Source organism: Rhizobium sp. CNPSo 3670 (assembly GCF_057784555.1).
On record NZ_JBXSOL010000009.1, the window covers coordinates 168,006 to 225,398 of the forward strand.

The window sequence follows — 57,393 nt, forward strand, 5'->3', positions numbered from 1 at the left end:
ATCGCTCTCGGTCTTGCCACGCCGGCCGCAGCCGCCGACACGGTGAAGCTGCGCTACCTCGCCAGCCAGGGCGGTCTTGCCGCCCATGAACTTGCCGAAGCGCTCGGCTATTTCAAAGACACCGGCATCACGTTTGAGAATGTCGGCTATGCCCAGGGCGGCCCTGCGTCTCTCATCGCTCTCGCATCCGGCGACGTCGAGATCGGCAGCGCCGCCACCTCCGCCGTCCTCAATTCGATCATCGGCGGCAATGATTTCGTCGCCGCCTATCCGTCGAACGGCATCAATGACGAGGTGCAGTCGACCTTCTACGTGCTGGAAGACAGCCCGATCAAAACGATCAAGGACATCGTCGGCAAGAGCATCGCAGTCAACACGCTCGGCGCGCATCTCGACTACACGATCCGCGAGGCATTGCATTCGGTCGGTCTGCCGAGCGACTCCGCCAACCAGGTCGTCGTTCCCGGGCCGCAGCTCGAGCAGGTACTGCGCTCCAAGCAGGTCGATATCGCCGCCTTCGGTTATTGGCAAACAACCTTCGAGGGTGCAGCACTGAAGAACGGCGGCCTGCGCCCGGTTTTCGATGATACCGACGTGCTGGGAGACATTGCCGGCGGCTTCGTCGTCCTGCGTCGCGATTTCATCAAGCAACATCCGGAAGCCTCGAAAATCTTCGTCGAACAGTCGGCCCGCGCCCTCGACTATGCCCGCGAGCATCCCGAGGAAACCAAGAAGATCCTGGCCAAGGCGCTGGCCGAACGCGGCGAGAATCCTGATATTGCGCAGTATTTCCGTGGGTACGGCGTGCGCGCCGGCGGTCTCCCGGTCGAGCGCGACATCCAGTTCTGGATCGACGTGCTGGTTCGCGAAGGCAAGCTGAAGCAGGGCCAACTGGCGGCCAAGGACATCCTGTATACGGCCGATGCAAAACCGGCGAGCAATTGAGGAGGCGTGATGAGCGTCGCTGAGGACATTCGCCGCGGGGAGGTGACGATCCGTCGCCTCTCCAAATCCTACAAGCTGAACGGCAAACCGCTGCAGGTTCTGAAGGATATCAATCTCCATATCCGCTCCGGCGAAAGCCTCGCCATCGTCGGCGCCAGCGGATCGGGCAAGACCACGCTGCTGCGGGTTCTCGCAGGTCTGGAGGAATCCGACGGCGGAGAGGTGCTGGTGGACGGCAAGGCGGTACGAGGCGTCGGCGCCGAGCGCGCCGTCATCTTCCAAGAGCCGCGCCTTCTTCCCTGGCTCACCGTACTTGATAACGTGGCTTTCGGCCTGGAAACGAGAGGTCTGACGCGTGAAAAGGCGAGGGAGCGGGCGCGCCGCTATGTCAAGCTCGTCGGCCTGCAGCAGTTCGAGACCGCCTATCCCCGGCAACTGTCGGGAGGCATGGCGCAGCGCGTCGGCATCGCCCGGGCACTTGCCGTCCAGCCGGAGATATTGCTGCTCGATGAACCTCTCGGCGCGCTCGATGCGATGACAAAGATCGGCATGCAGCAGGAGCTCGCACGCATCTGGCGTGACGAGGACGTGACCACCATTCTCGTCACACATGATCTCGAGGAGGCGATCTATCTCGCCGATCGAATCCTGATCCTGCCGCGGGAAAGGGGAGGCGAGCCACGTCTGATCGACATCGATCTGCCGCGTCCGCGCGACCGCAGCGCGCCGGAATTCGTTCGTCATCGTGAAGAGCTGCTGAACCTGTTTGGATTGCATTGACGGATGCTTTGCGGGCGGCCCGTGCCGCCGGCTCTATAGCAACCTTTGCATCAGCCCACGGATCAGCAGCATTTCACCCGACCCATGGATCAAAGAGCTCGATTCCCAAACCTTGGAAATCCCTGGTGTTGCGCGTCGCAAGGGTAAGATCGTGAGCAACCGCGGTCGCAGCGATCAGCCCATCCATCGATGACAAGCCACGGCCGCTTCGCTTTGCGTGGCCCATCAGATCTCCCCAAGCCAGGGCCACCGCTTCGTCCACCGGGATGATGCGCCGCTCGAAACGCTGCGGCAGATCGCGAGCAAGCCAATTGGCCAGCACGTCACGTTTTCGTCCCTTGTCCATGAGGGCGACACCGCGGCGGATTTCTGCGACCGACACGACGCTGATGAAGGAGCGATCCTCGTCAAGCCCATCCAGCCACCCCAGGACGCGCGCATCGGGGTTCGGTTTCGTGACCTCGGACAGGACATTGGTGTCCAGCAGAAGTCTCACAGTTCGTTATCGCGTGGTTCGTCGCGTTCACGCTCGAGATCCAGATCGGCGCCACGCAGCGGTGACTCCATCAGAAATTCGGCCAGCGTCCCCTTGCGGGCGGTCTTGCGTTGCCATTCCTCCGCAGAGACAACGACGACGCTCGGCTTGCCGTTGCGTGTAATTGTCTGCGGCGCGGCTTGCGCGCGTTCGATCACCTCAGAAAGCTTCGCTTTCGCGCTGGCCACGGTCCAGCTTTCGTCGCCTTGCCGTGATGACTGCATGGCCCACCTCCTGACCAGAATGACTATTATGACTATATAAGCCGTGAATAGGAGAACGGCAAGCTTCGCAAAAGAAATGACAGGCGCCCGTCGCCGAAGGCGGAATGAGCGACTTGCGCCATGGTCACATATCTCCAAACGATGAAGGTTTGAGCAGCGGCACGGCGACGGTTACTCGCGGCCAAGATATCACCTCAGCGCGAAAGCATCCCGTTGAGGCGATGAATATGAGCAGCGCCGATGCCGCAGCAGCCGCCGATGATCGTGGCACCCGCTTCGGCCCAGGAGCAGGCAAAGCGCGAATAGGCGTCGTCATTCAGGTCGTCACGTGTATCGTGCAGGCCCTCGTTGGCGGCTGCCTCGCCGGTTTCTCCTTCGAAGGCATTGGCATAGACCCCGATTTCGATCTGAGCATTCCTCTCCCGGAACACCCGTGCCGCCGTCTCGACCGCGCCCTGCATGACCTCAGGCTTGCTGCAATTGAACAGGAAAGCCGCCGCACCCGATGACACCGCCCAGGACGCGGCATCCTCGACGCTTTCGCCGGAGCGGAGTTTCGGTGCGCCACCCCTGATCGCCGCCTCGTCATCCGCCAATGTGAAGGAAATCCAGAACGGCTTGCCCGATGCCACCACCGCTTTGCGAACGGCCTCGCCCTCGGCAATCAGGCTCAAAGTCTCACCGAGCCATAGGTCGACGAAGGGAGCGAGGTTTTCGACCAGCACCTCGAGATAGTCCTGCACCCGGGAAGGCTGGAAATTCTCAGGCTCGTAGGAGCCGAAGATCGGCGGCAGCGATCCGGCGACGAGCACCTTCCGGCCGGTCACGGCATCGGCAGCCTCGCGCGCCAGACGACCTGCAAGTCGCATCAGCGCCGGCCCCTCCTCTTGGAAGCGGTCTTCGCCGATATGGAAGGGCACGAGCGCATAGCTGTTCGTCGTGATGATTTCAGAGCCGGCGGCGATGAATTCCTGGTGCACCTTCCGCACGACCTCAGGCGAATTCATCAGCGCCAGCGCCGACCATTCCGGCTGCTTCAGTTCGGCGCCCAGCCGCAGAAGCTCGCGGCTCATGCCGCCGTCGAGAATTCGCGTTGTGCTCATGAGGTAGTCTCCATTCAGGCTGTCGCGCCGTTACCGGCGCCGGGCTTTTCAAAACATATGGCGAACTTCCGCCTAGCGGCGAACCGGCACCTGCGCTTCGAGACTTCGAAAGACGCGGGCGATCACGGCAGTCAGGGCGAGATAGAAGAGAGTGACGACGATGAGCGGTTCGTAGACGAGCAGCGTGTCCTGACGAACCTTGTTGGCGACGGCATAGAGGTCCATCACCGTCACCGTGAAAGCGAGCGGCGTCGCCTTCAACTGCATGACGATCTCTCCGGCAATGGTCGGGAGGGCAATGCGAATGGCGCGCGGCAGCCAGATGCGGCGGGTGAGCTTCCAGGGCGACAGGCCAAAGGCGCGGCCGGCCTCGAGCTCGCCCTTGGGAACGGCAAGCAGCGCGCCGCGCAGCACTTCAGCCTCATAGGCCGCATAATTCAGCGTGAAGCTGACGGAAGCGAAGAAAAACCCCTCGCGCAGGATCGGCCAGAACAGGCTCTGGCGGATGCCGGGGATCATGGGCAGCAGCGAGCCGACCCCGTAATAGAGGAGCCAAAGCTGGATAAGCAGCGGCGTACCGCGGAAGAAGGTGCAGTAGCCGCGGGCGGCGAGTCGCGTCAGCCTGCCGCCGGTGACCTGCGCGAAAGCGAGACCGATGGCGATGACGAAGCCGAAGACCACGGAAATGACCAGCAGAGCTACGGTCTGCCAAGCGCCGGTCAGAAGAAGCGGCCAATAGGAGGAGATCCAAGTGAAACTCATGGCGCGCTTTCTTCAGGCCAGACGCGGCTGTCCCCGCCGCACCCGCCCTTCGATCAGTTTGAAGACGGCGTTGGAAGCGAGTGTGATGGCGAGATAGAGAAGAGCCGAGGCAAGAAAAAAGACGAAATAGTGTTTGGTGCTCGCCCCGGCGAGGCGGGTGGCGAGCGCCAGTTCCTGATAGCCGACGACCGCGACCAGCGCGCTGTCCTTGGTGACCGACATCCACAGATTGGCAAGGCCGGGCAGCGCATTCGGCAACAGCGCCGGCAAGAGGACGCGACGGAAGCGCAGCACCGGCCCCATGCCGAAAGCCTTGGCGGCCTCGATTTGGCCGACGGGAATGGCAAGGATCGCGCCACGCAGCACCTCGGTCATATAGGCGCCCTGCACGAAGCCGAGAACTGCGACGGCGGCGACGAAACCGTTCACCTCGACCGGCGGCAGATTGAATGCCGCCAGCAGTCGGTTGAGGCCTTCGGTGCCGGCATAATAAAGTGCGACGATCAGGATCAGCTCGGGAACGGCGCGAATGACCGTCGTATAGAGATCGAGCACGAGGCGGAGCACAGGATTGCCTGAAAGCTTTCCAAGCGCACCGCCCGTGCCAAGCAGCAGGCCGACAGCGAAGGCGCAGGCGGAGATGGCGACCGTAGAGACCGCACCTGCCAGAAGAACGCCGCCCCATCCCGGAGGATAGGGGGAGAGCAGGTCCAGAATGCCTTGTTGCCCGGTCGCCATTTCTAGGAGAGCTTACTTCGCGCCATAGATATCGAAATCGAAGTATTTCTTGGTAATTGCGTCGTATTGGCCGTTGGCGCGAACAGCAGCGATCGCCTTGTTCAACTTGGCTTTCAGCTCTGTATCTTCCTTGCGCAGGCCACCCGAAACACCAGCGCCCAGGATCTCCTTGTCGTCGGCGACATCGCCCATATTGGCGCAGCAATCCTTGCCCGCATCGCTTTTCAGGAAAGCGTCGAGCGCGAGGGAATCACCGAAGACATAGTCGATGCGGCCGGAAGAAAGGTCTTGGAAAGCCTCGTCGAGCGTCTGGTAGGTCTTTTCCTCGGCAACGGCAGCAAAATACTTCTTGTAATATTCCGACTGGATCGTCGATACTTGAATACCGATGGTCTTGCCCTTCACATCCTCTGCCGTGGCACCCGGCTTCTGGTCCTTGGGGCCGATTAGGGTGCTCGGGGTGTTGTAATATTTGTCGGTGAAGTCGATCACCTTCGAACGTTCCGCGGTGTTCGACATCGACGACCAGATCACGTCGAACTTCTTGCTCTCAAGAGCCGGAATGAGGCCGTCCCAGGAGATCTCGACGATCGAGCACTTCTCCTTCATCTCTTCGCAGACGGCGTTCATCAGGTCGATTTCCCATCCCTGCCACTGGCCCGAGGCGTCTTTGGCAAAGAAGGGCGGGTAGGATTCGTTCATGACGCCGAAGCGGACTTCGGCCTGCGCCGCGACTGCGGAAAGCGCAAATGCGACGCCGGCGAAAAGCGTGGGGAGCAGTTTCATTCGCAGGATTCTCCTGGTTCGTGTTGTCGGTGATGGCTCGATGCAGTGATCAGTGGGCGCTAAGGCGGGTGAACTCCCGGCAGCGGGCGCTGACGGGGGCCCCGAAGACGCGTTCCGGCGGGCCTTCCTCCTCGATCCGCCCTTGGTGCAGGAAGAGGACGCGGCTCGAGACATCGCGAGCGAAGCGCATTTCATGCGTGACGATCAGCATGGTCCGGCCCTCTTCCGCCAGATCGCGAATGACTTTCAGCACCTCGCCGACCAGCTCCGGATCGAGCGCCGATGTCGGCTCATCGAACAGCATGACGGCGGGATCGACGCAGAGCGCCCTTGCGATCGCCGCGCGCTGCTGCTGGCCGCCGGAGAGAAAGGCGGGATAGGCGTCGCGCTTGTCGAAGAGCCCGACCTTGTGCAGCAGGGCTTCCGCCTTTTCGATCGCTTCGCGCCTGGAAACGCCCATGACATGCACCGGCGCCTCGATGACGTTTTCCAGTACGGTCCGATGAGCCCAGAGATTGAAGCTCTGAAAAACCATGCCGAGCCCGGTTCGCAGCCGCTCGATCTGCCGCCAGCTCTGCGGCTGCAGCCGGCCGCCGCGGCCGCTCTTCAGAGCGACCTCCTCACCGTTCACGGCGATGCGGCCACGATCCGGCGTTTCCAGAAAATTGATGCATCTAAGGAAGGTGCTCTTGCCAGAACCGGACGAGCCGATAATGGAGATGACGTCAGACTTATGGGCCTCAGCCGAAATACCCTTGAGAACCTGTTGCGAGCCGAAGCTTTTATGAAGATCTTCGACGCGAAGAGCAGGAATGGGCTGATCCGACATGCATGGGTCCGGCTGAACTGAGTTTGCGAAGGATAATGATAAAGTTGCGCGGTTTTTTCGCGCAATTTCTGCCTCTTTTGCATTTAATGTGCAAAATAATCTTTCTCATGCGGCAAACCAGGCAGAACGCATGAGCCGCGAAACGCCGAAATGGACTGGATAATGGAACAACTGGATCGTTTTGACCGTGACATCCTCGATATCGTTCAGCGCGACTGCCAGCTGAAAGCCGAAACCATCGCCGAACGGATCGGGCTGTCGGTCTCGGCGGTGCAGCGGCGGCTGAAGCGGCTGCGCGAGGAGGGCATCATCAAGGCGGAGGTCGCCGTCCTCGACAGGAAGGCGACCGGGACATCGATGGTGTTCATCGTCGGGATGGAGATCGAGCGGGACAATTACGACGCCTTGGCGAAGTTCCGCGTCTGGGCGGAAAAACAGGATCATATCCAGCAGGTCTATTACGTCACGGGCGCGGTCGATCTGATCGCGATCGTGACCGCCCGCGACGTCGAGCATTATGACGACATCGCCGCCCTGATCATGGCGGACAATCCGCAGATCCGCCGCATGCATACGAATGTGGTGCTGCGGGACGTCAAGCTCGGCCTGTTCGTGCCGCTGGAATAGCCATCACCTCATGCCGCCGGCAAGCTGCTGGACTCATATTGGACAAAGGGCATAATTCCGGACGCATTTCGGGAGGAACGAGCCTTGACTTTACGACACCAGATCATCGCATTGGCGATCGTTCCGCTCGTCATTTCGATCCTTGCGATCACCACCTTCATCACCTGGCAGTCGGCAAATCTCGCCAAGAACAGCATCGACACGTTTGAACAGAACATGCTGAAGACCAAGGAAGGCGAAATCCTCAACCTGACCAATCTTGCCTTGTCCGCCATCCAGACGATTTACGACAAAGCCGGCCCCGACGACGAAGCCGCCAAGCAGCGGGTGGCTGGGATTCTGACCTCTCTCGACTATGGCAGGGATGGCTATTTCTTCGTCTACGACTATGACGGCAACAATATCGTCCATCCGCGCCAGAGTTTCCGGCATGGCCAGAATTGGCTGGACCTGACCGATCCTGACGGCGACAAGGTGATTGCCGAGCTTATCGCCACGGCAAAGGCGGGCGGCGGCCTGCATCAATATAAATGGCAGAAACCTTCCACGGGACAGATTGCCGACAAGCTCTCCTTCGTCGTCAGCCTCGACAAATGGCACTGGGTGGTGGGAACCGGCGTCTATCTCGACGACGTCTTTGCTCAGAGTGCTGCCGCCAATGCCGTGATGCGCACCAACATCAGGCGAACCTTCGTCATCGTCGCGCTGATTGCCGTGCCCTCGGTGCTCGTCGTCTTCACGACCTGCATGCTCCTGACCTTCCACGAGCGCCGCATGGCCGACAGCCGCCTCAAGGAACTGACGCAGCGGGTCATCGACACCCAGGAAGAGGAGCGCACGCGGCTGGCGCGCGAGCTGCATGACGGCATCTCGCAGACCCTTCTCGGCGTACGCTATGCAATGGACCTGGCCGGCCGCAAGGTCAGGACCAATGTCGACGATGCGGCGCTGACCATCGAGCGCGGCGTCGAGGCGCTGAACGGCGCCATCAAGGAAATCCGGCTGCTCTCGCACGATCTACGCCCCCGCGTGCTCGACGATCTCGGCCTGACCGCGGCGCTCGAGGCTCTCTGTCATCACTTTGCCGAACGGACGGGGATCGAGACTGATATCGACGCCTCGGGCTTTAATGGCATGCTGAAGGCGGAAGCCAGCACGGCCCTCTACCGCGTCGCCCAAGAGGCCTTCAACAATGTCGAGCGGCACTCGGGCGCCTCGAAGCTTTCGGTCAAGCTGTGGAGCGACGGCGGCCGCGCCCGCATGATGATTTCGGACAACGGCACCGGCTTCGACGGTAGCAAGGACGGCGGATCCGGCGGATCGGGTCTCGGACTGCGCAACATGCAGGAGCGCATGGCCCACTTCCGCGGGCTGTTGCTCATCAACAGCAGCGAGTCCGGCACGACGCTGACGGCGATGATGCCGAGATCGGCCAATCTGCCCGCCGGCAAGCAGGCGGAAGCCGCATGAATGAACGCGCGAAAATCAGGGTTCTCCTGGTCGACAACCATCCGCTGGTGCTGGACGGGTTGAAAGCGGTGTTGGAAACATTCGACCATATCGAAGTCGCCGGTACCGCCGGGCTCGCGCAAACGGGTCTCGAAATCGCCCGGCAGATCCAGCCGCAGGTGGTGTTGATGGATATCAACATGCCGAGACTCAGCGGCATCGATGCGATCGAACTATTCAGGAACGAGCTTCCCCAAGCCCGGGTCGTAATGCTCTCCATGCATGACAGCCGGGAGTATATATCCTCGTCGGTCATGCATGGAGCAGCCGGCTACGTGCTCAAAGATGTTTCGACGGACGAGATCGTTGCGGCCATCGAGACCGTGGCTGATGGAGGCACCTATTTCTCCTCGGGGGTCTTCGACGCGCTGATGGGCGAACGCGCAAACGAGGGCAGCGATCCCCTGACGCCTCGCGAGCGCGACATTCTCGGACTGATCGTTGCCGGCAGGAGCAACAGGAAGATTGCCGAAGCGCTCGGAATAACCTCCGCCACGGCGGAAACGCACCGAAAGAACCTCAAGAAGAAGCTCGGCATCGCCACCACGGCCGGCCTCATCCGTTACGCGCTCGATCACGGTATCGTCTCAAAAGTCAGCGGAAATCCTCGCCTACCCACTTCTGGGTAGACGCCGACATTTCCGCCCCGCGGCCATCTTGTGGGGGCAAAACCGACGCCATAGGACTCCATCCGCGGCTGGCCAAGTGTCAGTCGTTGGGAGGAATTCATATGCGTTACATCAGCTTTCGATCGGCTGGAAAGGTCGAGCGATCCGAACCGGGCTCGCCGCGGCCTGCGGCTGACAGACCCGCCTTCCACGCCGACAACTGGAACATGGCGACTGCCCCCCGCGGCGCCTGAAAGGTACCCGACATGGAAAGACCACATAGCAAGGCAGCGCTCTGGCTGCTTATCATCCCGTACATAGGGCTGCTCTGGCCGCCGTTCTACAATCTCCGCGAGCCGTCGCTTTTCGGCTTTCCCTTCTTCTATTGGTATCAGCTTCTCTGGGTACCGATCACAGCGACGCTGACCTGGATCGCCTATCGGAGTATTCGCCATGACGACTGACATCAACGTCACGGCGCTTGCCGTCTTCATCTTCTTTTTCGCCCTCGTCACCGTCATGGGTTTCGTCGCCAGCCGCTGGCGCAAGCCCGAGACGCTGGCTCATATCGATGAATGGGGTCTCGGCGGACGCAACTTCGGTACCTGGATTACCTGGTTCCTCGTCGGCGGCGATTTCTATACCGCCTATACCGTGATCGCCGTCCCGGCGCTGGTCTACACGGTCGGCGCCTACGGCTTCTTCGCGCTGCCCTATACGATCGTCGTCTACCCCTTCGTCTTCATGGTCATGCCGGTGCTGTGGAAACGTGCCAAGGATTTCGGCTATGTGACGGCAGCCGACGTCGTCCATGGTCAATATGGATCGCGCGGTCTCGAGCTTGCCGTCGCGGCGACCGGTGTCATCGCCACCATGCCTTACATCGCCCTGCAGCTCGTCGGCATGACGGCAGTCCTGAAGGCGCTCGGACTGCATGGCGAACTGCCGCTGGCGATCGCCTTCATCGTGCTGGCGCTCTATACCTACTCGGCGGGCCTGCGCGCGCCCGCCTTGATCGCCTTCGTCAAGGACATCATGATCTATATCGTGGTGATCGCCGCGGTCGCGCTGATCCCGTCGAAGCTCGGCGGCTACGCCAATGTCTTCGCCTCGGCCGATGCGGCCTTCCAGGCCAAGGGCTCCGGCAACCTGCTGCTGGGCGGCAATCAGTACGTCGCCTATGCCACGCTCGCTCTGGGCTCGGCGCTTGCGGCCTTCATGTATCCGCATACGCTGACAGGCATCTTTGCCTCCAACAGCGGCAAGACGATCCGCAAGAATGCGATCATGCTGCCGGCCTATACGCTGCTGCTCGGCCTTTTGGCGCTGCTCGGCTATATGGGCCATGCCGCCAACCTGAAGCTTGACAGTGCGAACGACGTCGTTCCCACGCTGTTCAAGACGCTGTTTTCGGGCTGGTTCTCCGGCTTCGCCTTTGCCGCGATCGCCATCGGCGCACTGGTGCCGGCGGCGGTGATGAGCATTGGCGCGGCCAATCTCTTCACCCGCAACTTCTGGAAGGCCTATGTCGATCCCAAAGTCAGCGATGCAGGCGAGGCCAAGGTCGCCAAGGTGACATCGCTGGTGGTCAAGGTCGGCGCGCTTCTCGTCATCCTTTTCCTGCCGACGCAGTTTGCCCTCGACCTGCAGCTGCTCGGCGGCATCTGGATCCTGCAGACGCTCCCGGCGCTGGTCTTCGGTCTCTACACCGGCTGGTTCCGTGCACCCGGCCTGCTTGCCGGCTGGTTCGTCGGCTTCTGCGGCGGCACCTTCCTGGTCTGGGATGCCGGCTGGAAGCCTCTGCATCTGATCAGCCTCGGCGGCGAACCCTTCACCGTCTATACCGGCCTGCTGGCGCTGGCGGCAAACATCGCGGTTGCAGTCGTGGTCAACGCCCTGCTTCCAGCCAGGGCCCCGGCTCGGGCGTAGGCACGAAAACGCGAAGGGCAGCAAACGCTGCCCTTCCTCATTTCAAATTATGGCAGGGGCGCAGGAGCGCTTCCGCGATCAGAATTCTTCCCAATCGCCCGCCAATGCCGCGTTCCCCTGGACCGCCGCGCCGCCCTGGAACGACTTGCCGATCTTCGCGATCATCTGCCGAGCGGGCGAGGCGACAGGTTGAGCGTGCTGCGCTGCTGCGGCGGGCGGCGTCATGCGCCTTGATGCCACCGCTCCGCCGATATTGAACTGGCTGAGCAACTGGAACAGCGCATCGGCTTCCTTGGCGAGGTTATGGGCGGCAGCTGTGGCTTCCTCCACCATGGCGGCGTTCTGCTGCGTCCCCTGATCCATCCTGTTGACAGCGGCGTTGATCTCTTTCAGCCCCGTCGCCTGTTCCTGCGAAGCGCCGACGATCGCGCCGACATTGCCGTCGACCTGCTGCACCTGCGCGGCAATCTCCTGCAAGGCCTTTCCCGTCTCGCCGACGAGGGCGACGCCGCTCTTCACATGGCCGTTCGAAGCGTTGATCAGTTCCTTGATCTCCTTTGCCGCTTTGGCGGAACGCTGCGCCAATTCGCGCACTTCCTGGGCAACGACGGCAAAGCCCTTGCCGGCTTCACCGGCGCGGGCGGCTTCGACGCCGGCATTCAGCGCCAGCAGGTTGGTCTGGAAGGCGATCTCGTCGATGACGCCGATGATGCTTCCGATCTCGGTGGCGGAAGATTCGATCTTGCCCATGGCGTCGACCGCATCGCGAACGACGCTGCCCGAGCGTTCCGCATTGTCCTTGGTCTTGCGGACGAGCTGCCCGGCTTCCTGGGCCCTGTGGCTGGAGTCCGCGACAGTGGTCGTGATCTCTTCCAGAGCAGCGGCGGTTTCCTCGACGGAAGCGGCCTGCTGTTCCGTCCGCTTGGCGAGATCGTCCGAGGCCGACCGGATCTCCTGTGCGCCGGCCGCGATGGCGCTGGCGTTCTGAGAAACCTTCTGCATGGCGGCACGGAGCTTTTCGACCGCGGCATTGAAATCGGCGCGGAGCTTTTCCAGGGACGGAATGAACGGCGTGTCGATCTGCTGCGTGAGGTCGCCGTCTGCCAGGGCCTGCAAGGCGTCCCCAAGCCAGCCGACAGCCTGGTCCGTTTGCTCCGCAAGGGTGCGGCGTTCGTCGGCATCCTGCTCGAGGCGTTGCCGCTCCGCGACAGCCCGCTTGCTTTCCGCATCGGCTTGCCGTTCCGCCTTCGCTGAAATCGCGTCACGCAAGCTGGCCACGGCGCGCGCGAGCTTGCCGATCTCGTCGCCGCGCGCTTCGAGGCGACGATCGCCGTCAAGATTGCCTTCCGCCATCGCTTTTAGCGAAAGCTGGAGTTTTGCCAGCGGACCGATAATCGTACGGGATGTGATGACGGCAGCGACCATAGAGAGAAGAGCCGCGATCCCCAGCGCCGTCAGCACGATTGGCTTGAACCCGCTTGCCGAACTGCGAACCGTACCGCCGATCGTTTTGTTCAACGCTTCCTGATAGTCGATGAATTTATTGATGGCGCCGAGCCACTGCACAAAGGCCGGACGGGCTTGTTCGAGCAGGATCTTGCGGGCCGCTTCGCCGTCGCCCTTCTCCTGCAGCGCGATGATCTCGGCGACCAGAGGATTGGTTTTCGCCTGAATGCCGGCAATCTCGTTGAGAATGGCTTTTTCCTGATCCGTGGCACCTGCCGGGGATGCAACCATGTCGGCCATGCGCTTTTCATTCTCGGCATAAGTGGCCGCGAGCTTGTCGATCAGCGCCTCGGCGGCCTTGCGTTCATCCGCCGAGGTCACCAGGGTCACGTCGCGGATAGCGATCGCCCGATCATGCACGCTGCCGCGATAGTTGATGGCAAAGCGTTGCTTGACGCTGTTGACGTCATTGATCGTTTCAAGTTCGCTGTTGATCTTCGCAACCTCGACCGCCGAATAGATGGCCAGGCCGGCCATTAGCAGAACCAGGAAGCTGAAGCCGAGGGTGAGACGCACCGCGATCCCGAAATTCTTAATGCTGTTCATTGGCACTCTCCATGGTTGGCGAGGTTGTCAAAAGTCGCTGGGACATCAGGATCGCTCGCGACTCCTCATTCAAGCGTGCGGTCCTTGATCCGTACCCGAACACGTCCCGAGGCACTGTTCGCGCCCGACATGCCACTTCGCATGCACTGCACGTTGTCCGGGAACGGCCGAGCCAATGCCCAGGAGGCGCGGAAAGTAACATCGTCGATTTCGTGCAAGATTTCGGAAGCCCGGCTCGCCGTCATGGCGTAGGTGACGATCCTGAGAACGCCTTCCCGATATCCCAAAAAATTTAGGGGAATATATTTTAGAGAATGTAAACGGAGACGGCAGAGAGCCAGTAAGCTGCGTTTTTCGTATATCTTGTGCGCGTTTCTTGCACGGCCGCCATGCGGGAAGAGTATGCTAAGTTGTTTCGCAGAAACGGCCGACATCTGCTGTTGTAAATTCGGCGCTCAACTCTTTCGCCGCCTTGCACTCGGACAATGATCTGGGAACGCCGGACGGAAATCGCGAATCACTTCGGATGCACTGCGGCAGCGCAGACGATGCTTTGGCGCCGACTCTGCGTAACCAACAATTCCGGCCGAAACAATGTGCTGCAACGATCCGACATCCTGTGCTCATGGAATTGCCCGTCAGCGGCGTCAGCCACCCAGCAGCGGCAGAAGCTGATCGCCCTGACGCTTGATCTCGGAGAGGTAAGGCGTATCCGAAAGCACGAAATGCGATATACCCAATTCCTGATATTTGCGCAGCGAGCGGGCGACGTCTTCCGCCGAGCCGACCAGCCAGGTGGTGCCGGCCCCGCCGCCGCCGAACTTGCCCGGCGCGGTATAGAGATTATCGTCGAGCACGTCGCCGCGCTCGTGAAGAGCGAGCAGCCGCCGCTGGCCGACAGCGAGCACGCGCTGGTGATCGTGCCAGCCGGCGCCGTTGTTTTTCGCCATCTCGGCGACCTTCGCCTCGGCATCGGCCCAGGCTTCATCCGTCGTGTCGCGGACCAGCGTTGTGATCCGCAGCCCGAATTCCAGCGGGGGAAGGTCGCGGTCGAGGTCCCGGCTCAGTACCTTGAGCTGGTCGATCCGTTCCCGGACGCCGTCGAGCGGCTCGCCCCAGAAAAGCTGGACATCGGCCTCGGCCGCCGCCACCCGTTCGGCCGCCTCCGACGCACCTCCAAAATAGAATTTCGGGTGCCGGCGGTCGCCGCGGACCTCGATGCGCGGCACCACGGTGGATTCGGTGACCCGGAAATGCTCGCCTGCCGAGGTGACGTTTTCTTCCGTCCATAACCTGCGGACCAGCCGCATGAACTCCCTCGTCCTGCCATAACGATGCGCCTGATCCGCCTCGCTGTCGCCGTAAGCCGCCAGGTTGTCCTTGCCCGAGACGATGTTGATCCGCACCCGGCCGCCCGTGAGATGGTCGAGCGTCGCGGCTGCGGACGCGAAATTTGCCGGCCGCCAATAACCCGGGCGGATCGCAATCAGCGGCTCGAAGGTGGTGGTGCGCGCCGCGAGCGAGGCCGCGACGGTGAACGTGTCGGGACGGCCCCAGCTGGTGCCGATGAGCGCGCCCTTCCAGCCGTGCTCCTCAAGCGCCTTCGCATGGCTGGTCAGCGTATCCAGGCTGTTGTGATTGTCGACGGCGGAATCGCCGCGATGGCCGGGCCTGACGTCGTTTGGAATATACCAGAGAAATTCGGAATTATTGCTCATGCGATGCTGCGGATCTGCGCGGTTGGAAGAAGAAGGCCTCCCGGGGAATCATGCGGTTATCTGCCTCGCCGGCGCCCATGCGGGATAAGATGGAGCATTGCCCACTAAAACAGTAGACTATTTAATTTAATATTGGCGGTGCTGATGAAAAATTGTGCCACAGATCGGTGCCCGCGGGCTTGGCAGCGTCCCAATAGGAAAAGCGCCTGGAACGCTTGTTCGCAGGCGCTTTAAGATTGTTCGATCCCTGTTCTCGACCTTACGGCCGGGCAGCGTCCGTCGCTCCAGTCGGCGCCGAAAATGCCCGGCGGTCAGGCAATGGCCGGCGGGTATTCATTGGCCCGGAACACGTGGTGATGCACCTTGCCGGTGAAGAGCTGCAGGAGTTCGCCGGTGACCTCGCGGCTCTCGAAGCGCACATCGGAGCGAAGCGCTGCGTTGACCGCATCCATATCGGGATAACGTATGGCGAGAGCCATGGCATAGACCGGAGCGCCTTCGTCGCGCTCCAAGCCATCAAGCACCCGGACTTCCTCGGCGCCTGGAAATTTCGTCCAGAGAGGAACGAGCCGCTGCCTGACAAAGGCGCGGAATTCCTCTTCTCGGCCGGGATGGATTTCGCCTTCAAACAAAGCATAACGAATGATCATGGGTTCTCTTTTCCAAAACTCGCCGGAGCTGGATCGATATTGGCGTGGTGTCAGCGGGGGTAAGGGCGTATCCGCAGATACGCCCTTGGGAAGGCTTATTTGCCCCAAATTTTCTTGTATTGATCGCGATAGCCGTTATCGGGATCGAAGCTGTTCTTCGGCCCGCCGTCGAATTCGACGTTCGCGCTGGTCACCACGTGCAGCGGCGACACGTAGCCCGACCACGGCGCACCCGCGAAAGCGCGGTTCAGTTCGTCGACGAGCTGCCAGCCCTGGAGGTTGAGCGGCTCGGCGACCGTGACGGCCTGATACTGCTTGGCGCGAATGCGCTGATAGGCGCTCTCCGAACCGTCACCGGCTGCGACGTTGACCGGCTTTCCGTCGCCTGGAATGCCGGCAGAGGCGAGCGACGGTCCCATGAAGTCGTAATAGAGGTCGTTGATCGCCAGCGAATGCGTCCACTTGGCGCCGTACTTCTGCAGCAGCGAAGTGGTCAGCTGCGGCATGCGCTGCGAGGTTTCGGCGATTGGCGTGTCGACATATTCGAGCACCGTGCCGCCGAGATCCTCGATCTCCTTCTTCATGCGGTCGGCCTTGGCGATCGCGATCGCATAGGTGGAGTCGGTGAAGATGATGACACCCGGCTTGCCGCCGGCATCGGCGAAGGCCCAGTCCGCCGCAGACTTCGATACTTCCATCGCATCGGTGGTCACGTTGGCGAAGACGCCGACTTCGGGAACCGGGCCGACGGCCGAGGCGGCATGCCAGGAGACCATCGGAATGCCGGCAGCCTTTGCCGCTTCCATTGCCGGCTTCTGCTCGACGGCGTCAAAGCCGTTGATGATGATGCCATCGGGCTTCAGCGCCATGGCTTGGCCGAAGGCCGCCGTCCGGCCGCCGATCGAACCAGCGCCGTCGAGCACTTTCACCGTCCAGCCGAGCGCGCTGGCCGCTTCCTGCACGCCATTGGCGACGCCGAGGATACCGCCGTTCTTCATATCTGCCGCGAGAATGACGATGTTCTTTCCGGTGGCGCCCTTGGGGCCGCTTGTCGGGCCATCCCATGCGCTCACCTTGGAGGCATATTTCTCGACCACGGCTTTGGCGTCGGCCATGGAATCGGCCATTGCCGGCACGCTCAGCATAAAGGCGACGGCTGCGACCGTTGCCTGCAATAAGGTCCTGCGCTTCATGTTCACTCCTCCATTTTGTTTGTTATGAAATGCCGGCCGGGCCGGCATCCTCATTTGGATGCGGGTGTGATCCTCCTCACAGCTCCGCGCTTGCGCTGGGCGTAGCCTGCGATGCCGATGGCAATCAGCAGGGTCACGCCGTTGAACAGCGGTTCGACGAAGAACGATCCGCCGAATTGCTGAATTCCAGATATCCCCACCGCCAGGATGATGACGCCGATCAAGGTGCCCCAGACGTTCACCCGTCCCGGCTTGATCGTCGTCGATCCAAGGAAAGCGCCTACGAGGGCCGGCAGCAGATATTCGAGGCCGACGCTCGCCTGGCCGATGCGCAGCTTCGAGGCCAGCAGGACCCCGGTCAGGGCCGCCAGCAGGCCTGACGTGACGAATGCGCCCATCACGAATTTGCGGACGGGAATGCCGTTGAGGGCCGCGGCCTTGGGATTGGCGCCGATGGCATAGAGATAACGGCCGATCGGCAGGTATTCGAGCACGATCCACATGCAGATCGCGATCAGCAGCACGTAGAAGCCGGTAATTGGCAGGCCGAACAGCATGGTGCCGTTCAGCGCGTAGAAACCTTCAGGCAGGACGCCGACCACCTGCCGGCCGCCGGTGTGCCAAAGGGCAAGCGCATAAAGGACCGTACCGGTGCCGAGGGTGGCGATGAAGCTGTCGATCTTGGCGACCTCGACGAGCAGACCGTTGATGAAGCCGGTGAGGACGCCAAGCGCGAGAACGATGAGGACGGCGACCGGCCAGGGAAGGCCGTAGACCGTCTGCAGGCTGATGGCGAGAATGTGCCAGAGCACGATGCCGTAACCCACGGTCAGGTCGATGCGGCCCGAGGCCATCGGGATCATCGCGGCCAGCGACAGAAGCGCGATGATCGCCTTGTCGGAGACGATCGAGCGGACATTCAGGACCGTCGGAAACGTATCCGGCAGCATGATCGAAAAGAGCAGGATCAGGCCGACTGTCAGGATCACCAGACCATAAACCGGAATCAGGCGCCCGATCTTCTGTCCGGCGGACAAGCCGGCCATTTCGCTCTTGGTCGGCTCCAGCGCGGTGGATTCAATGGATTGCATGGCTGTTCTCCCGATGGCTCAAGCAGCTTCCGATGCGGATGCGGCCGTTATCACCGCCTCCGTCGTCAGGGCGCTTCCAGTCAGTTCGCTGACGATTTTGCCGCGCGAGAAAACCAGCGCGCGGTGGCAGATATGGGCGATTTCCTCGAAGTCCGTCGAAACAACGACGACTGCGAGACCAGCTTCCAGCGCCTGCGTGATCAGGCGGTAGATTTCCGCACGCGCGCCGATGTCGACTCCGGCGGTCGGATCTTCCGCGATCAGCAGCTTCCGGCCGGTCGCCAGCCAGCGGCCGACGACCACCTTCTGCTGATTGCCGCCCGACAGGGCCTCGACAGGCAGGTCCGGGTCGTTCGGCCTGAGGCCGACGGTATGGCCGATCGCATGGGCAAGGTCGGCTTCGCCGCGCGGAGACAGGAAGGAAAAAAGCCCGCGTCCGACTGCGCCTGGGTTGATATAGGTATTTTCCCGAATGGACAGCGAGAGCGCGACGGATTCCTCCGTCCGGTCGCGGGCGATCAATCCGATGCCCGACGACATTGCGCTCAGCGGGCTCGAAAGGTCCGGGGTTTGCTCATGCAGCAGGATCGTGCCGCCGAAAGGCTCGCAGCCGAACAGCGCCCGGCCGATCCGTTCCTGGCCGGCGCCGCGCAGTCCGGCAAGGCCGAGCAGCTCGCCCTCTCTTATATCGAAGGATATCGGACTCGTGCCGGCGCAGACGAGATCGCGCACCTTGACGATCGCCTTGCCGGGCTTGATCTCGGTCTTCGAAAAGAGACTGTCGCCGCTGCGGCCGATGATCATCATCACGAGTTCGTCGGGAGTGGTCTCGCTGACCGGCTTCTGCCCGACCATGCATCCGTCGCGCAGGACGGCGACGCGATCGGCGATGCGGAAAATCTCGTCCAGCCTGTGGGAGACATAGATCATGCCGACGCCGCGCTCCTTCAGGGGACGGATCGCGTTGAACAGCCGATCGACTTCGTCGGCGGGCAAGCTCGCCGTCGGCTCGTCAAGCACCAGAACGTCGGCTTCGACGGCAAGCGCGCGGGCAATGGCGACCAGGGATTTTTCGGTGCGCGACAGGGCCGAGACCCGCGTCGTCGGATCGAAATCGCAGCCGACCAGCTTCAAGGCCTCTTTCGCGCGCGCCTGCGTCCTGTTCCAGTCGATCAGACCCCGGCGCATCGAGAAGCCCTGCGACAGGCCCATATTCTCGCCGACCGTCATCCACTCGATCAAGCCGAGATCCTGATGGATAAAAGCCACCGGCTGCCGCTCGTTCGGCTTCGGCGGGCGATGATGGTAGCTCTGCCCGCGAAACAGGATGTCGCCGTTATCGGGCTTGTAGATGCCGGCCAGGGTCTTGATCAGCGTCGATTTCCCGGCGCCGTTTTCGCCGAGCAGCGCCAGGATCTCGCCCTCGCGCAGGTCGATCGAGACGTCACGCAGCGCCTGCGTGCCGCCGAAGCTTTTGGTGATCGATTGGAACTCCAGCAGTCTCTTGGCTTCCACTGTGGCTCCTCCCAAAGCTGCAGCTGTCCTCATGTTATCGATAACATCGCCCTATTAGTCAAGCGGAAAGTGACAATCTCCCAGGCCTGAAATGAGGTCAGTCGGCGGCAAATCCGTCGAGCAGGCGCATCATCTCGGCAGAGTCCTTCGGCCCAAGGCCGGCAGCGCAAAGCAGGCGATGAATTTCCACCACCGCGCCCGTCATCGGCAGCGGCGTTTTTGTCCTCAGTGCAAAGGCCTGAAGCGAGTCCAAATCCTTCAGCATGTTGTCGATCCTGCCTGTCGGCGAGAAATCCCGGGCGGCGAATTTCGCCATGAACTCCTGCAATATCCGGCTGTCCGCCCTGCCGCCGGCAAGGGCGGCCGGTATGGCGGAGGGATCCACACCGCCGGCTTCCGCCAGCTTGACGGCTTCAGCGACCGACTGGAACAGCACGGCGCAGAACAGCTGGTTGATCAGCTTGGTGGTCTGCCCGGCCCCGGATGCGCCCATCAGCGTATAATTGGCGGCAAGATGCCGCATCACCACGCGCGCCCGCTCGAAATCCTCAGAGCTGCCACCGGCCATGATCGTCAGCTTTCCGCCGAGGGCACCGGGCACACCGCCCGAAAGCGGGCAATCCACCCATGCCATGCCCGTTTCCCCCCGCAGCCGCTTCGCCATGTCGGCGGTTTCGGCGGGGTCGATCGAAGACATATCGATCAGCAGCTTGTCAGCGCTTGCCGCCGCCGCAACCCCCTTCTCGCCGAAGACGACGGCGCGGACGATATTTGCATGATTGAGGCTGAGGACGCAAAATTCCGACCGCGAAACCGCATCCTCCACCGAAGCAGCCCCGTGGGCGCCCTTGGCTGCCAACGCCGCGACCTTTTCAGTATCGAGATCGAAAACCGATACTTTGTGGCCGGTTTCGATCAATCGCGTGACGATCGCCGCTCCCATGATGCCCGCGCCGATGACGGCGACATCTGCTCTGTGGTCATCCCGCATGATAATCTCCTCCCTTGACGGCCACGCCTCGCAGCCCCTCACAAGCCAGCGCCACCATATCATCCAAAGCCATATCGATCGCCACCGTCACGACACCGGGCTCCCCGATCGGCGGGTCCAGCGTCTGCAGCTGGCTGTCGAGCAGCGAAGCCGGCATGAAGTGGCCCTGACGGGCCTGCATCCGCGACAACAGCAGATCACGCGACCCCTCCAGGAAAATGAAGGCCAGGGGCCCATCTGCCGCCTGCCGCAGCCTATCCCGATAACTTCTCTTCAGCGCCGAACAGGAAATCACCAATCCCTGCGACGCCTTTTGCGCCGCCCTTAATTCCTCACCGATCCGGTCGAGCCACGGCAGGCGATCTTCATCGGTGAGCGGTATGCCCTTCGCCATCTTCTCGACATTGCGCGGGGGATGGAGCTGGTCACCTTCCACAAACAACATGCCGTTGCGACCGGCGAGGCGCTCGCCAACCGAAGATTTGCCGCAACCGCTGACGCCCATGACAACCACGGCAAAGGGCAGTGCCTCTTTCTCAACGTCCATCGTCTCGCCTCCCTTAGAGGCAGGTCGTGATGCCGCCGTCGACATAAAGCGTGTGGCCGTTGATGAAGGACGAACCGCGTCCCGAAAGGAAGACGGCGGCACCTACCAGTTCCTCGACATTGCCCCAGCGTCCGGCCGGCGTCCGCTTTTCGAGCCAGGACGAGAATTCCGGATTATCGACGAGCGCCTGGTTGAGCGGCGTCTTGAAATAGCCCGGCGCAATCGCGTTGATCTGCAGGCCGTGCTTGGCCCAGTCGGCGCACATACCGCGGGTCAGATTCCGCACCGCGCCCTTGGTCGCCGTATAGGGAGCTATGCCCGGACGGGCGAGCTCGCTCTGAACCGAGGCGATGTTGATGATCTTGCCATGCCCGCGGGCGATCATGGCTTTGGCGGCCGCCTGGCTGACGTAAAACACGCTGGAAATATTGGTGGTCAGCAGCAATTCCCATTTGTCCGCCGGGAAATCTTCCAGCGGCGTGCGGAACTGCATGCCGGCATTGTTGATCAGGATGTCGAGCGGACCGATATCGGCTTCGATCGCGGCGATACCCTGCGCAGCAGCGTCCTTGCTGGTGACGTCGAAGATCGCCGCATGGGCAGAAAGACCTTGAGCCTTGAGGCTTTCGACTGCGCGTTTGACGCTTTCGGGCGTGCGGCCGTTGATGACGACCTCGGCGCCATGCTGCGCCAGGCCCTCGGCCAGCGCATAACCGATCCCCTGGCTCGAGCCGGTGATCAGGGCAAGCTGCCCGGTCAGATCAAACAGGTTCTTCATGCAAATCACTCCTCCGGTGTCGCGGCGAATGACGGCTTATACCGCCACTTGCGGTGAAACTCACTTGACATCCCTATCTCGAATTATATGTTATCGATAACATAATCAACAGCCAAAATGCGAGACGAAGAACGCAATGCCTGACGTAGAAATCTTGTTGGCCGGGGCCTATCCAGAGTGGGACATGGTCGATCTGGAGGCGAGCTACCGCGTCCACCGCCTGTGGGAAGCCGCAGATCGGCAGGAACTGATTTCAAAAGTCGGCAGCAATATCCGCGCCATCGCGACGCGCGGCGAACTCGGCGCTTCCGCCGAGCTGATGAAGCAACTGCCGAAGCTGGAGATCGTTTCCTGCTACGGCGTCGGCACCGACGCGATCGACCTCTCCTATGCCCGCGCCAACGGCATTCGCGTGACGAATACACCTGACGTGCTGACGGAAGACGTCGCCGATATCGCGATCGGACTGCTGCTTTCCACGGCACGCCAGATTCCGCAGGCCGACGTTTTCGTCCGCACCGGCCAGTGGGGCAACGTTCCCATGCCGCTGGTAACGCGGGTTTCGGGCAAGAAGGTCGGGATCGTCGGCATGGGGCGGATCGGCAAGGCGATCGCCAAGCGGGCTGCCGCTTTCGGCTGCGACATCTCTTATTTCGCCCGCAATAGGGACCAGGATGTCACCTATGGCTATGAAGCCAATCTGGTCGCGCTTGCCAATTTGGCCGACTTCCTGATCGTCATCGTTCCCGGAGGGGCCGCGACCATGAAGATCATCAACGCCGAGGTGCTGGAAGCGCTCGGTCCGGAAGGCATGCTGATCAATGTTTCGCGCGGAACGACCGTCGACGAGGAAGCGCTGATCGCAGCGCTTCAGAACCGCACCATCCAGGCCGCCGGCCTTGACGTTTTCCTCAACGAGCCGAAAATCGATGCGCGCTTCCTGACGCTGCCGAACGTCGTGCTGCAGCCCCATCACGGCTCCGGCACCATCGAGACCCGCAGGGCCATGGGCAAACTCGTCAGAGACAATCTCGCCGCGCATTTTGCCGGTCGCGCGCTTCCGACGCCGGTCGTGTGAGGAGTTCGACATGAAAGCCATCGTCATTCACGCTGCAAAGGACCTCAGGGTCGAAGAGCGCGAAGCGGAGATTGCAGGACCGGGGCAGGTGGAGGTTGCCATCGAAGCCGGCGGCATCTGCGGTTCCGATCTGCATTATTACAATCACGGCGGCTTCGGCACCGTTCGGCTGCGCGAACCGATGATCCTCGGCCACGAAATCGCCGGCACAGTCAAGGCGCTGGGTGCCGGCGTGAGCGACCTTGCCGTTGGAGACCGCGTCGCGGTTTCCCCGAGCCGGCCGTGCAGCCATTGCCAATATTGCCTGAAGGGACAGCAGAACCACTGCCTGAACATGCGATTCTACGGCAGCGCCATGCCCATGCCGCACATTCAGGGCGGCTTCCGCCAGCGGCTGGTGGCGGAGCGCTGGCAATGCCACAAGGTCGCCGACGGCATTTCTATTCATGAGGCCGCCTTCGCCGAACCCTTTGCCGTCACGCTGCATGCGGCAAGCCGCGCCGGATCGCTGCTCGGCAAGCGGGTGCTGGTCACCGGCTGCGGTCCGATCGGGATGCTGGCGATCGTGGCCGCCCGCGTTCTCGGCGCCCGTGAAATCGTCGCGACCGACGTCACCGACACCGTTCTGACGATCGCCCGCACCAGCGGCGCCGATCGCACGATCAACGTTGCCACGCATGCATCCGACCTTGCCGCTTACGGCGCCGACAAGGGATATTTCGATGTCATGTTCGAGGCGTCGGGCAATGAACGGGCCGTGCGCGCCGGCCTTGAGGTGCTGAAGCCCCGTGCCGTTCTCGTGCAACTCGGCCTTGGCGGCGATGTCTCCATTCCGCAAAACATGATCGTTGCCAAGGAAATCGAGATGCGCGGCACATTCCGCTTTCACGAGGAGTTCGGGCTCGCCGTCGAATTGATCAATGCGCGCCGTGTCGATCTGAAACCGCTGCTGACTGGCGTCTTCGGGATCGAAGAGGCTGTCGCCGCCTTCGAACTGGCCGGCGACCGCAGCAAGTCGATGAAGGTGCAGATCACCTTCTAACGCCGGTGTCTAACTATGAGGCACCGCTGCGATCGGTGCTTTCGCGCAGCACGACCCTGTAGCCCGTCAATGTGATCTCGTCGCCGTTCGTCTCGCCGCTGCCTTGCAGGGCATCGAGCAGGCGGGCGGCGGCCTGCCGGCCGATGCCGTAACAGTCGACATTGATGGTGGTTATGCTGGGATGACAGATCGAAGAGATCTCGTAATCGCCGAAGCCGGCAATGGCGATATCACCCGGCACCTTCATTCCCCTGCGCTTGCATTCCATGATCGCGCCGAACGCGGAAAGGTCGGAGACGCAGAGAACCACTTCCGTGTCCGGCCAGCGCTCCAGCAGGCTCATAATCGCCTGACCGCCCTGTTCCATGGTGATCGGCGGTACGCCGAAGGAAATCGCCCGGCCCGGCCCGAGGCCCAGTTCCTCGACCGTCTTCAGGAAACCGCTTCGCCGCTGGCTGCCGCGCGTATCGCGCGCCGTCGTTCCGCCGATATAGCCGAACCTCCGATAGCCCTGGCTGGCCAGCGTCCGCACCAGCAGCGACATCGCCTCGCTATTGGAAAAGCCGACGACATGGTTGATCGGCTCCTCCGGAAGCTCCCAGGTTTCCACCACCGGAATGCCTGCCTTATCAAGCATGCGTCGGGCGCGGTCGGTGTGCGAACCGCCTGTCAGGATGATGCCTTCGGGGCGCCGCCGCAGCATCGCCTCGATCAGTTTTTCTTCTTTCTCGGCGGAATAGTCGGTATAGCCGAGAAGAAGCTGAAGGCCGGTATTCTCCAGTGCATCGGTAATGCCACGGGCGGTGTCGGAGAAATTCGAATTGTTGATGGAGGGCACCAGCGCCGCGATGAAGCCGCTGCGCCGCGAGGAAAGACTGCCGGCGGAGAGATCCAGCACGTAGCCGAGCGCGTCGACGGCTTCCATGATGCGCTTTCGCGTTTCTTCGGAAACACTTGCATCCTGGCGAAAGGCGCGCGAAACGGTCATGGCCGATACGCCGACATATTTGGCGACCTCAGCCATCGTCAGCTTTTGGGCGTCTCCAGCCTTGAGGCGCTTGACCTTTGGCTCATCGTCGTTTTTCACTGCTCTCCGCTTTCAAACAACGTCGGAATTGTTTAATTCAGCACACGATAAAGTTATCGCTATCATCGCACAATCGATTTTATCCAAGAAGTATGCGGTTCTACAGCCGGAAAAGCCTGCTTCTCACCGAATTTGCTAAGTTACCGGCGCCCTGCCGGCTATACGAATCTCCGAAATCCGAGCATTATGATATCGATAACAATCCTGAGGAGGAAGACTTATGTTCGGTGAAATCGAAGGTACCGGGTTCGAGGTCCTCGACCCGCGCTTTGAAAGCTGCTTCGTCGGCCATGCTCGGGTCGAACGCCTCTGGACGGGCGGCCGCTGGCTGGAGGGACCGGCCTGGTTTGCCGCCGGACGCTATCTGGTCTTCTCAGATATCCCGAACAACCGCATGATGCGCTACGACGATACCAGCGGACATACCTCCGTCTTCCGCTCGCCCAGCAACAACTCGAACGGCAACACCGTCGATAATCAGGGCCGGCTGATCACCTGCGAGCATCTGGCACGCCGGGTCACCCGGACGGAGTTTGACGGCAAGGTCAGCGTGCTCGCCGACCGGATCGCGGGCAGGCGGCTCAATTCTCCGAATGATGTGACCGTCAAGTCCGACGGCACAATCTGGTTTACCGATCCGAGCTACGGCATACTTCACGACTATGAAGGCGACTATGGCGAAGAGGAAATCGGCGGATGCCATGTCTACCGACATGATCCGGAAACTGGCGTGACCGATCAGATGACGTCGGATTTCATCAAGCCGAACGGTCTGGCTTTCTCGCCCGACGAGTCGGTTCTCTACGTCGCCGACACCGGTGCATCGCACTTGCCGGGTGGTCCGCGTCATATCCGAAAGCTCGCGGTATCAGGCGACGGGACGCTGAGCGACCTCGGCGTGTTCGCAGAATGTACTGTCGGCATGTTCGATGGGTTTCGCGTGGACCGGAAGGGCAGGATCTGGACAAGTGCGGCCGACGGCGTGCACGCCTATGATCCGGATGGCACGCTGCTGGGCAAGATCCATATTCCCGAGATCGTCTCCAACGTGACTTTCGGCGGAGAGAAATTGAACCGCCTCTTTATCACCGGGACTACGTCTCTCTACGCCGTTTATCTCACGGCCAATGGGTCGAGACCGGGGTAAACTCAGCGGCTGCGCTTCCGGGCGGCCGCGCTTTCTGGGTGCTTCGCCGCTCACCGTTGACTGAGACCGTCGGCCAGCCTGATGAGCCCGAGGAAATCCGACCTGTAGCCGAAGGGATCCGCCCCCCGCGATGCCGCGGCGAGATCGGCAGCCGCCTGATAGGAATAAGTGTCGAGGGCGGGGAGGCGGCTCAGTTTCTGGCCGAAGGCGGCGACGGCCACCGAGAAGCGGACATCCTGTGGCGCGGCATCGACGCTGGCGACCGCATTGACGTCGCCGACCGGCGTAGTGATGAGGGCGCTCTTATCCTCGCCCGGCCGCTTGTAGCGCATCTTGATGAAGGCAAGCTCACCCTGGCGCCCGCTGTCCGCTGTCTCGGCCGGCGTCTTGTCGGCTGCGCCATAACGCAGGTCGTCGTTCATGACCGCGGGGCTTCCCTTGGGCGTAATCTCATAGATCGCCGTGACGCTGTGGCCTGAGCCGATATCGCCGGCATCGACGCGGTCATTGTTGAAATCCTCGCGGTTAAGGGCGCGCGTCTCGTAGCCGATCAGCCGATATTCGGCGATCCGTTCCGGATTGAACTCGACCTGGAACTTCACATCCTTGGCGATCGGAAACAGTGTCGATCCGGCCTCTTCGACCAGCGTCTTCTGCGCTTCCGCCAGGGTGTCGATATAGGCGGCGCTGCCATTGCCGTTCTGCGCCAACGTCTGCATCAGGGAATCGTTGAGATTGCCGCGTCCGAAGCCGAGAACGGTCAGGAAGATGCCGTCCTTGCGCTTTTCTTCGATGATGCGCTTCAGATCTTCATCGCTCGAAGGGCCGACATTGAAGTCTCCGTCCGTCGCCAGCATCACGCGGTTGACGCCGCCCTTGACGAAGGCCTGTTTGGCAAGATCGTAAGCCGCCTCGATGCCCTCGGCGCCGCCCGTGGAACCTCCGGCCTCCAGCCTGTCGATCGCTGAAAGGATTTTCGATTTTTCGGCGACGCGTGTCGGTTCCAGCACCGTGCCGGCATCGCCGGCATAGGTAACGATCGAGACGGTGTCGTCGGCCTTCAGCCTGTTGACCAGCAGACGGAAGGCGCTCTTCAGCAGCGGCAGCTTGTCCGGCTCGTCCATCGAACCCGAAACGTCGATCAGGAAAACCAGATTGGCACGCGGCGTCGTCGCCGGCGCGATATCATAGCCCTTGATCGCCACATGCATCAATTGCGTGTCGTGGTTCCACGGTGTCGGCATCACCGTTACGGTCGCCTTGAAAGGCTGATCGGCATTGTCTGGACGCGGCCAGTCATAGGGGAAATAATTGATCATTTCCTCGACGCGAACCGATTGCGGATCGGGCATCGCCCCGCTCGTCAACGATCGGCGGACAAAGGAATAGGAGGCGCTGTCGACATCGGCGGAGAAGGTCGAAACCGGGTCGGTTGCAACGCTCTTGACCGGATTTGCCGCAGCATTGGCAAAGCGCTCGCGATTGGCATCGGGCTGGATCTGCACACGCTCTTCCGCCGGCGGCAGAGGTGAGGGGGCGACGGCCATCGACTCTGCCAATTGCGGCTGGGGGGCGCCGGGAGCGGCCGGCGCGACGCGTTTGGCCGCGCCGAGCGCCGCAGCCGAGCCCTCGGACTTCGTCAGCGGGGCGATCTTGCCGGCATCGAATTCAGAAGGCGCAGCGGGTTTAGCGGCGGCCGACTGCTCCTCGTCCTGCAAGCCTCGGGTGCTATCAGCCGCCGATGATTGAGCTGCCGGCTGCTTCTCTTTCGCCGGTGCTTGGGCAAGCTGAGGTGCGACCTCGACGGGTTCGGCCGGCTCTGGCGCATTATTTTGCGAGACGTCACTCGCGATCTTTTCCTGATCGACGATCGGCAGCCCGTTGTGATTCAGCGCTATCACGAGATAACCGGCAGCGGGAATGACGAGCAGCGTCGCAAGGGCTGAACCGGCAAGGAATTTCTTGTTCATGGCAGGGCTCCATATCCAGTTGATGACGGAGCTTTGACGCCAGCCCTTCAGATTTCCTTGGGCTGCGGCAGTATCATTTCCTGCGTCGTCGAACGCCTGCATGGCGGCGACAAGCGCACGTGCGCGCGCCTCCGGATCGGCTGCAGGCGGCGTGGTGCGGGAGAGTTTTTCCAGTTCCTTGTCCACGGTCATACCTCTTCCTTGCCGAGCATGGCCTTCAGTCTCTTGCGCGCTTCATGCACCTGCCAGGAGACGGTCGTTTCCGAGCAGCCCATAATATCGGCGGCAGCGGAATGGCTGAGGCCTTCGCCATAGACGAGCAGCACCGCGTCGCATTGCCTTTCCGGTAAAGCGCGCACGGCCGCCCACAATTCGCTCGATACTTCATCGTCATTCTCACTGGGCGCATCGGGCAGCGGTTCGGCGGCATAAGCACGGAACGTCTGTTCTTCTCGAGCCAGCTTGCGCCTATGGTCGCGGGCGGCGTTCAGCGTCAGGGTGTAGAGCCAAGTCCTGAAACGGCTGGCGCCGCGAAAGCCGCGGATCGCCGCGCCGAGCTTGACACAGACGTCCTGGGCGATGTCGTCCGCATCGGTGGAACTGCCCGACCACCGCCACGCCGTCGCATGGACGAAATCATAATGGCGCGAGACCAACTGCCCAAAGGCCTCCCGGTCACCGCGCTGCGCCCGTTCTATGAGCTCCGCATCCAATGCGCACCTACCCCCAAGCTATCAAGCAAGATGCTATTTCGGGATTGAGACGTTTCTCCGATGGCGTTCCTTGGGTCGACGGCAAAAAAACTATGGCTTTTTCTGAAACGGCAGCAAGTCTCCGCCCCCGCAGGTCAAAAATAGTGGACGCCGCGACATCCATGGGTCGCGACCAGACAGATTGCCTCCGTTTTGAAGGCGCATGATGATGGCAGAGTCGGCCAAGGGCATGGATCTGCATGTCCCAAATCGAAAGGACTCTTCATGTCCGCTCCATCGCCTGTCCCTACCGAAAAAGCCATCCTGCAGTTTCTCGAGATTTGCGATAGTTTGTATCCCGCCGACGCGGTCGAAGCGTCGGTCGAGCAGCAGCGAAACTGGTACGATGCCCTTTGCGCCCGGTTCGACCGCCCGCTGCCGCCTGAAATGATTTTTGCCGACGGCGTGGTCCAGCGCATTCCGATCCGGCGCTACCGTCCCCGCAAGATCAGCACGCGCACGGTACTTCTCTATCTCCATGGCGGCGGTTTTGTCGTCGGTTCGCTGGAGAGCCATCATGCCATCTGCGCGGAAATTGCCGATTTTGCCGGTGCAGAACTCGTTTCCGTCGATTATCGCCTGGCTCCCGAATATCGCTGGCCGGCACAGACGGATGACGCCTTTGCCGTGCTGAAGCATCTGCTTTCGGCCAACAACAAGGTCGTGCTGATCGGCGATAGCGCCGGGGGCAATCTTGCGGCGGGCCTTGCACTGCGGGCACGCGACGAAGGCCTACCCGGCGTCGTCGGTCAGGTCCTGATCTACCCGGCGCTCGGCGGAGACCTGTCCGCCGGCTCCTATGTCGAGATGGCTGCGGCGCCTGGCCTGACCACGGCCGATGTTGCCTATTATCGCGAGATCCTGCAGGTGCCGGCAGGCAGCGAGATCGCCGAGCCGCTGAATGCGTCTTCGCTTGCCGAACTGCCGCCCACCTACATCACGGTCGCGCATTTCGATCCGTTGAGAGACGACGGCCGCCAGTATGCGGCCCGGCTTGCAGCGGAGGGTGTCGAGGTCTCCTTTCGGGAGGAGCCGCAGATGGTGCATGCCTGGCTTCGCGCCCGTCACATGAGTGAAGGCGCGCGCGACGGCTTTCACGCCGTCTGCGAGGCGGTTCGGCATTTCGCATCAGCCTGACGATCACATCAGATCGCGCGCGATCCGCTTTTCGGCAAAGATCTTTTCGAATATCTGCACATCGTCCTCGAAAGCGGTGACGACGGCGCTGATGATCCAATCACTCGCGGTGCAGGCAATCCGCGCGGTCGCGACCGTGCGCACGAACCAGCCGGGCCGGTGCATGTCGCAAGTCCAGGTCGAGGTGCCGGTCATCGACAGCGGGTCATCTGGCGAAATCGACCAGACCTCTTCGCGCAATTGCCGCGTCGACAGGCCGGTTTCCGGGTGTTCGTAAAGCCCGGTCTCCTCGTGGATGCGATAATCCGTGCGGTTGGCCGAGAGGTCCCGGACGACCTGACGCTTCGTCGCGGCGCCTGCATGCTCGATATATTTGGGCAGGGGATCGGGATTGGCCGGTTCATCGATTTCGATCTTCCGGTGGTCCCCGAGCAAGGGCAGCGCCAGGCCAAGCGAGGCAATATCAATCTCGACCCCTTGATCATCGGGCGGCGGCAGGATCATCGGCCAATAGGCGGTCGAAAGCGAAAGGCGGATTCGATGCCCCTTGCGGAAGCGATAGCCGCAGGCATCGAGCACCAGCCGGATCGCCACTTTCTCGCCCGGCGTGAGAGGCTTGGGATCGGCATTGCCATCGCGGTGCGTGAGATTGACGACGCCGAAGGCGACACGGGTGGCCGTGCCGTCCGGATGGACATCGACCAGGCGGGCAGAGAGATTGCCGCCTGTCGCGTGGGGGCGCAACGCAAGCGTTACGACGGGCCGGCCGAGATAATCATGATCCTCTGCAAGCGGCACCGTGTCGAAGACCAGCGAGCCGGAATCGTCTGAGCGTTGGTCGATGGCCATTTCGGCGTCGGGCTTCAGCGTAAAATACTCTCCCGACGCCGTGCCGGTGTCGAGGGGAGAATGGAGATGGACGGGATGCTCGGGCGCATGCGGGATCGGCATGCCTTGCGTCAACCGGCCGAATTGCTCGACATAGAAGCATTGCATCCGCGGCGGCGTCCACATGTCCTTGGCGATCCAGAAGCCTGGATCGCTGTCGCGTCGGGCGGCAGGCCTGACGGCATCGAGAATATAGGCGCGAGCCTGCGGCAGTCGGTCGATGCCATTGTCGTCGCCGCGCAGCCATTTGTTCCACCAGGCGATCGCTTCGCTGTGGAAGTCGACGCGCGGCTTCGGCCAGGCGAAGTGCGGATATTTGTGGACCCATGGGCCGATCAGGGCCTTCGCCTTTCCGCCGAGACCTTCGACCGCCAGCAGAGGCGTGTTGCGATAGCCGTCCGCCCAGCCGGCAATGACGAGCGCCGGGATATCCACATTCGAAAAATTCTCTGAGATCGAGCCGTGACGCCAGAAATGGTCGCGCCGCTGGTGCGCCAGCCACTCCTCCATGAAGAACGGTTCGCCGGCGAGGCGTTCCAGCCACATTTCCTTCCAGCGGTCGCTGACCAGGGCAGGATCCGGCGGGCGCGACTGGTAGCCGAGCATGGTCGCCGCCCAGGAGAGCTGCGCGGAGAGATGGCAGCCGTTCTTGTAGTGAATGTCGTCGTTGTAACGGTCGACGGTCGAGGCGATCGAGATGACGGCTTTGAGCGCCGGCGGCCGTAGCGCTGCGACCTGCAGGCTGTTGAAGCCGCCCCAGGAGATGCCCATCATCCCGACCGAACCGTTCGACCATGGCTGCGCGGCAATCCAGGCGATCAGCTCGCAGGCATCGGCAAGTTCGCGCTCAGTATATTCGCCGTCGATGACGCCTTCGGATTCTCCGGATCCGCGGATATCCACGCGCACGCCGGCAATGCCTGCGGCCGCGAACACCGGATAGGTCGACTCGTCGCGGGGGCTGGTTCCGTCGCGCTTGCGATAGGGCAGGAATTCGAAAACGGCGGGAACCGGATCTTCTTCCGCGCCGTCGGGCATCCAGATGCGCGCGGCAAGCCGCGTTCCATCCTTGAGCTCAATCCATTCATTCTCGATGGTGGTGAAGCCGCGGGATGTCATGCTCACTCCTTCATTCACATTCAATTGCCGGCGCTTTCCATGCGGCGTGTCGCAAGCACGCGTTCCAGCCAGCCGATTTCCATTTCGGGCACAGATTTCAACAGCAGGTCAGTGTAGTCGTCAAAGGGCGGCGACAGTGCCGTCGACTTCGGGCCGAACCGCACCAGCTTGCCGCGATGCATTACCGCGACGCTGTCCGCGATCGCCCGGACGATGGCGATGTCGTGGGTGATGAAGACATAGGAAAGCTGCTCTTCCCCCTGCAGGCGCAGCAGCAGCTTGAGGATACCCTCGGCCACCAGTGGATCGAGCGCCGAGGTCGGCTCGTCGCAGAGGATGAGTTCCGGCTTGGCGGCAAGGGCTCTCGCGATCGCCACGCGCTGCTTCTGACCGCCGGATAGTTCAGCCGGATAGCGGTCGATGAAGCCATTACCCATTTCGATCTGATCGAGCAATTCCTTCACTCTGGCGGTCTTCTCGCCACCTCTCAGGCCATAATAGAAAGTCAGCGGGCGGCCAATGATGTCGCGCACCGTCTGGCGCGGGTTCATCGCCGTGTCGGCCATCTGATAAATCAGTTGGATGCGTCTCAGATCCTCGTTCGGCCGGCTCTTGAGATCGGGCATCAACGGTTTCCCATCAAAGACAATCCGCCCGCTGCTAGGCGGCAAGAGGCCGGTAATCGCGCGCGCCAGACTCGATTTACCCGAGCCGGATTCGCCGACGACCGCAAGCGTCTGCCCCCTCGGCACATGCAGCGAAACATCGTGCAGCACCTTGAAGCCGTTGGAATATTCGGCGCTGAGATTTTCCACTTTAAGAAGGGCCGCGGATTGGTCTGAAGCTTCCTCGCGATAGGCTTGCCGGACATTGACGAGGGCGCGCGTATAATCTTGTTGCGGCGCCTCGATGATCTGCTGAACGCTGCCATATTCCACTTGCCGGCCATGGCGCAGAACCATGATGTCGTCGGAGATCTGGCCGACGACGGCAAGGTCGTGGGTGATGTAGAGCGCGGCCGTATGCGTTTCCTCGATAGCATGCTTGATCGCCGCCAGCACGTCGATCTGGGTGGTGACGTCAAGCGCCGTCGTCGGCTCGTCGAAGACGATGAGTTCGGGGTTGGAGCAAAGCGCCATCGCCGTCATTGCGCGCTGCAGCTGGCCGCCGGAAACCTGATGGGCAAAGCGCTCACCGAAGCTTTCGGGATTGGGTAATCCGAGAACACGGAACAAATAAAGCGCCCGTTTGCGCGCCTCGTCTTTGGTCATCAGACCATGTTTGACCGACGCTTCGATCACTTGATCGCCGAGCCTGTGCGCCGGATTGAACGCTGCCGCCGCCGATTGGGCGACGTAGCAGACCCGGGCGCCGCGGATTTTCTGGATGCCGTTCTTGCCGAGCGCCAGAATGTCGGTACCGCCGAGCCGCACCTCGCCGCCGGTGATTTCGGCGCCGCCGCGGCCATAGGCCAGTGCCGAGAGGCCGATGGTCGACTTGCCGGCACCGGATTCTCCGATCAGGCCTAGAACCTTGCCCTTCTGAAGATCGAAGGAGACGCCATCAACGATCGTCACGCGCTTCGGCGGTTCGCCCGGCGGATAACTGGTCGCCTCGATCTTCAGATTGCGGACGGAAAGAAGCTCAGGCATCGCCGCGCCCTCCCTTGAGGCTGGATGTGCGTTTCAGGAGCCAGTCGACGACCAGATTGACGCAGATGGCGAGCACGGCGATCGCCGTACCCGGCACGAGGGCGGCCGATATGCCGAAGATGATGCCATCCTTGTTGTCCTTGACCATGCCGCCCCAATCGGCGGCGGGCGGCTGAATGCCGAGGCCGAGGAAGGAAAGCGTCGAGAGGAACAGGATCGAGAAGGCGAAGCGCAGCCCGAACTCGGCCAAAAGCGGCGACAGCGTGTTCGGCAGGATCTCGCGGAAGATGATCCAGAGCTTGCCTTCGCCACGCAGCTTCGCCGCCTCAACGAATTCCATCACCGCGACATCGAGCGCCACGGCGCGGCCGAGACGATAGACGCGGGTGGAATCCAGAACGGCCATGACGAGGATCAGGACGACGATATTCTGCGGCAGGACCGCAAGCACCACCAGCGCGAAGATCAGCGTCGGGATCGACATCATCAGGTCGTTGAACCGCGAAAAGACCGTGTCGATCAGCCCGCGCGACACCGCTGCCGTAAAACTCAGGATGACACCGAGCGAGAAGGAGATGATCGTGGCGGCGGAGGCGACCAGCAGCGTCGTGCGCGCGCCGTAGATCAGCCGCGAGAGGATGTCGCGACCGAGATTGTCGAGGCCGAAGAGATACTTATCGTCAGGCAGCTGCCAGACGTCGCCGACGACCTGCGTTTCGCCATAGGGAGCAATCCAGGGCGCAAAGAGCGCAAAGATGAAGGCGAGGGCGATGCCGGCCATGCCGATCCAGGCGGTGATGGGGATGTCTCTTGCTCTCATCTCGGATGCCTCAGCCTGGGATTGGCTATGATCGCCAGAATATCGGCTGTCATGTTGAGGAAGATGTAGACGGCCGCGAAGATCAGGCCGCAGGCCTGCACGACTGGCATGTCGCGCACGGTGACTGCATCGACCATATATTGCCCCATGCCGGGATAGACGAAGACCACCTCGACGACGACGACGCCGACCACGAGATAGGCAAGGTTCAATGCGACGACGTTGATGATCGGCGCCAGTGCATTCGGAGCGGCGTGTTTGACGATGGCGCGGAAGGCGCTCAGACCCTTCAGTTCGGCGGTCTCCATATAGGCCGAGGACATGACGGAGAGGATCGCTGCCCGCGTCATGCGCATCATGTGCGCGAGCACGACGAGAACCAGGGTCGCCGTCGGCAGGGCGATCGCCTTCAAGCGCTCGACCAAGCCCATGCTGTCATAGACCGTCGCCGGGAAGGTCGCCATGCCGAACTTCACCGCGAAAAACAGGATCAGCAGATAGCCGATGAAGAATTCCGGCAGCGAGATCGCCGCGAGCGAGATGACGTTGATGATCTTGTCGGGCATGCGATTGCGAAAATGCACCGACAGCATGCCGAGGCCGACGGCGAGCGGCACTGAAATGACAGCCGCGAAACCCGCCAGGAAGAGCGAATTGCCGAGTCGCTTGCCAATCTGCTCGCTCACCGAGTTCTTGCTGGCCCAGGAGGTACCGAAGTCACCCTGAACGGCGCTGCCGAGCCATTCGACATAACGCGTCGTCACCGGGCGATCGAGCCCAAGGTCCCGACGGATATTGGCGACCGCCTGCGGCGTCGCCGACTGGCCAAGATAGGTGGTGGCAAAATCGCCGGGAAGGGCTTCCAGCCCGCCGAAGATCAGGACGGACACAGCAAAGAGCAGGACAATGCTGAGCACGAAGCGCTCGAGAATGAGGGCCAACAGCGGAAAACGCTGCCGGAACCGGAGACCGGGCAGGACATTGCTTGGGGCAGGATTGGTCATGGCGAAGACCTAGCGCTGAAACGTCGGGAGGACCGCGGGTTTCATCCCACGGTCCCGGCTTCGTTGGGGATCGGAAGGGCGTGCGCCCTTCGCCGCTAGGCGTCCAGCCAGACACGGGTTGCGACGTAACCGTTCGACATATCGTTGCCGATGTCATGGACATAACCCTTCACCTGCTTGGTGGAGGCGTTCACGAAGTCGTTGAACATCGGCAGGATCACGCCGCCCTCGTCGCGCACCATCATCGCCATGGTGCGGTACATATCCTTGCGTTTGGCTTCATCAAGCTCGGCGCGCGCCTGCAGCAGGAGCTTGTCGAAGTCAGGGCGCTTGAACTTGGTGTCGTTCCAGTCCGCCGTCGAGAGATAGGCGGTGGAATACATCTGATCCTGCGTCGGACGGCCGCCCCAGTAGGAGGTCGAGAAGGGCTGGACGTTCCAGACATTGGTCCAGTACCCGTCACCCGGTTCGCGCTTGACCTCGATCTCGATGCCCGCCTTCTTGCAGCTTTCCTGGTAAAGGACAGCCGCATCGACGGCGCCGGGGAAGGCGACTTCGGAGGTGCGCAGGAGAACCGAACCGCTATGACCTGACTTCTTGTAGTGGAAGGCGGCCTTATCGGGATCGTAGGTGCGCTGCTCGATTCCCTCGGGGAACAGCGCATAGGTGCTGTTGATTGGGAAATCGTTGCCCACCTTGCCGTAACCGCCGAGGATCTTCTGCACCATGGTTTCGCGGTCCATGGCGTACTTGAGCGCCAGGCGCAGGTCGTTATTGTCGAACGGCGCCTTATCGCAATGCATGATGAAGACATAATGGCCGCGGCCGGCTGTCGAGAGAATCTCGACGTTGGGTGCGCGCTTTAACAGGCTGACCGTCTTCGGGTCGACACGGTTGATGTAGTGCACCTGGCCCGACGACAGGGCCGCGATGCGGGCAGTGGCGTCGTTCATGCCGATGATCTCGATCGAATCGACGTAGCCGCGGTCGGTGCGCCAGTCGTCCTTGTTCTTCTCGAAGGTAGCGCGGACGCCGGGCTCGAAGCTCGTCAGCTTGTAAGGTCCGGTACCGATCGAGGCCAAGGGATCGTCGACGCCGCCATTCGGCTGGATCACCAGATGGTAATCCGACAGCAGCAGCGGCATATCGGCATTGCCTTCGCTGAGCGTCAGGACGAGATTGCCGCCATCGGCCTTGATCTCCTTGATCGAGCCGAGAACGCCCAGCGCGCCTGATTCCGAGCTTTTGTCGGTGTGGCGCTTCAGCGTTGCAACGACGTCGTCGATCGTCAGTTCCTTGCCGTTGTGGAACTTGACGCCCTTGCGGATCTTGAAGGTCCAGGTGACCGCATCCTTCGACGGCTCCCAGGATTCGGCGAGCGCCGGCACGGCAGCCCCAGTCAGCGGATCGGATTCGACCAGCATATCGCCCCAGCAGCGGCCGACGCAGAACATGAACTGCGACAGAAATTTCGCCGGATCCTTGGAATCGGTGGCGGCACCGCCTTCGAGGCCGAGCTTCAGGTGACCACCGTGCTTCGGTTCGGCGGCTTCTGCGCTTTCGGTGAAGAGTTTGTCGGCAACGGCAAGTGTGATGCCGGCCGCCATGGCGCGTCCGATGAATTCGCGGCGGCTGAGCCCGCCGGCGGTGACGCGGCTTGTGAGATATTTGGTGTAGTCGTTCATTCCCCTGTTCCTTCTTTGGTGCGTTGACAGAACTTCCGGGCAGAATCGCAGGCGGTTTCCTCTCCGCCTCCGGTGCCCGCATCATGCGGGAAAATGCGCGGTTGCTGCCGCCTCCTTATCGTCCTTTCCAAATGGGGCTTCGCTTCTCCGCGAAAGCCCGCGCGCCTTCCAATTGGTCTTCGCTCGAATAGAGCCGATCGACGGTCGCAAACTGCCGCTTGGTGATCTTGTTCATGGCAGTCTGGAACGTCGAACCCTCCGCTTCGCGAACGATTTCCTTGATTGCAGCATAGACGAGCGGCGGCCCGCTTTCGAGCAGCCGGGCAAGCTCCCAGGCTCTCGCCATCAAGCGATCGGCGGGCAGGATTTCATTGACGAAACCCCAGCGATGCGCTTCGTGGACGTCGAGCCAGCGACCCGTCAAAAGCATGTCCATCGCGATATGATAGGGGATGCGCTTCGGCAGCTTGATCGAAGCCGCATCGGCGACCGTGCCCGACCGGATTTCCGGCAGGGCAAAGGTCGCATGCTCGGCGGCGATAATGAGGTCGGTCGAGAGCGCGATCTCCAGTCCGCCGCCGCAACAGATGCCGTTGATCGCCGAGATGATGGGCTTGTTGAGGTCACGCAGTTCCTGCAGCCCGCCGAAGCCACCCACGCCATAGTCGCCGTCGACCGCATCGCCCGACGCAGCCGCCTTCAGATCCCAGCCGGCGCAGAAAAACTTTTCGCTCGCACCCGTGACGATGGCAACGCGCAAGTCGGGGTCGTCGCGGAAATCTCGGAAGATCAATCCCATGGCGCGGCTGGTCGCGAGGTCGATGGCGTTTGCCTTCGGCCGGTCGATGACGACTTCCAATATTCCGCCGTCACTTCGTGTACGAATGTAGTCGCTCAAACCTGCGCTACCTCCTTCGCCGTATGAGAGCATCAACTGCAACAACACCGCGCCCTTCGGGAAGAACCATCAAGGGATTAATGTCTAGTTCCTCAAGGCGCACCGCATTCTTTACGACATATTCTGCCGTAGCTGCGACGGCGTCTATAGTGGCTTCAAGATCGCCGCGCGGACGCCCGCGATAGCCATGGATCAACTTTGCGATTTTAAGACATGAAATCGCCGCACCAATATCGGCTTTCGTCGCCGGAAGCGGCAGGACGACGGAATCTTCGAGCAGTTCGACGAAGATTCCGCCCGCTCCCAATGTCAGCGACAATCCGAAGACCGGGTCCCGGCTGGCGCCGACAATGAGCTCGGCGACTGGCGGATCGATCATTTTCTCGACGAGATAACCGCCATTCGGCGGCATCGCCGCCGCCGCATTCGTCACCGCCTCTGGATCTTTGAGGTTGAGCACGACGGCGCCGGCCTCGGTCTTGTGCGCAATGCCGAGCCCCTTCAGTACGACGGGAAAACCGAGCCGCTCGGCCTGCTCGGCGGCTTCGCGAGGAGAAAAAGCCTGCAGCCCCCGGGGAACAGGGAGGCCGCAGGCAGCAAGCTCGGTCTTCGCATCGGCTTCCGACAGCGTATCGAGCTCGCCATCAACGGGGACGACGTTGAGGAGCGGCAGGGGAGGGGGACGATCCCAGGCCTCGCCGATCCCAGCGGCAACTTCCGCCGCGGTGATGGCTTCGTCGATACCCGAGAAGGCGACGATGCCCTTTGACATCAGACGGGCGGCAACCGGCTCCGGCATGTTCTCGGGAAGGGTAGCGAGCACGCCGGCCAGCGCACCGGTCGCGGAGGCTGCGGCGATGACTGCGTCTGTCGTCGTCGTCCACTCGGATGAATCACACCGGTCGTCGCGGGGAAAATCTAGAACCACGAGATTGAGTGCGCAGCCACCTTTGAACATGGCGCTGAATGCCTCCGTCTGACGCGCGAGATCGCCCCAGACGAAGGTGTGGTAGTCGAGCGGGTTTGCAAGCGCTACCATCTCGCCGAGCACCTCGCGCAGCCGCGGCAATTGCTGCGGCTGCAGGGCGGGGAATTCCACTTTCCGGCCGACGGCGGCATCCGCCATCAGGGAAGCCTCGCCGCCCGAGCAGCTCATGGACGAAATCGAATAGCTTGGGAGAGGGCCGGCAAGATGCAGCAGTTTCAGAGTTTCGAGCAGCGCCGGCAGGCTCTGGACGCGGCCGAGACCGAGGCGGGCGAGCACGGCATCGGCCACCGCATCGCTGCCGGCAAGCGAAGCTGTATGCGACACGGCCGCGTCTTTCGCCTGCTCGGACCTGCCGACCTTCAACACGACGACAGGCTTCTTCGACCGACGGGCCATAGCGGCAAGGCGTTCCAGGCCGGTAAGGTCGCCGAACCCTTCGACGTGAAGGCCAACCGCCGTGACCCGTTGATCCTCAATGAGCGCGCAGGCGACATCGGCAAGCGATGTCTGCGCCTGGTTGCCCGATGTGACCACATAGGCGATCGGCAGTCCGCGCGTCTGCATGGTCAGGTTGAGGGCGATATTGGAGGACTGCGTAAGGATCGCGACACCGCGTTCGACGCGCTGCATGCCATGCTGATCAGGCCATAACAAAGCGCCGTCGAGGCCGTTGATCAGCCCGTAACAGTTCGGCCCGAGGATCGGCATGCCACCGGCCGCTTCCACAAGGGCCCGCTGCAGTTCGGCGCCATCGGCAAGTTCCGCCGTCGCCTCGCTGAAGCCCGATGCATAACAGACGGCGCCGCCGGCGCCGGCCAGCGAAAGGCTGCGCACGATGTCGATGGTGAGCGTTCGGTTGACGCCGATGAAAGCGGCATCCGGTGCCGCGGGCAGATCGGAGAGGGAGCGATAGCAGCGCCGCCCAAGCACCTCGTCGAGTTTCGGATGAACCGGCCAGATCTCGCCCGAAAAGCCCATGCGGTCGCACTGCTCGATCACCCTGCGTGCCTCACGGCCGCCGAAGACGGCGATCGTTTGCGGTCTGAGCAGGCGGTCGAGCGGTCTTGAGGTCATCGGCTCATGCTCCCAGCGGCCGAAGCAGATCGCGGCTGATAATGTGCCGCTGGATCTCGGAGGTGCCGTCCCAGATGCGCTCGACGCGGGCGTCGCGCCAGAAACGGGCGAGCGGCAGGTCGTCCATCAGGCCCATGCCGCCGAAAATCTGGATAGCCTCGTCGGTGACGCGAGCCAGCATCTCGGAGGCGTAGAGCTTGGCGGAGGCGATCTGCCGGTCGGCGGGACGACCGGCGTCGACCTGCCAGGCGGCGGCAAGCGTTAGCCAGTCGGCCGCATCGATCTCGGTGATCATGTCGGCAAGCTTGAACGACACACCCTGATTGGCGCCGATCGGCTTGCCGAACTGCTTCCGCTCGGCGGCATAGGGGAGCGCCAGGTCGAAGACGCGCCGCGCCCGGCCGACGCAGGTGGCGGCAACCGTCAGCCGCGTGCCGTAAAGCCATTGGTTAGCGATATCGAAGCCGCGATGCACCTCGCCCAGCACCTGGGCTTCGGGAATGCGGCAGTCTTCAAAGCTGAGTGTACAATTATGGTAGCCGCGATGCGAAACGGACTCGTAGCCTTTGAGGATTTCGAACCCGGGCGTGCCGCGATCCACAAGGAAGGCGGTGATCTTCTTCTTGATGCCTTTCGGCGTTTCCTCCTCCCCGGTCGCGGCGAAGACGATGACGAAATCGGCGACATCGGCATGCGAGATGAAATGTTTCGTGCCGTTCAGGATAAAGTCGCCGCCGTCGCGGCGTGCAGCGCATTTCATGCCGCGCATATCGGAGCCGGCATCCGGCTCGGTAATCGCAAGCGCGTCGATCTTCTCGCCGCGCACCGCGGGCAGGAGATAACGCTCACGCTGCTCGCCCTCACAGGCCATCAGAATGCCGGAGGGCCGGCCGAAGAAAACCGTCAGACCCAGCGAGCCGCGCCCGAGCTCCCGCTCGACCAGCGTGAAGGTCAGATGATCGAGGCCCGCACCGCCGACCTCCTCCGGAAAGTTGCAGGCGTAGAAGCCGAGATCGATGCATTTGCGCTGGATCTCGCGGCCGAGTTCCGGTGGAACGATGCCGGTCCGCTCGACCTCGCTCTCATGCGGATAGATTTCGGTCTCGACAAAGGCGCGAACCGTGTCGACGATCATTTGCTGTTCTTCGCTGAGGCCGAAATCCATGCCGATCCTCTTACCGTTTCTGGCCGACATAACGGCCGGCGCCTTCGGGCAGCGCCAATTCCGAATGAGCCGCAGCGATCATCCTGACCTTGTCGAGCACGGCGGCCGGCGCCGGTGCCGCCTTACCCATCTTGCTGTCGACATGCAGCAGCATGTGCTCGGCGGTGGCGAGAGCCTCGCCCGTCGCCGTATCGTACAGAGTGTGGAAGACATGCAGCCGTTTGTCATCGGCGGCGAGCACCTGACAGGTCGAATGGATCGCCTGCCCGAGCCTTGCCTCGCCGAGATGGCGGATGTGGCTTTCGACCGTATAGTAGCTATGGCCTGCCTCGACATAGGCGAGATCGACACCAACAAGACGCAAGAGCGCATCCGAGGTATCACCGAAAACCTGCAGGTAGCGGTGTTCGGTCATGTGGCCGTTATAATCGACCCAGGCAGGGCTCACCTTGGTTTCGACGAGCCTCAGCGGCTTCGACGGATCGAAAGGCGCTGTCGCGCCGCCTCCTTTCGCCCAAAGCGACTGCTCAAAATCCTTAAGCAGCTTGCCGGCACCCCAACCTTTGCCGCCGTGGCCGCCCTTGAGGGACTGGAGGATGCCGACGAGATTTTCGTCGCGGATGCGCTCGAGCTCGCGGATCGAAAGCCCTGCCGCCTGTTCGTCGGACTGTCGGCCGATTTTTTCGATCAGCGCATCGTCGAGATCCACCACATCGGTGAGCTTGGTCCAAGGCCAGGCGAGGCACGGCCCGAACTGGGCGAGGAAATGGCGCATCCCGGCCTCGCCCCCGGCGATGCGGTAGGTCTGGAACAGGCCCATCTGCGCCCAGCGCAGGCCGAAGGAATAACGGATGACGTCGTCGAGCGTCTCGACGGTGCAGATGTCGTCGTGGATAAGCCATAGGGCCTCGCGCCAGAGCGCCTCGAGCAGCCGGTCGCCGACGAAGGCCTCGATCTCCTTGGCGATGTGGACGCCCTTCATGCCGATCGGCGGCAGTTTGTCCATCGCCGCCTTGATGGTCACCGCCGATGTCTTCTCGCCACCGACGATTTCGACCAGTGGCAGCAGATAGACCGGATTATAGGGATGGGCGACAAACAGCCGTTCGGGATGTTTCATGTCCCGCTGCAGGTCGGTCGGCAGCAGTCCTGACGTGGATGAGCCGATCAGGGCATCCGGCCGTGCCGCGGCATCGATCTGCGTCAAGACACCGCGCTTGAGGTCGAGCCGTTCCGGCACGCTTTCCTGGATCCAGTCGGCGCCGGCGACCGCTTCCTCCAATGTCTTGCAGAAGGTGAGCCGGCCGCGCGGCGGCAACGGTGCGCCGGTCAGCATGGCATAGGCCTTTTCGGCATTGGCGATCACTTCGCCGACGATGCGTTCCGCCTCCGGATGCGGGTCGAAGACATCGACGTCGATGCCGGCGAGCAGGAAACGAGCGATCCATCCGCCGCCGATGACGCCGCCGCCGATACAAGCTGCCTTGCTGATCCCTGTCATGCCGCCCTCAGCGCTTCGTCAGTTTGAGTTTCTTGCGGACGTCTTCCGGACCGATGATCCGCGCGCCCATGCCTTCCACCACCTGCACGGCCTTTTCGACGAGCTGCGCATTGGTGGCGAGCTGGCCCTTGCCGACGAAGAGGTTGTCCTCCAGGCCGACACGCACATTGCCACCCGCCAGAACCGCCGCGGCCGGATAGGCCATGGCATTGCGGCCGATCGAGAAGGCCGAAAAGGTCCAGCTCGCAGGCACATTGTTGACCATCGCCATGAACGTGTTGAGGTCGTCAGGAGCACCCCACGGAATGCCCATGCAGAGCTGGATCAACACGGGGTCTTCGATCAACCCCTCTTCGGCGAGCTGCTTGGCGAACCAGAGGTGGCCGGTGTCGAAGGCCTCGATTTCGGGCCGCACCCCGAGAGCCGTCATCTTGCTTGCCATCGCCCGCAGCATGGCCGGCGTGTTGGTCATGACATAGTCGCCGAGGTTGAAGTTCATCGTGCCGCAGTCAAGGGTGCAGATCTCCGGCAGGCACTCGGCGACGTGGCTGACACGCTCGCTGGCGCCCGCCATATCGGTGCCCTTTGCATTGAGGGGCAGGGGGCTTTCGACACCCCCGAAGATCAGGTCCCCGCCCATTCCGGCGGTGAGGTTGAGAACGACGTCGATATCCGCCGAGCGGATGCGGTCGGTGACCTCCCTGTAGAGATCATTGCGGCGGCTGGCGGCCCCGGTTTCCGGATCGCGGACATGGCAGTGAACAACGGCCGCCCCAGCCTTGGCGGCGTCGATCGCTGAATCCGCGATCTGCTTGGGAGTGATGGGAACGTGGCTGGATCTGGAAACCGTATCGCCGGCGCCGGTCACGGCGCAGGTGATGAAGACATCGCGGTTCATCGCTAGAGGCATGGTTTTGTTCTCCCGTCTTGTGGTCATTACGCGACAACATGAACAGAGATGCTTTACGCTTTCAGAAGCTCTTGATACATTATCGGAATCGGTGGAGGTGACATTGCTACAGCGATCGACCGAGCGGCTCGATATCGACCTTCTCGTCCTTCCGGATACGAACCTGATCCTGATCGCGTCGGTCATCGAGCCGCTGCGCGGCGCCAATCGCATTTCCGGCAGCGAGCTCTACCGCTGGCGGCTCCTGACACCGGACGGAGCGCCGGTTCCGACCACCAGCCACATCGCCATTCCGGCGGACGGGATCTTCCGGGCGACGGCCGAGGATAGACCGCTCTTCGTGCTTGCGAGCTACAACTGGCGCGGCAGCGCCACGCCGGCGCTGAAGATGCAGCTATCCCAGGCCGCCCGCCACCGCACGGTGATCGCCGGCATTGAGTCAGGCACCTGGCTGCTCGCGGAGGCGAGCTTGCTCGACGGGCAGCCAGCGACCGTTCACTGGGAAGATTACGAGGATTTTGCGCTTGCTTATCCTGAGGTGCGGGCCGTCAAGGATCGTTTTGTCATCGACGGCAAGCGACTGACGACATCGGGTTCGCTGCCGACCATCGACCTGATGCTGGAGATCATCAGGCAGCGACAAGGTTATTCGCTGGCGCTCGAAGTCAGCCGGCTGTTCCGCTACGAGCAGCCCTCCTTTCATGGCGACGAACCGCTTTCCGCAGCCTCGGCGGGGCTCAGCATGCACGATCCCCGCGTGGCGCAGGCGGTGCGGCTGATGGAGGAACATATCGAGCAGCCCCTGATCCTCACTCGGATCGCCCGCAGGGTCGGCATCAGCGCCAGGCATCTGCAGGATCTTTTCCAGCAGAGCATCGGCGCACCGCCGCATGTGCATTATCTCGCACTGCGCCTGAATGCGGCGCGCCGCAAGGTGATCGAGACGACGGCCTCCTTCGCCGATATCGCGGCGGCAACCGGTTTCAATTCGGCCTCGGCCTTTGCCAGAAGCTACCGGGCGAGTTTTTCCGAAAGCCCGTCCGAGACAAGGCGCCGCTTGCGCCGCCGCATCACGTCATCGGCAGCGGCGACGTAGGCTGGAACGCGTCCCGAATCATCTCGGCAAGCTCGCAGATGGCTTCGGTGGAACGGTAGGTGCTGCGGCGGAGCACCACCTTCGAGGAATCGACCGGCGGGAAACCGTCTTCGGCGGTCAGCTCCCGGCAGCCGGGCGGGATGCTGCTGCGCGAAAGCGTTGTCACGGCAAGGCCTGCGGTCAGCGCATTCTTCAGTCCCGAACCCGTATCGGCAATGAAAGCAATGCGATAGTTGCGGCCGATCTGCTCCAGCGACCGGAGCGCAAAATCACGTGACCAGGTGGAGTTGCGATAGGTCGCAATGGGGAGGGGGTCGAGATCGTGCAGCCGGTGGACCATCGAGGTGACCCAGACTGTGGGATCGATGCAGATGACCTCACCTTTCGTCTGGTCGCTCCAGTCGAAAACGACGGCGAGATCGAGTTCGTCCCGCTCCAGGGCGGCGAGGTTGCGTGATGTATAATCACAGGACACGGTGACCTCGACAGCCGGGTGACGCACAGCGAAAGCAGCAAGCGCTGCCGGCAAAACTGTCTGGCTGTATTCCTCGGGAATTCCGATGCGCACCGGCCCGTCCAGCGGCTTTCTGCGGATCGTCGCGGCCGCCTCGTTCAGGAGATCAATGACCCTGCGGGCGTAAGGCACCAGCTGTATGCCCTGGCGCGTCAGCAGCACGCCGCGGGCGCCGCGCTCAAAGAGGCATTCGCCGATCGTCTGCTCAAGCCTCTTGATCTGGGTGCTGACGGCGGACTGCGTCCGGCCGATCCGCTGGGCAGCCGCGGAGAAATTCGATGTCTCGGCGACGACCAGGAAGGTTCTCAACAGGTCGCTTTCGATTGGCTCGTGCATGGTCAGCCATAGAAAAAATCGATGATAGTCATCTCTACTATTCGTTTGTCTAATGTCAAATCCTGGCGCAGGAATGGGCGGCGTTCGACTTCCTTCTTTGAGAATCTGTGGTGACCATCGACAATCCGACCACGCGCCTCGCAGGCAGCGAGCACGAGAAGGGTGTGCTTCTCATTGTTGCCGCGACGCTCGCCTGGAGTGCGAGCGGCGTCTATTCGCGGCTGCTCACGACCGACGTATGGACGGCGATCGCCTGGCGGTCGTTGTTCGGAGGCCTGTTTCTGCTGATCCCCTGCCTTTTCCTCGAAGGGGGCATCTCGCGGCGGCAATGGCACTCCGTTTTCCATCCGTCCGGACTTGCAATGATCGCATGCCAGACCTTCAGTCAGGGATGCTTCATCGGGGCGCTCTATATGACCACCGTCGCCAATGTGACGATGATTTACGCGACGACCCCCTTCATCGCCGCGCTGTTCGGCTGGCTCATCCTCAAGGAGAGAGTGGCCAGGCGAACGATGATTGCCGGCGCCGTCTCCCTCTTCGGCGTCGGCATCATCGTCGCCTCGTCGATCGGCGGCGGCACCGGTTGGGGCGATCTCTTAGCGCTCGGCATGACCGCCTCCTTCGCGCTCGTCATCATTATTCCGCGCATCGATCCCGGCGTGCCGAGCCTGCCGCCGACCGTGGTCAGCGCTTTCCTGACGCTTGTCATCTTCGCGCCCTTCGGCTCGGTCGGCTCGCTCGATCTGCACAATTGGATCGTGCTAGCCGCCTTCGGGGCGACGAATTTCTCGCTGGCGCTGGTACTCTTCCTCGCCGGGGCAAAGCGAATGCCGCCGGCCGAAGCCGCGCTGATCGGCACGATGGAAATCGTGCTGACGCCCTTCTGGGTCTGGCTGCTATTTTCCGAAGAGCCGCCCGTCGCCACCTATTCTGGCGGCGCCATCATCCTCGGCGCCGTGTTCTGGCATACGGCGGTCGATTTCAATCGGGGCCGCCGGCCATAGGGCGGCTGGCTGCCGCCTGTCCTCCGCTCCGCTGACGAATCTTGTCGTGTTCGCTCATGCGCCGATGAGCGACCATGCGATTGCCGTGACGGCCGTTTCAGCCGGCGGTGGGGCCACCCCCTTTGATAGTTCCAGGTGGCCGCCTCAGCCTCAACTAGCCAAAGAACGCACGAAGCTGAGCGAAAAACCCGCCTGGTTTATGAGCCGCCATCTTTCGTACGCGGCGAGCTAGTGTCGCAGCGCTGACGCGTTCCCCGAAATGGCAAAAGCAGACCAGGTCATGCAATTGCTCATCACTGAGTTCGAAGAACCGCCTGGCTTCGCCATAGCTGTCGTTTTCCATTCCTGCCGCCCGCAGAATGGGATCAGCGAACGCAACAGAGATCGGAGTGTCGTCGTCACGCAAGGCGAGCCGATCGGCAATCGGCTGATACTCTGTCTCGTGAAGCGTTCTGAGAAACGGCTTAGGGCTGCGTTCCAGAATGTCCGCCCACCGTTCTAGGCGTTCGCGCCTCGTCATTTCAAGGCGCTCATAGGTCGGGCTGACCTTAGCGATCGTTTTCAATTGCTCGAGTGCATGCTGTTCCATTTCGGCCTCCTATCCCCGGAAAAATAGATGGTCCGCTCCCAGAAACAGCCTCGCTCAGGTCACAGCCGAAGTCCAATCACGATTGAAAACGACATCTGCTGCTGGCCGAAAGATGTGATTACAAGTGCCACATGTTCAGCGGTGCGAAGCCCGACAGTTGCGATCACATCATCCGGAGCGATCCGGAAAACTGCCGCATTCGCGAGATCAATCTGTCGTTCCCCACGGAAAGTGATTGCGGCTTTGCCGCCTGTCGCCTGGAGGTGCGCCCATGTCGCTTTTTCGGGCGCTGTTTTCGACCAGGCATGGTTTTCTGGTCATGTTCACGGCGCTGCCTTGCAAGCTGGCGACATGAACATGCGAGGCTGGCCAGCGGCCGGCGCGCTGCCGCGCGGCGGTGGTAGAACTGAAGTCCTCAAGGCGGTCGCTGGCTTGATACCCAGAGATCGAGACGGATCGAAAGGAGGTTCTGGAGCCCGAACCAGCTCTGTGCGCAGCAGATCTCCGGATTGCGGCGGGCGATGACGAGCGGAACGACAGGCCAGACCTATCGTGCCACTCTCTCCTCGATCCAGCCTGTCCCCGCCTAGCTGCGAAATTCGAATATCGCCCGATGCGGCGATGTGAATACCGGACTGCAGAGGAGGCAGGCCGGAGGAAAGCTTGCCGTCGACTGCATCGGTTGCAGCTCGAGGCATTCAACACATGGGAGGAATCCATGAGCAAGAACAGAGGCGTCGTCTATCTCCGGCCGGGAAAGGTCGAAGTCCGCGATATCGACGATCCGAAGCTGGAAGCGCCGGACGGCCGCCGCATCGAACACGGCGTGATCCTGAAGGTGATCTCCACCAATATCTGCGGCTCCGACCAGCACATGGTCCGCGGCCGCACGACGGCAATGCCAGGCCTGATCCTCGGCCATGAAATCACCGGCGAAATCATCGAGAAAGGCGTCGATGTCGAGATGCTCGAGATCGGCGATATCGTCTCGGTGCCCTTCAATGTCGCCTGCGGCCGTTGCCGTTGCTGCAAATCTCAGGATACCGGCGTCTGCCTGACCGTAAACCCGGCTCGCGCCGGCGGCGCTTACGGCTATGTCGACATGGGCGGATGGATCGGCGGACAGGCACGCTACGTCACCATTCCCTATGCCGATTTCAACCTGCTGAAAATTCCGGACCGGGACAAGGCGATGGCGAAGATCCGTGATCTCACCATGCTTTCGGACATTCTGCCCACCGGCTTTCACGGTGCAGTGCGCGCAGGCGTCGGCGTCGGCTCGACAGTCTATGTCGCCGGTGCCGGTCCTGTCGGCTTAGCGGCTGCGGCTTCGGCTCGCATCCTCGGTGCTGCGGTCGTCATGATCGGCGATTTCAACAAGGACCGCCTCGCACATGCGGCGAAAGTCGGTTTTGAGCCCATCGACCTCTCCAAGAGCGACCGTCTCGGCGACATGATCGCTGAAGTCGTCGGCAGCAACGAAGTGGACAGCGCCATCGACGCGGTCGGCTTCGAGGCACGCGGCCATTCGGGCGGCGAACAGCCGGCAATCGTGCTGAACCAGATGATGGAGATCACCCGCGCCGCCGGCTCGATTGGCATTCCCGGCCTCTACGTGACCGAGGATCCGGGCGCCGTCGACAATGCCGCCAAGCACGGCAATCTCTCGCTTCGCTTCGGTCTTGGCTGGGCAAAGGCGCAGTCCTTCCACACCGGCCAGACTCCGGTGCTCAAATATAATCGCCAGCTCATGCAGGCGATCCTCCATGACCGGCTGCCGATCGCCGACATCGTCAACGCCAAGGTCATCCCGCTCGAAGATGCCGTCCAAGGTTATGAGAGCTTCGATCATGGGGCGGCGACGAAGTTTGTTCTCGACCCACATGGAGACGTCGCGAAAGCCGCATAAAGCGAAGGACCGAAGACCAAACCGACAGCGCCGCGCATCTTTTCGAAGCGCGGCGCTATTTAGTTTTAACTTGGCAAAACTACTGGATGCTGAACGGGAAATACTTAGCGTTGATCATGTCGTAGGTCCCGTCGGCCTTGATGGCCCTCAAGCCTTCGTTCAGGCGCGCAAGACGCTCCTTGTCATCCAGGCGCAACGCGATGCCGGCACCCTCGCCGAAATAGGTGACGTCGACCAGATCCGGCCCCTTGAACTCGCAGCAGGTTCCCGCCTTCGTGTTGGCGATCCAGTCATAAATGGCGAGTTTATCCTCAAGGATAATGTCGACCCGCCCGTCCGACAGGCCTTTGTATAATTCCGGCGAAGACCGGAAAACCGTCTTCTTCAGGTCAGGATAGAGGTGGTTAGCATAGGATTCCTGCGCTGTGGACGATGTCACTCCGAGTTTCTTGCCGCTGAGGGCGGCGGGGCTGACGTCGCTGATCGGCGAATCTTTCCGGGCGATGAACACCGACGGGCTAGTGTAATATTTCTCGGTAAAAGCGACTTTCTGGCGGCGCTCCAGGCTCATCGACATGGACGAGATGATCGCGTCGTATTTGCCGGCGACGAGATCGGGGATCATGTCGTCCCACTTTTCGATGATGAACTGGCATTCGAACTTGCCGGCGTCGCAAAGCGCGTTGGCGATATCGATGTCGAAGCCTTGCAGCTGGTTATTTGCATCGAGATAGTTGAAGGGCGGAAATGCTCCTTCGACGGCAACTCTCAGAGGCGTGCGATCTTGCGCAGCCAGCTGCAGCGGCGAGGCGGCGGCGAGAAGGAGGCCCAATCCGCCCGCCATCAGCGCTCCGCGCAGTATAGTCTGAATGGATAGGCGCAACATCGTCGGAACTCCTTGTGTGGCGTAGTCTCCGCCATAGTGCGCCCCAGCCTTTAATTCTACGTGAACGCTTATTTGTTAGCGTCCACGAATGCGCCCGTGGTGGGTTCAGGGGTTTAGGCTTGCACATCGTTGTCCCTTCCAGCTCCAATTCGTTTCAGCAATCCTGGATCGCTTCGGGGAGAATTCTATTCCTGATCGCTGTCAGCGGGCTCGGAGCGATCGGACTGGTCGTGCTTTCCGCACTCTGGGCGGGAACCGAGAGCGACGCGGCAGCCCTCGATCGACAACGTCAGCTTGTCAATGCGCGCCTCAGGGAACAGGTCGATCAAGTGGCGCATGTCATTGGTCAATTCGGCAATGGCTACCTCTCCGGCGTCTATCCGGCCTCCCGGGCAGCCGGAGTTTCCTCCAGCCTCGACACTGTTCTCACGGCGGCGGCCGGGAGTGCGATCAGCCACACTGCGATGTCGGCCTTCGGCTATGACCAGGCCTTCGTCGTCGATGACAAGGCGCAGCTGATCATGCTGACCGACGCCGAAACCGAAAAGCGCTATCGCTGGATGAAACCGCTCTTTCTGCCTCTCCTGAAAGACGCGCGCCTGACGGCGCACCACGGCACCGCTTCCAGCGAACGGATCCCATCGTCATTGGATAGCCGAGCGGCCAATACCGCTCGCTCGAACCATGCACTGGCCAATCTGATGCGGCTCGAAGGCCGGCCGACGATCGTGGGCGTCGTTGCCGTCAACGAAGCCGCCGAGCGGCAGCCGCAGCCGATGCGGCAATTCCTGATCGTCGTGCGGTTTCTCGACGGCGCGGCGCTCGACGAGTTGAGCCGGCAACAAGGCCTCAACGGCGCGCGCTTCGCGCGCACGGCCGACGCCGACGAAAATGAGGTTGCGTTTCAGATCGACGCAACGGCAAACGGCGAACCGATCGGCTTTATTGTATGGCGGCCTGATCTTCCTGGTTCGAGGGTGATCGGCCGCTTGATGCCGGCGCTTTCGATTGCCGCCCTGGTGATCGCGGTCCTGTTTTCGGTTCTGCTGGTCCGCCTGCGAAGCAGTCTCGGCGAACTGAAGAAAAGCGAGCTGCACGCCAGGCAGCTCGCCCTGCATGACGTGCTGACCGGCCTTCCCAACCGCGCCCTATTCGCGATGCGCTTAGAGGAGTGTTTGGCCGACACGCGCAATTCCGCCGAGCGGTCGGCAGTGGCGCTCCTTGACCTCGACCGCTTCAAGGCGGTGAACGACACGTTCGGGCATGCTGCCGGCGACGAGCTCATCAGGCTGGCTGCGGAGAGGGTTCACGCGTTGCTTCGTCCGGGGGACACGCTTGCCCGCCTCGGCGGGGACGAGTTTGCCCTGCTTCTCCGGAACATCAGAGATGAAAAAATCTTGCCCTCCATCTGCGAAGCGATCGTTGCCGAACTTGGCAGACCCTTCCCGCTTTTGAGGGGCGAAGCGATCGCCCGGGTCGGCGGCTCGATTGGTGTGACCGTGGTGCCGGACGCCGGACGCAATGCCGACGATCTCATGCGTTATGCCGACGTCGCGCTTTACGAGGCCAAGATGGGCGGAAGAGGCCAGTGGCGCGTCTATTCGCCGTCCATGGACGGAGGCAGGAATGCACGCGACGTCCTCAAGAACGAATTGCGGGATGTTCTGGCAAAGAGCACGGCCTTCTCGGCCGTCGCTCCACAACCCGGTCCGATCGGCAACAGACCGGACTTCGGATCGCTTGAGGTCTACTATCAGACAGTGCATCGCGCCGAGGGCGGATACTCGGCGTCAGGCGCGGAGGCTCTCGTGCGCTGGCGCCACAGCCAGCGCGGACTGTTGACGCCTGCCAGCTTCATCCCGGCGGCCGAGGAAGGCGGCCTCATCGACGCTCTCGGTTTCTGGGTGCTGCGCGAAGCCTGCAGGGCTGCCAGCAGCTGGCCGAAAGACACCTTTGTGGCCGTGAATGTGTCTCCCTCCCAGCTGAGAAGGCCCAACTTCGCCGAGGAGGTCTTCGCCGTGCTCGAAGAGACCGGCTTGCCGCCGTCGCGCCTGGAGCTCGAACTCACCGAGTCCTCGCTGATCGAGGATAGCTCGGATGTCTATTCGGTACTAAAATCGCTGCGTGGCCGTGGAGTTCAGATTTCGCTGGATGATTTTGGAACCGGCTTTTCGTGCCTCAGCCACCTGGTCCGCTTCGACATAGACCGCATCAAGATCGATCGTTCCTTCGTCTCTCAGCTGGGCGCAAAAGCCAACGGCGCTGCCATCATCGGCGCCATCGTCACTCTCAGCCGCAACCTCGGCATTTCAACGACGGCCGAAGGGGTCGAAACCGAATATCAAAGGGACTTTCTGGCCGCCCTCGGCTGCACCGACCTCCAGGGCTACTTCTTCTCCAAACCGGTTCCGCTTCGCGAACTCGACTGCTTCGGCAAATCCGAAAGCAGCCCCGCATCACGGACGATCGCTCCGGGAGCCATTGCCTAGCGCCCTTTGATCTTTCGGCATCAGGAACTTTCGCCCCGGGCAGCGGTTGACGCCCCAAGACGAATGGAGGATGTGATGGCCGAGATCGGCGAGTGGCGGCACCTTTGCGTCGACATGCAGCGGATGTTTGCCGAAGACACGCCGTGGCACGTTCCATGGATGGCCCGGATCTCCCCTCAGGTCGAGGAGCTCGCCGGCCGCTATCCGTCCCGAACGATCTTCACCCGTTTCATGCCGCCTCAGCATGCGGATGCGATGCCGGGAAAATGGCGCGATTATTACCGGAAATGGTGGATGATGACAGGTGAGCATCTTCCGCATGGCCTCGTCGAGCTGACTTCGTCGCTCGCCTCGCATGTTCCGCCGGCAAGATGTTTCGACAAACGCACCTATTCCCCCTGGATCGACGGTCGCCTTCACACGATTCTTCAATCGGAACGGGTCAACACCCTTGTGATTACCGGTGGGGAAACGGACGTCTGCGTGCTTGCCGCGACGCTCGGCGCCATCGATCTCGGCTATCGCGTCATCCTGCTGAAGGATGCCGTCTGCAGCAGCGCCGACGATACTTATGACGCTTCGCTGGAACTTCTCCACGACCGCTTTTCCGTGCAGCTCGAACTCATGGAGACCGAGGAGTTCTTGAGCGGCCTTGGCTGAGAAGCTGAGGCTGCCGCGCCGCCGCGCTGCGACGAAAGCCGGCTTCGGGAATACGGTGTATTCAGCGAGATCGCCTGCGTGAAATTCGATCGCCGCGGCGTCGAACGCGACGGGCGCATCCGAATTCTGCCGCCGACCCTTGGTGGATGGTGAAGGCGTGCAGGCGACCCGCCTGCCGGGGTGATCGCGGCCTAGTCGGCTCGCCTTTCGTCTTCGGCTTCTTCCAGAGCTGCGCTCAAAAGTTGGAGTGCGAATTCCTCTGCAGCTTTTTCGTCATCCGTGCATAACTTCAATGGGGCACACCTCGCCTTCAGATTATGGATAAGTCTCCGGCGAAGCTTGGAAACCAGGCGCGACTCCGTCTTGGCGAGAAGCTCCTGCAGGCAGGTGACGGCAATCACTTCAAACATCAGAAGCCTGCCTTCGACTTCACCCTGCGAAGGAATGGGAAACCGCTCGCCGCCCCGCTTCAAATCTCGGTCTGTCGAAAGCATTGATCGCCTCCAAGCCCATAGAGTCCCGTTGCTCTCCGGCATGCCCTCCGCGGCCGCTGCTGTCAGCGAACAAGCAGCCCACAGGGTGAAAATCGGTCACGCATTGACGAGGTCAAGGAATCGACTGCCACGGCGGCCAGCCTTTTCGTATTTAGCCCCGAGGAATGCTGCATTGATCGGGAGACGGCTCCTCAAACCCGTCGCAGCGTCTTGCCGGTCTCCGCATCGAACAGATGAAGCTTGCCCGGCCGGGCAGCGATCGTAACGGCCTGCCCCGGCTCGAAATCGTGACGTTCGGACAGCACGGCGACAAGCTCGCCGGATCCGTAGCGCAGAAATACCATCGTCTCGTGGCCGGTGGGCTCGGTGACGTTGACGGTCGTCTTCAGGCCGCTCGGAGCGAGCGACAGGTGTTCAGGCCGCACGCCCAGACGCACGGCCTGGCCATCGGACGCCTCCGGGGTAAAACCGAGCGCGATCTCATCGCCTGTCTCCGTGACGAAGACGGCTCCATCGGCCTTGTAATGACCTTTCAGCAGGTTCATCGACGGCGAGCCGATGAAGGTGGCCACGAAGGTATTGCGCGGACGGTCGTAGAGTTCCAGCGGCGTTCCCGTCTGTTCGATCTTGCCGCCCTGCATGACCACGATCTTGTCCGCCATGGTCATCGCTTCGACCTGGTCATGGGTGACGTAGATCGTCGTGGTTCTCAGTCTTTGGTGGAGTTCCTTGATCTCCTTGCGCATCTGCACGCGCAGCTTGGCGTCGAGATTCGACAGTGGCTCGTCGAAGAGGAAGACCTGCGGCGATCGGACAATGGCTCGTCCCATCGCCACGCGCTGCCGCTGGCCGCCCGAAAGCTGGCGCGGATAGCGGTCGAGATAGGGCACGAGGTCGAGTGTTTCGGCCGCCGCCTGCAGGCGCTGCTTGATGAGATCGGCCGGCTGCTTCTGGAGGCGCAGCGCGAAGACCATGTTCTCGGCAACGGTCTTGTGCGGATAGAGGGCATAGCTCTGGAAGACCATCGCAATATCGCGGTCCTTTGGCGGCAGATTGTTGACGATCTTTCCGCCGATCGAGATGGTGCCGCCGGTAATGCTCTCGAGCCCTGCGACCATGCGCAGCAAGGTCGACTTGCCGCAGCCGGATGGGCCGACGAGCACCACGAACTCGCCGTCGCGAATGTCTATATTGACCCCATGCAGGATATTTAAGGCGCCGTATGCCTTCCGCGCCTCTGAAATATTGACCTCAGCCATATGCCTCCCACTCGCTTTCCGGTCACCCCAGGCACACATTCCAGGGGATGAATCTCTCGACAGTATCCAGCGTATGAGGCACAACGAAAACGCGCTCTGCCACGACCCGAAATACCTTCAAAACCTCCTCCATGAAACGTTTCATTTTTTATTGACTTTTTCCGCTTCCCGTCTAATGCTCAATGATGAGACCGAGAGGAGCGGTTTCAAACAAGAATTATGAAACGTTTCATTTTCTTGTTTACCAGATAGTTCTGCACGAGACCAGTCCCAAATTCGGGCCGGAGCCTATCCGGAACATGGCTGGCGGCAGCGCACCAAACGTGGAGGAGAAAGACATGAAAGTCGAAATTTACGATGCACTGATGCGCCGTCAGGCAAGCCGCCGCGACGTTTTACGCGGAACGGCAAGTGCGGCGGCTCTGCTCGGGCTGTCCGGCGCGATGGGCGGAATTGCCGGCACCGCATTCGCCGCCGATGACCTACGCGCGCAGATCCTGCAGATCCCGGGCGTCGGCAAGGGTTCGCCGACGGACGCGGACTGGCAGAAGGTCGGCGAGCTCTGCCTCGGCCCGACCAAGGCCAATGTCAAGCAGGGCGAATTCGCCGGCGTCGAGCTGACCTTCATGGGGCTCAACAACCAGAATCTGCACAACTTCCTGTTCCGCGGCTTCCTGAAGCCTTGGGAAGCCTATACCGGCGCCAAGATCAACTGGATCGACCTTGCTCAGGCCGATTACAACGCCCGCCTTCAGCAGTCGATCGCAACCGGCACTGTCGATTTCGACATCCTTGAAATGGGTGCGCCTTTCGAAGGCGATACCGCCGGACGCGGGCTTCTCGACGAGATGCCTGATTGGGCTGCAAAGCAGGTCGAAGCCGACGACCTGGTGAGCTACCTGAAGCCGCCGGTCGGCACCTGGGACGGCAAGACCTATCGCGTCACGATCGATGGCGACTGCCACACCTTCGCCTATCGCAAGGACTACTTCGGCGAAGGCTCGATCAGCGGCATGGCCGAGCCGCCGAAGACCTGGCAGGACGTCAACGCAGCGTCCAAGGCGCTGATCGGCAAGACCGATCCCTTGACCAGCCAGCCGGCCTACGGCTATCTCGACCCGCTCAAGGGCTGGGGCGGCTTCGGCTTCTATTTCATCGAGAACCGGGCGACGGCCTATGCCAAATATCCGGGCGATCCGGCTTGGCTGTTCGATCCCGAAAATATGAAGCCGCTGGTCAACAACCCCGCCTGGGTCCAGGCGATCCAGGATGTGCTGGATCTGATCGCGGCCAAGGCCTATCCTGCCGACCAGATCAATGCGGACCCCGGCACCACAGCCTTCTCGCAGTTCCTGGCAGGCACCGGCGCCATGCTGATGTGGTGGGGCGACGTCGGCTCCAGCGCGCGCACCTCGGATACGTCGGTCGTCGGCGACGTGGTGGGCTTCGGCATCAACCGCGGCTCCAACCGCGTCTACAACCGCAAGTCCGGCCAATGGGAAGACAAGTATAACGAAGCGCCCAACATGGCCTACCTCGGCTGGGGCATCTACGTCACCAAGCGAGTCTCCAGTGACGAGAAAAAACGCAAGGCGGCCTGGTCTGCTGCCGCCCATCTCGGCGGCAAGGATCTGTCCCTTTGGACGTCGGCCTATCCGTCCGGCTTCCAGCCCTATCGTCAGTCCCACTTCAACTACGACGAATGGGAAAAGGCAGGTTACGATCGCGCCTACATCGAGGATTATCTGGGTTCGAACGCCGACAGCTACAACCATCCGAACGCTGCGATCGAACCGCGCATCCCCGGCATCTTCCAATACTACTCCGTTGCGGAGGACGAATTGGCGAAGGGCTTTGCCGGACAATACAAGTCGGCACAGGAAACCGCGGATGCAATTGCCGCCGCCTGGGAAAAGATCACCGACCAGATCGGCCGTGATAGCCAGCTGAAACTCTATCGGGCGAGCCTCGGGCTCTGATCGATTGGCATAAACGCGCTGGCGGACTGAAAAGGCTCCGCCGGCGCCCATCCTGTCCGGGCGAGGAATATCAATGTCGACAGTCGAAGGCGACCTGCTCCACACGGTCGAAGCCGGCTCCATTTCCGCGAGCCGCCGTTTCTGGGGCCGCGCGGTTCTGGGGCTGAGCGCCACATGGTTCATCGCATCCTTTGTATTGCAGGCTGTCCACGAACTTGGCTGGACCGATTGGGGCTTTGCCAACTGGCGGCCGGTTCTCTACGCCTATTTCATCTGGGCCGCGGTTCTCTGCGTCACCCGCGTCGTCATATATGGCGAGGCCGGCAAGAAGGCGCTCTTTGTTCTGCC

Annotated in this window: 52 protein-coding genes (2 of these 52 running past the window's edge); 18 read left to right on the forward strand and 34 right to left on the reverse strand. The window is 61.8% G+C overall.

All coding sequences use genetic code 11. The annotated features are described in order from the left end of the window. Together AC13QO_RS12015 and AC13QO_RS12020 are read left to right on the forward strand one after the other, a co-directional pair. Positions 1–945: the 3' portion of an ABC transporter substrate-binding protein gene (locus tag AC13QO_RS12015; protein ID WP_085780728.1), read on the forward strand. The gene continues 39 nt to the left of window position 1, outside the view; only the last 945 of its 984 coding nucleotides appear in the window; its start codon lies beyond the left edge, outside the window; the stop codon is at positions 943–945. 9 nt (positions 946–954) lie between these two features. Further along, positions 955–1,725, forward strand: coding sequence for an ABC transporter ATP-binding protein (locus AC13QO_RS12020; RefSeq protein WP_488540763.1), 771 nt, complete (start codon positions 955–957; stop codon positions 1,723–1,725). Between the two features lie 73 nt (positions 1,726–1,798). Here AC13QO_RS12020 and AC13QO_RS12025 read toward each other — a convergent pair whose 3' ends face one another. The 7 genes from AC13QO_RS12025 to AC13QO_RS12055 all read right to left on the reverse strand — a co-directional run bounded on the left by AC13QO_RS12025 (position 1,799) and on the right by AC13QO_RS12055 (position 6,702). Next, positions 1,799–2,221: a PIN domain-containing protein gene (locus AC13QO_RS12025; protein ID WP_488540764.1), complete on the reverse strand. Its 423-nt coding sequence runs from the start codon at positions 2,219–2,221 to the stop codon at positions 1,799–1,801. After that, positions 2,218–2,484: a type II toxin-antitoxin system Phd/YefM family antitoxin gene (locus tag AC13QO_RS12030; RefSeq protein WP_488540765.1), complete on the reverse strand. Its 267-nt coding sequence runs from the start codon at positions 2,482–2,484 to the stop codon at positions 2,218–2,220. The genes AC13QO_RS12025 and AC13QO_RS12030 overlap by 4 nt, the downstream gene beginning before the upstream one ends. Before the next feature lie 194 nt (positions 2,485–2,678). Further along, the gene (locus tag AC13QO_RS12035) at positions 2,679–3,587 is read right to left on the reverse strand and encodes a homocysteine S-methyltransferase family protein (RefSeq protein ID WP_488540766.1); all 909 of its coding nucleotides are present in this window, start codon (positions 3,585–3,587) and stop codon (positions 2,679–2,681) included. Positions 3,588–3,659: 72 nt separating this feature from the next. Then, positions 3,660–4,349: an ABC transporter permease gene (locus AC13QO_RS12040; protein WP_434715092.1), complete on the reverse strand. Its 690-nt coding sequence runs from the start codon at positions 4,347–4,349 to the stop codon at positions 3,660–3,662. A 12-nt stretch (positions 4,350–4,361) separates the two neighbouring features. Then, the gene (locus AC13QO_RS12045) at positions 4,362–5,087 is read right to left on the reverse strand and encodes an ABC transporter permease (RefSeq protein ID WP_488540767.1); all 726 of its coding nucleotides are present in this window, start codon (positions 5,085–5,087) and stop codon (positions 4,362–4,364) included. Between the two features lie 12 nt (positions 5,088–5,099). Next, complete coding sequence (locus AC13QO_RS12050; protein WP_488540768.1) at positions 5,100–5,873, reverse strand: transporter substrate-binding domain-containing protein; 774 nt, start codon at positions 5,871–5,873, stop codon at positions 5,100–5,102. A 49-nt stretch (positions 5,874–5,922) separates the two neighbouring features. Continuing rightward, positions 5,923–6,702: an ABC transporter ATP-binding protein gene (locus AC13QO_RS12055; RefSeq protein ID WP_085780720.1), complete on the reverse strand. Its 780-nt coding sequence runs from the start codon at positions 6,700–6,702 to the stop codon at positions 5,923–5,925. A 162-nt stretch (positions 6,703–6,864) separates the two neighbouring features. Between AC13QO_RS12055 and AC13QO_RS12060 the strand changes: the two genes are divergently transcribed. From AC13QO_RS12060 to mctP, 5 genes are all read left to right on the forward strand, one after another. Next, positions 6,865–7,329: an Lrp/AsnC family transcriptional regulator gene (locus tag AC13QO_RS12060; protein ID WP_488540769.1), complete on the forward strand. Its 465-nt coding sequence runs from the start codon at positions 6,865–6,867 to the stop codon at positions 7,327–7,329. 84 nt (positions 7,330–7,413) lie between these two features. Beyond that, on the forward strand, positions 7,414–8,799 hold the full coding sequence (gene mctS, locus AC13QO_RS12065; RefSeq protein ID WP_488540770.1) for a two-component system sensor histidine kinase MctS: 1,386 nt from the start codon (positions 7,414–7,416) through the stop codon (positions 8,797–8,799). After that, positions 8,796–9,467 (forward strand): two-component system response regulator MctR, encoded by a 672-nt coding sequence (gene mctR / locus AC13QO_RS12070; RefSeq protein ID WP_488540771.1) that lies wholly within the window; start codon positions 8,796–8,798, stop codon positions 9,465–9,467. Before mctS ends, mctR begins: the two co-directional genes overlap by 4 nt. Before the next feature lie 245 nt (positions 9,468–9,712). Further along, entirely contained in the window at positions 9,713–9,910 is a 198-nt protein-coding gene (locus AC13QO_RS12075) for a DUF3311 domain-containing protein (RefSeq protein ID WP_488540772.1), read from the forward strand. Then, positions 9,900–11,375 (forward strand): monocarboxylate uptake permease MctP, encoded by a 1,476-nt coding sequence (gene mctP, locus AC13QO_RS12080; RefSeq protein ID WP_285193992.1) that lies wholly within the window; start codon positions 9,900–9,902, stop codon positions 11,373–11,375. The genes AC13QO_RS12075 and mctP overlap by 11 nt, the downstream gene beginning before the upstream one ends. Positions 11,376–11,453: 78 nt before the next feature. Here the strand turns inward: mctP and AC13QO_RS12085 are convergent, their stop codons facing one another. The 9 genes from AC13QO_RS12085 to AC13QO_RS12125 all read right to left on the reverse strand — a co-directional run bounded on the left by AC13QO_RS12085 (position 11,454) and on the right by AC13QO_RS12125 (position 21,910). Beyond that, positions 11,454–13,427, reverse strand: a complete 1,974-nt coding sequence (locus AC13QO_RS12085; protein WP_488540773.1) for a HAMP domain-containing methyl-accepting chemotaxis protein — start codon at positions 13,425–13,427, stop codon at positions 11,454–11,456. Between the two features lie 647 nt (positions 13,428–14,074). Further along, on the reverse strand, positions 14,075–15,145 hold the full coding sequence (locus AC13QO_RS12090; protein WP_488540774.1) for an LLM class flavin-dependent oxidoreductase: 1,071 nt from the start codon (positions 15,143–15,145) through the stop codon (positions 14,075–14,077). A gap of 311 nt (positions 15,146–15,456) precedes the next feature. Next, complete coding sequence (locus AC13QO_RS12095) at positions 15,457–15,795, reverse strand: hypothetical protein (RefSeq protein ID WP_488540775.1); 339 nt, start codon at positions 15,793–15,795, stop codon at positions 15,457–15,459. A gap of 95 nt (positions 15,796–15,890) precedes the next feature. Further along, positions 15,891–16,988 carry an ABC transporter substrate-binding protein gene (locus AC13QO_RS12100; protein WP_488540776.1) on the reverse strand — a complete coding sequence of 366 codons (1,098 nt, stop codon included), beginning with the start codon at positions 16,986–16,988 and terminating at the stop codon, positions 15,891–15,893. A gap of 50 nt (positions 16,989–17,038) precedes the next feature. Next, the gene (locus AC13QO_RS12105; protein WP_183699998.1) at positions 17,039–18,079 is read right to left on the reverse strand and encodes an ABC transporter permease; all 1,041 of its coding nucleotides are present in this window, start codon (positions 18,077–18,079) and stop codon (positions 17,039–17,041) included. Between the two features lie 18 nt (positions 18,080–18,097). Next, positions 18,098–19,594: a sugar ABC transporter ATP-binding protein gene (locus AC13QO_RS12110; RefSeq protein WP_488540777.1), complete on the reverse strand. Its 1,497-nt coding sequence runs from the start codon at positions 19,592–19,594 to the stop codon at positions 18,098–18,100. Positions 19,595–19,691: 97 nt separating this feature from the next. Then, positions 19,692–20,585: an NAD(P)-dependent oxidoreductase gene (locus tag AC13QO_RS12115; protein WP_085780710.1), complete on the reverse strand. Its 894-nt coding sequence runs from the start codon at positions 20,583–20,585 to the stop codon at positions 19,692–19,694. Next, complete coding sequence (locus AC13QO_RS12120; RefSeq protein WP_285193999.1) at positions 20,575–21,132, reverse strand: gluconokinase; 558 nt, start codon at positions 21,130–21,132, stop codon at positions 20,575–20,577. Before AC13QO_RS12120 ends, AC13QO_RS12115 begins: the two co-directional genes overlap by 11 nt. A 13-nt stretch (positions 21,133–21,145) precedes the next feature. Beyond that, positions 21,146–21,910 carry an SDR family oxidoreductase gene (locus AC13QO_RS12125; protein ID WP_488540778.1) on the reverse strand — a complete coding sequence of 255 codons (765 nt, stop codon included), beginning with the start codon at positions 21,908–21,910 and terminating at the stop codon, positions 21,146–21,148. A 136-nt stretch (positions 21,911–22,046) separates the two neighbouring features. On the opposite strand from AC13QO_RS12125, the gene AC13QO_RS12130 reads away from it, so the two are divergent. Continuing rightward, the gene (locus AC13QO_RS12130; RefSeq protein ID WP_488540779.1) at positions 22,047–22,988 is read left to right on the forward strand and encodes a 2-hydroxyacid dehydrogenase; all 942 of its coding nucleotides are present in this window, start codon (positions 22,047–22,049) and stop codon (positions 22,986–22,988) included. Between the two features lie 10 nt (positions 22,989–22,998). Beyond that, the gene (locus AC13QO_RS12135; protein WP_488540780.1) at positions 22,999–24,030 is read left to right on the forward strand and encodes an L-idonate 5-dehydrogenase; all 1,032 of its coding nucleotides are present in this window, start codon (positions 22,999–23,001) and stop codon (positions 24,028–24,030) included. Between the two features lie 13 nt (positions 24,031–24,043). Here AC13QO_RS12135 and AC13QO_RS12140 read toward each other — a convergent pair whose 3' ends face one another. Continuing rightward, positions 24,044–25,117 (reverse strand): LacI family DNA-binding transcriptional regulator, encoded by a 1,074-nt coding sequence (locus tag AC13QO_RS12140; RefSeq protein ID WP_488540781.1) that lies wholly within the window; start codon positions 25,115–25,117, stop codon positions 24,044–24,046. 220 nt (positions 25,118–25,337) lie between these two features. On the opposite strand from AC13QO_RS12140, the gene AC13QO_RS12145 reads away from it, so the two are divergent. Next, complete coding sequence (locus AC13QO_RS12145) at positions 25,338–26,264, forward strand: SMP-30/gluconolactonase/LRE family protein (RefSeq protein ID WP_085780705.1); 927 nt, start codon at positions 25,338–25,340, stop codon at positions 26,262–26,264. A gap of 50 nt (positions 26,265–26,314) precedes the next feature. Here AC13QO_RS12145 and AC13QO_RS12150 read toward each other — a convergent pair whose 3' ends face one another. Together AC13QO_RS12150 and AC13QO_RS12155 are read right to left on the reverse strand one after the other, a co-directional pair. After that, positions 26,315–28,426 (reverse strand): vWA domain-containing protein, encoded by a 2,112-nt coding sequence (locus tag AC13QO_RS12150; RefSeq protein ID WP_488540782.1) that lies wholly within the window; start codon positions 28,424–28,426, stop codon positions 26,315–26,317. Further along, on the reverse strand, positions 28,423–28,947 hold the full coding sequence (locus AC13QO_RS12155; RefSeq protein WP_488540783.1) for an RNA polymerase sigma factor: 525 nt from the start codon (positions 28,945–28,947) through the stop codon (positions 28,423–28,425). The genes AC13QO_RS12150 and AC13QO_RS12155 overlap by 4 nt, the downstream gene beginning before the upstream one ends. A 264-nt stretch (positions 28,948–29,211) precedes the next feature. On the opposite strand from AC13QO_RS12155, the gene AC13QO_RS12160 reads away from it, so the two are divergent. After that, entirely contained in the window at positions 29,212–30,123 is a 912-nt protein-coding gene (locus AC13QO_RS12160) for an alpha/beta hydrolase (protein ID WP_488540784.1), read from the forward strand. A 3-nt stretch (positions 30,124–30,126) separates the two neighbouring features. Here AC13QO_RS12160 and AC13QO_RS12165 read toward each other — a convergent pair whose 3' ends face one another. The 10 genes from AC13QO_RS12165 to bcoG form a co-directional block, all read right to left on the reverse strand. Continuing rightward, positions 30,127–32,130 carry a CocE/NonD family hydrolase gene (locus tag AC13QO_RS12165; RefSeq protein ID WP_488540785.1) on the reverse strand — a complete coding sequence of 668 codons (2,004 nt, stop codon included), beginning with the start codon at positions 32,128–32,130 and terminating at the stop codon, positions 30,127–30,129. Positions 32,131–32,150: 20 nt separating this feature from the next. Continuing rightward, positions 32,151–33,782, reverse strand: coding sequence for an ABC transporter ATP-binding protein (locus AC13QO_RS12170; RefSeq protein ID WP_488540786.1), 1,632 nt, complete (start codon positions 33,780–33,782; stop codon positions 32,151–32,153). Beyond that, positions 33,775–34,602 carry an ABC transporter permease gene (locus tag AC13QO_RS12175; RefSeq protein WP_085780699.1) on the reverse strand — a complete coding sequence of 276 codons (828 nt, stop codon included), beginning with the start codon at positions 34,600–34,602 and terminating at the stop codon, positions 33,775–33,777. The genes AC13QO_RS12170 and AC13QO_RS12175 overlap by 8 nt, the downstream gene beginning before the upstream one ends. Continuing rightward, a complete protein-coding gene (locus AC13QO_RS12180) occupies positions 34,599–35,606 on the reverse strand; it encodes an ABC transporter permease (RefSeq protein WP_085780698.1) in 1,008 nt (335 codons plus the stop codon). Before AC13QO_RS12180 ends, AC13QO_RS12175 begins: the two co-directional genes overlap by 4 nt. Positions 35,607–35,701: 95 nt before the next feature. Beyond that, complete coding sequence (locus AC13QO_RS12185; protein ID WP_488540787.1) at positions 35,702–37,291, reverse strand: ABC transporter substrate-binding protein; 1,590 nt, start codon at positions 37,289–37,291, stop codon at positions 35,702–35,704. A 115-nt stretch (positions 37,292–37,406) separates the two neighbouring features. After that, a complete protein-coding gene (locus AC13QO_RS12190) occupies positions 37,407–38,189 on the reverse strand; it encodes a carnitinyl-CoA dehydratase (RefSeq protein WP_488540788.1) in 783 nt (260 codons plus the stop codon). Between the two features lie 7 nt (positions 38,190–38,196). Further along, on the reverse strand, positions 38,197–40,251 hold the full coding sequence (locus tag AC13QO_RS12195) for an acetate--CoA ligase family protein (RefSeq protein WP_488540789.1): 2,055 nt from the start codon (positions 40,249–40,251) through the stop codon (positions 38,197–38,199). A gap of 4 nt (positions 40,252–40,255) precedes the next feature. Then, positions 40,256–41,416 carry an acyl-CoA dehydrogenase family protein gene (locus tag AC13QO_RS12200; RefSeq protein ID WP_285194039.1) on the reverse strand — a complete coding sequence of 387 codons (1,161 nt, stop codon included), beginning with the start codon at positions 41,414–41,416 and terminating at the stop codon, positions 40,256–40,258. 10 nt (positions 41,417–41,426) lie between these two features. After that, positions 41,427–42,917, reverse strand: coding sequence for a carnitine 3-dehydrogenase (locus AC13QO_RS12205; protein ID WP_488540790.1), 1,491 nt, complete (start codon positions 42,915–42,917; stop codon positions 41,427–41,429). 7 nt (positions 42,918–42,924) lie between these two features. After that, on the reverse strand, positions 42,925–43,827 hold the full coding sequence (gene bcoG / locus AC13QO_RS12210; protein WP_488540791.1) for a 3-dehydrocarnitine:acetyl-CoA trimethylamine transferase BcoG: 903 nt from the start codon (positions 43,825–43,827) through the stop codon (positions 42,925–42,927). 97 nt (positions 43,828–43,924) lie between these two features. On the opposite strand from bcoG, the gene AC13QO_RS12215 reads away from it, so the two are divergent. Next, a complete protein-coding gene (locus tag AC13QO_RS12215; RefSeq protein ID WP_285194010.1) occupies positions 43,925–44,923 on the forward strand; it encodes a GlxA family transcriptional regulator in 999 nt (332 codons plus the stop codon). Here the strand turns inward: AC13QO_RS12215 and AC13QO_RS12220 are convergent. Beyond that, positions 44,898–45,773 carry a LysR substrate-binding domain-containing protein gene (locus AC13QO_RS12220; RefSeq protein ID WP_285194011.1) on the reverse strand — a complete coding sequence of 292 codons (876 nt, stop codon included), beginning with the start codon at positions 45,771–45,773 and terminating at the stop codon, positions 44,898–44,900. The two genes, AC13QO_RS12215 and AC13QO_RS12220, sit on opposite strands and share 26 nt — an antisense overlap. A 110-nt stretch (positions 45,774–45,883) precedes the next feature. On the opposite strand from AC13QO_RS12220, the gene AC13QO_RS12225 reads away from it, so the two are divergent. Next, on the forward strand, positions 45,884–46,780 hold the full coding sequence (locus AC13QO_RS12225; RefSeq protein ID WP_488540792.1) for a DMT family transporter: 897 nt from the start codon (positions 45,884–45,886) through the stop codon (positions 46,778–46,780). Between the two features lie 154 nt (positions 46,781–46,934). Here AC13QO_RS12225 and AC13QO_RS12230 read toward each other — a convergent pair whose 3' ends face one another. Then, a complete protein-coding gene (locus AC13QO_RS12230; protein WP_285194014.1) occupies positions 46,935–47,369 on the reverse strand; it encodes a hypothetical protein in 435 nt (144 codons plus the stop codon). Between the two features lie 718 nt (positions 47,370–48,087). Between AC13QO_RS12230 and fdhA the strand changes: the two genes are divergently transcribed. Beyond that, positions 48,088–49,278, forward strand: a complete 1,191-nt coding sequence (fdhA, locus tag AC13QO_RS12235) for a formaldehyde dehydrogenase, glutathione-independent (RefSeq protein WP_097599176.1) — start codon at positions 48,088–48,090, stop codon at positions 49,276–49,278. 79 nt (positions 49,279–49,357) lie between these two features. On the opposite strand, the gene AC13QO_RS12240 is transcribed toward fdhA, so the two are convergent. Then, a complete protein-coding gene (locus tag AC13QO_RS12240) occupies positions 49,358–50,164 on the reverse strand; it encodes an ABC transporter substrate-binding protein (RefSeq protein WP_285194016.1) in 807 nt (268 codons plus the stop codon). A gap of 119 nt (positions 50,165–50,283) precedes the next feature. On the opposite strand from AC13QO_RS12240, the gene AC13QO_RS12245 reads away from it, so the two are divergent. Both AC13QO_RS12245 and AC13QO_RS12250 read left to right on the forward strand, forming a co-directional pair. Beyond that, on the forward strand, positions 50,284–52,653 hold the full coding sequence (locus AC13QO_RS12245; RefSeq protein WP_285194017.1) for a putative bifunctional diguanylate cyclase/phosphodiesterase: 2,370 nt from the start codon (positions 50,284–50,286) through the stop codon (positions 52,651–52,653). A gap of 75 nt (positions 52,654–52,728) precedes the next feature. Then, positions 52,729–53,313: a cysteine hydrolase family protein gene (locus AC13QO_RS12250; RefSeq protein ID WP_488540793.1), complete on the forward strand. Its 585-nt coding sequence runs from the start codon at positions 52,729–52,731 to the stop codon at positions 53,311–53,313. A gap of 191 nt (positions 53,314–53,504) precedes the next feature. On the opposite strand, the gene AC13QO_RS12255 is transcribed toward AC13QO_RS12250, so the two are convergent. Both AC13QO_RS12255 and AC13QO_RS12260 read right to left on the reverse strand, forming a co-directional pair. Then, positions 53,505–53,807, reverse strand: a complete 303-nt coding sequence (locus AC13QO_RS12255) for a hypothetical protein (RefSeq protein WP_184460002.1) — start codon at positions 53,805–53,807, stop codon at positions 53,505–53,507. 191 nt (positions 53,808–53,998) lie between these two features. Then, entirely contained in the window at positions 53,999–55,066 is a 1,068-nt protein-coding gene (locus AC13QO_RS12260) for an ABC transporter ATP-binding protein (RefSeq protein WP_488540794.1), read from the reverse strand. A 338-nt stretch (positions 55,067–55,404) separates the two neighbouring features. Between AC13QO_RS12260 and AC13QO_RS12265 the strand changes: the two genes are divergently transcribed. After that, positions 55,405–57,045, forward strand: a complete 1,641-nt coding sequence (locus AC13QO_RS12265; protein ID WP_285194020.1) for an extracellular solute-binding protein — start codon at positions 55,405–55,407, stop codon at positions 57,043–57,045. Between the two features lie 73 nt (positions 57,046–57,118). Next, positions 57,119–57,393 carry the 5' portion of a carbohydrate ABC transporter permease gene (locus AC13QO_RS12270; protein WP_285194022.1) on the forward strand. The gene runs 844 nt beyond the window's last position, so the window shows 275 of its 1,119 coding nt (coding positions 1–275); the start codon lies at positions 57,119–57,121; the stop codon falls past the right edge of the window.

Bases quoted from the DNA above. Each gene is read 5' to 3' on its own strand.
- AC13QO_RS12020 (WP_488540763.1), top strand. From the start codon at position 955: ATGAGCGTCGCTGAGGACATTCGCCGCGGGGAGGTGACGATCCGTCGC.
- AC13QO_RS12030 (WP_488540765.1), bottom strand. From the start codon at position 2,484: ATGCAGTCATCACGGCAAGGCGACGAAAGCTGGACCGTGGCCAGCGCG.
- AC13QO_RS12035 (WP_488540766.1), bottom strand. From the start codon at position 3,587: ATGAGCACAACGCGAATTCTCGACGGCGGCATGAGCCGCGAGCTTCTG.
- AC13QO_RS12040 (WP_434715092.1), bottom strand. From the start codon at position 4,349: ATGAGTTTCACTTGGATCTCCTCCTATTGGCCGCTTCTTCTGACCGGC.
- AC13QO_RS12045 (WP_488540767.1), bottom strand. From the start codon at position 5,087: ATGGCGACCGGGCAACAAGGCATTCTGGACCTGCTCTCCCCCTATCCT.
- AC13QO_RS12050 (WP_488540768.1), bottom strand. From the start codon at position 5,873: ATGAAACTGCTCCCCACGCTTTTCGCCGGCGTCGCATTTGCGCTTTCC.
- AC13QO_RS12055 (WP_085780720.1), bottom strand. From the start codon at position 6,702: ATGTCGGATCAGCCCATTCCTGCTCTTCGCGTCGAAGATCTTCATAAA.
- AC13QO_RS12060 (WP_488540769.1), top strand. From the start codon at position 6,865: ATGGAACAACTGGATCGTTTTGACCGTGACATCCTCGATATCGTTCAG.
- mctR (WP_488540771.1), top strand. From the start codon at position 8,796: ATGAATGAACGCGCGAAAATCAGGGTTCTCCTGGTCGACAACCATCCG.
- AC13QO_RS12075 (WP_488540772.1), top strand. From the start codon at position 9,713: ATGGAAAGACCACATAGCAAGGCAGCGCTCTGGCTGCTTATCATCCCG.
- mctP (WP_285193992.1), top strand. From the start codon at position 9,900: ATGACGACTGACATCAACGTCACGGCGCTTGCCGTCTTCATCTTCTTT.
- AC13QO_RS12085 (WP_488540773.1), bottom strand. From the start codon at position 13,427: ATGAACAGCATTAAGAATTTCGGGATCGCGGTGCGTCTCACCCTCGGC.
- AC13QO_RS12090 (WP_488540774.1), bottom strand. From the start codon at position 15,145: ATGAGCAATAATTCCGAATTTCTCTGGTATATTCCAAACGACGTCAGG.
- AC13QO_RS12095 (WP_488540775.1), bottom strand. From the start codon at position 15,795: ATGATCATTCGTTATGCTTTGTTTGAAGGCGAAATCCATCCCGGCCGA.
- AC13QO_RS12100 (WP_488540776.1), bottom strand. From the start codon at position 16,988: ATGAAGCGCAGGACCTTATTGCAGGCAACGGTCGCAGCCGTCGCCTTT.
- AC13QO_RS12105 (WP_183699998.1), bottom strand. From the start codon at position 18,079: ATGCAATCCATTGAATCCACCGCGCTGGAGCCGACCAAGAGCGAAATG.
- AC13QO_RS12115 (WP_085780710.1), bottom strand. From the start codon at position 20,585: ATGCGGGATGACCACAGAGCAGATGTCGCCGTCATCGGCGCGGGCATC.
- AC13QO_RS12120 (WP_285193999.1), bottom strand. From the start codon at position 21,132: ATGGACGTTGAGAAAGAGGCACTGCCCTTTGCCGTGGTTGTCATGGGC.
- AC13QO_RS12125 (WP_488540778.1), bottom strand. From the start codon at position 21,910: ATGAAGAACCTGTTTGATCTGACCGGGCAGCTTGCCCTGATCACCGGC.
- AC13QO_RS12130 (WP_488540779.1), top strand. From the start codon at position 22,047: ATGCCTGACGTAGAAATCTTGTTGGCCGGGGCCTATCCAGAGTGGGAC.
- AC13QO_RS12135 (WP_488540780.1), top strand. From the start codon at position 22,999: ATGAAAGCCATCGTCATTCACGCTGCAAAGGACCTCAGGGTCGAAGAG.
- AC13QO_RS12145 (WP_085780705.1), top strand. From the start codon at position 25,338: ATGTTCGGTGAAATCGAAGGTACCGGGTTCGAGGTCCTCGACCCGCGC.
- AC13QO_RS12150 (WP_488540782.1), bottom strand. From the start codon at position 28,426: ATGACCGTGGACAAGGAACTGGAAAAACTCTCCCGCACCACGCCGCCT.
- AC13QO_RS12160 (WP_488540784.1), top strand. From the start codon at position 29,212: ATGTCCGCTCCATCGCCTGTCCCTACCGAAAAAGCCATCCTGCAGTTT.
- AC13QO_RS12165 (WP_488540785.1), bottom strand. From the start codon at position 32,130: ATGACATCCCGCGGCTTCACCACCATCGAGAATGAATGGATTGAGCTC.
- AC13QO_RS12170 (WP_488540786.1), bottom strand. From the start codon at position 33,782: ATGCCTGAGCTTCTTTCCGTCCGCAATCTGAAGATCGAGGCGACCAGT.
- AC13QO_RS12175 (WP_085780699.1), bottom strand. From the start codon at position 34,602: ATGAGAGCAAGAGACATCCCCATCACCGCCTGGATCGGCATGGCCGGC.
- AC13QO_RS12180 (WP_085780698.1), bottom strand. From the start codon at position 35,606: ATGACCAATCCTGCCCCAAGCAATGTCCTGCCCGGTCTCCGGTTCCGG.
- AC13QO_RS12185 (WP_488540787.1), bottom strand. From the start codon at position 37,291: ATGAACGACTACACCAAATATCTCACAAGCCGCGTCACCGCCGGCGGG.
- AC13QO_RS12195 (WP_488540789.1), bottom strand. From the start codon at position 40,251: ATGACCTCAAGACCGCTCGACCGCCTGCTCAGACCGCAAACGATCGCC.
- AC13QO_RS12200 (WP_285194039.1), bottom strand. From the start codon at position 41,416: ATGGATTTCGGCCTCAGCGAAGAACAGCAAATGATCGTCGACACGGTT.
- AC13QO_RS12205 (WP_488540790.1), bottom strand. From the start codon at position 42,917: ATGACAGGGATCAGCAAGGCAGCTTGTATCGGCGGCGGCGTCATCGGC.
- bcoG (WP_488540791.1), bottom strand. From the start codon at position 43,827: ATGCCTCTAGCGATGAACCGCGATGTCTTCATCACCTGCGCCGTGACC.
- AC13QO_RS12220 (WP_285194011.1), bottom strand. From the start codon at position 45,773: ATGCACGAGCCAATCGAAAGCGACCTGTTGAGAACCTTCCTGGTCGTC.
- AC13QO_RS12230 (WP_285194014.1), bottom strand. From the start codon at position 47,369: ATGGAACAGCATGCACTCGAGCAATTGAAAACGATCGCTAAGGTCAGC.
- fdhA (WP_097599176.1), top strand. From the start codon at position 48,088: ATGAGCAAGAACAGAGGCGTCGTCTATCTCCGGCCGGGAAAGGTCGAA.
- AC13QO_RS12240 (WP_285194016.1), bottom strand. From the start codon at position 50,164: ATGTTGCGCCTATCCATTCAGACTATACTGCGCGGAGCGCTGATGGCG.
- AC13QO_RS12250 (WP_488540793.1), top strand. From the start codon at position 52,729: ATGGCCGAGATCGGCGAGTGGCGGCACCTTTGCGTCGACATGCAGCGG.
- AC13QO_RS12255 (WP_184460002.1), bottom strand. From the start codon at position 53,807: ATGCTTTCGACAGACCGAGATTTGAAGCGGGGCGGCGAGCGGTTTCCC.
- AC13QO_RS12260 (WP_488540794.1), bottom strand. From the start codon at position 55,066: ATGGCTGAGGTCAATATTTCAGAGGCGCGGAAGGCATACGGCGCCTTA.
- AC13QO_RS12265 (WP_285194020.1), top strand. From the start codon at position 55,405: ATGAAAGTCGAAATTTACGATGCACTGATGCGCCGTCAGGCAAGCCGC.